We start from the raw sequence: 57,671 nt of genomic DNA on the forward strand, positions 1-57,671 counted from the left end.
TCTCCACAGCAGCAGGAGAATACTGCTTCAGGTGGTGATGCCACAGGAGGCCAGGAGGATAAAGGATATCTTACTATAAAGTCGCCAATCATTGGTACTTTCTATAGAAAACCATCTCCAGATAAAGATGCTTTTGTAGAAGTGGGAGATTCTGTAAAAGTAGGTGATGTACTGTGTGTTATTGAGGCCATGAAACTTTTCAATGAAATTGAAAGTGAAGTTTCAGGAAAGATCGTAAAAGTACTGGTAGATGATTCTTCTCCAGTAGAGTTCGACCAGCCTCTTTTCTTAGTAGATCCTTCTTAACAACTGCTGGAATAATTACCCTACAGCCAAAATTATACAGGTATGTTTAAAAAAATATTGATTGCCAACAGGGGAGAGATCGCCTTGCGCGTTATTCGCACCTGTAGGGAGATGGGCATAAAGACCGTGGCGGTATATTCGACTGCCGATGCCGAGAGTCTGCATGTGCGCTTTGCCGATGAAGCCGTATGTATAGGGCCTCCTCCCAGCAACCTTTCCTATTTAAAAATTTCAAATATCATAGCAGCTGCAGAGATCACCAATGCAGATGCAATTCACCCCGGTTACGGTTTCCTTGCCGAAAATGCCAAATTTTCCAAGATCTGTGCCGAACATGACATCAAGTTTATTGGTGCCAGCCCAGAGATGATCGATAAAATGGGAGATAAGGCTACTGCAAAAGCTACTATGAGAGCTGCAGGTGTGCCATGTGTTCCCGGATCTGAGGGAATTCTTGAATCTTTCGAGCAAGCCGAAAAAATTGCCGAAGACATGGGGTATCCTGTGATGCTTAAAGCTACTGCCGGTGGTGGTGGTAAGGGAATGAGAGCCGTGTGGAAGAAAGAAGACCTTAAAAAGGCCTGGGATTCTGCCCGTCAGGAAGCAGGAGCTGCTTTCGGAAATGACGGCATGTACATGGAAAAGCTTATCGAAGAGCCACGTCACATTGAGATCCAGGTAGTGGGAGACAGTTCCGGAAAAGCCTGTCACCTTTCTGAAAGAGATTGCTCTGTACAAAGACGCCACCAGAAGCTTACTGAAGAAACCCCATCGCCATTTATGACCGATAAACTTCGGAAGCAAATGGGAGACGCTGCCGTAAAAGCTGCTGAGTATATTCAGTATGAAGGTGCGGGAACAGTGGAATTCCTTGTTGATAAACACCGGAGTTTCTACTTCATGGAAATGAACACCCGAATTCAGGTGGAGCATCCTATTACCGAACAGGTGATCGACTATGATCTTATTAGAGAGCAGATCCTTGTTGCGGCGGGAGTTCCTATTTCAGGAAAGAACTATACCCCTCAACTTCATTCCATCGAATGTCGAATCAATGCCGAAGATCCTTATAACGATTTTAGGCCTTCGCCAGGTAAGATCACCAACCTGCATGCGCCGGGAGGTCATGGGGTGCGAATCGATACCCACGTTTACAGCGGGTATGTCATTCCGCCAAACTATGATTCCATGATCGCAAAGCTTATAACCACTGCCCAAACCAGGGAAGAAGCTATCAGCAAAATGAAGCGGGCATTAGATGAATTCGTTATAGAAGGCGTGAAGACCACAATTCCTTTCCACAGGCAGCTGATGGATGAACCAGATTATGTAGCGGGGAATTACACCACCAAATTTATGGAGACCTTCAAAATGAAACCCATAGAATAGTACCTGCAGAGTATCTCTATTGAGATCCCCTGTTTCCATAATTTCAGACCTCACGGGTTTTCAAGACCTGTGAGGTCTTTTTTGTTTTTAACAGCTGCCAATGTTTTTATACCTTTAGATGCTTCGGAAGCATGATGTTTCCTAAGGTCTTAAAAATGGCATTTCATGAGCTTTTCCTGGTGGGAACATGATTCCTGGTTCTCAAATATTGATTTTACTATCATAGGCAGTGGGATAACTGGTCTTAACTGTGCACTTCAACTAAAAACAAAATATCCCAATGCTAAGGTGTTAGTCCTTGAAAGAGGGCTGCTGCCCAATGGCGCCAGCACAAAAAATGCAGGTTTCGCTTGCTTTGGAAGCCTAAGCGAGATCATCGCCGACCTAGAGCAGCATTCTGAAGAAGAAGTGGTCGAGCTCATAAAAAAGCGTGTAAGAGGTCTTGAAATTCTGCGAGAGCAGTTAGGGGTTGAAAACCTGGATCTGCAAATAAACGGCGGGTACGAACTTTTCACTGCCAATGACCGGGAACTTTATGAAACCTGCCTCTCAAAAATGGCAAAAATAAACCATCTTCTAAAACCCCTTTTTGGAACCGATGTTTACAGCGTTACCGGAAATAAATTTGGTTTTGGACGTGTGCAGGAGGACCTCATCTTTAATGCTTTTGAAGGCCAGTTGGATACAGGTAGAATGATGACTGCCCTACTACAAAAAGTGCAGGCTGCAGGAGTGAAGATCCTGAATTCTGTAACGGTAAATGGCTTTACTGAAGTAAATTCAAGTGTGGAAGTGGAAACCGAGCATTTCAGTTTTTATACCAGTAAACTGCTCATTGCAACTAATGGATTTGCTTCGCAACTTGGTATTCCAGAGGTAAAACCTGCCAGGGCTCAGGTGCTTATCACTGCACCTATTCCAGATCTCCATATAAAAGGCACCTTTCATATGGAAGAAGGTTTTTACTACTTCAGAAATATCAACAATCGTATCTTGTTTGGAGGCGGTAGGAATCTAAACCTAAAAGGCGAGGAGACGACCGAACTGGCCCTCACATCGCTTATTCAGCAAAAACTCGAAGTGCTGCTCAAAAAGGTGATCCTGCCAAACAAAGATTTCAGGATTGAAAGGCGTTGGAGCGGAATTATGGGAATTGGGGAACAAAAGAAACCCGTGATAAAACAAGTTTCGGATAATGTGTTTTGCGGGGTACGTCTCGGGGGAATGGGAGTGGCCATTGGTAGCCTAGTAGGTAAGGAACTTGCCGATCTAATAAACTAAAACATGAAGAAATTTTTCAGGTTCATTTTTAAATTACTGTTGGGTTTGTTCCTCTTCAGTATTTTTATGGTTATCATTTATAAATGGGTGCCGGTTCCTTTTACCCCTTTAATGGCGATTCGGTATTTTGAAGAACCTTCAGAAGACATACATCACGACTGGGTCCCAATGGAGGAAATATCCAATAACCTCAAAATTGCTGTCATAGCAAGTGAAGATCAAAATTTTCCCAATCATAATGGCTTCGATTATAAGGCCATTCAAAAGGCAATGGAGGAAAACAAAAAAGGGAAACGTGTGAGGGGAGCGAGTACCATTTCGCAGCAAACAGCAAAGAACGTTTTTCTTTGGCCGCAGCGCAGCTGGTTTCGAAAGGGGCTTGAGGTCTATTTTACTTTCTTGATCGAACTTTTCTGGAGCAAGGAGCGCATTCTGGAGGTTTATCTTAATAGTATTGAAATGGGGAAAGGAGTATATGGCGCAGAAGCAGCGGCCAGAGTATGGTTCGGGAAATCTGCACTAAACCTCACTGCCTATGAGGCTGCAGCTCTTGCGGCTATACTACCCAACCCCAGGCAGTACAGAGCAAAACCAGCGAGTAATTACATTCAGAATCGGCAGGCCTGGATCGTTCGGCAGATGAGGAATTTAGGGCCCATACAATTAAATTAAAAAGTCTTGTGAAGAAGGAACAACTTATCCAGGCCTGTGAAGCATTTGTTGAAGATAAGCTGGCGACGGTGCAAAGGGCGATAGATGATCTCGAGGCGGCATTAAAACTGGAGACAAAATGTTCTATGGGTGATAAATATGAGACAGGCAGAGCTATGCTCCATCTCGAATTTGAAAAACTTGCAGGCCAGTATGAGGAATTCAAGAAACTTCGGAAAACAGTTCGGATGATTCCTTCCGGGAAAACCAGTAAAGTAGGTTTTGGCAGTATCGTGAAAACCTCCCAAGCAAATTACTTTATCTCTGTACCGGCCGGAATCATTGAAGCAGATGGAGAGAAATTTTTTGCTGTGGGAGCAGGAGCGCCTGTTGCCAGGGCATTATTGGAAAAAGAAGCAGGCAGCAGTATAGTTTTTAACGGCCGTGAAATACACATAGAGGCAGTCACGTGATTAACTCCATTATTGAAAATTATAGCATTGATTATGGGTTGGCTATAACATTCCCGGGATCAAGGCGTGGAGGAAAAATTCACAGCATAGAGTAGGAGAGACATTCTAACCGGTCTATTTCAGGCGGGCATTAAGCAACTCCGGATTAAAGGAGAGGTAGACGATCTTATTTTTGGTTAGCTCTTTTGAAGATTCCAGCAAGATCTCCTCGCCATCCATTTCTACCTGGGTGAGAAAATGATTTCCCTTGAAAAAGCAGCTTTTTACCTTTGCCTTAAAAGTGCCGCCATCTGTGAGATGCACTTCATGCGGATAAATAATGATCTTCTTCCTTGCTGCCTGGTTTTTTAGAATTAGAGAGGCGGGTAATTCGTTGACTTCTCCAAACAATGAAGCTACATAGGCATTTTTAGGGTGGTTATAAAGTTCCTCGGGTCTTCCCATTTGGATGATCCTGCCATCTTTCATGGCAATGGTTTGATCGGCGAAGGCGAGGGCATCAGTGCTATCATGAGTAGCGACAATGACGGTAACGCCAGCTTTCCTGAGGTGCGAAAAAAGGTTCCTGCGAAGCTTATTTTTTCTGAAATGGTCGATATGACTAAACGGTTCATCGAGCAACAGGACTTCGGGCGGTTTGGCAAGGACTCTAGCAAGGGCCACTCTTTGCTGTTGTCCGCCACTCAGCATTCTTGCCTTTACTCTTGCCAGCTCCCGCATTTCAACAAGTTCAAGTAGCTCGTTTACGCGCTGTTGTTTTTTTCGCGGGTACATGTTTGACAAATATTTCCCTACATTCTCTGCAACACTTAAAGGAGGCATGAGATCGAAATCCTGCGCCAGGTACTTCATAAAATCCTCCCCCGGCACTATATTAAAGTTGGGTCCCAAAAGTTGTTCTTCCTTCCAGAAGATCTTCCCGTCTACATGATGTAGTCCATAGATCGACTGAAGAAGGGTACTTTTTCCGCAGCCACTCGCGCCAATGATCGACACATTGTCTCCTTTAGAGATATTAAAGCTAAGATTCTTTAATACCGGCTTTACTTCATATCCAAACGAAAGGTTCTTTACCCTCAACATTTCTGCAGCAATTAAAACCGTAAAAATACGGCATTAAAGACAAAAAGCCTTCGTGAGAAGGCTTTTTAAGAGGTCTTAATAGAAGGTAATTTAATCTTTAAATTCCTTCTTTGGAGTATCATTAGGCAATTGGGTATACCCCATGTTATAAAGGGTAAATCCAAAGATATCTGCATACTGCTCGATCGTTTTGCTTACCGGTGTACCGGCGCCATGACCTGCATTGGTTTCAATTCTTATGAGTACAGGATCTTCTCCTGCATGCTTCTCCTGCAGCTCGGCAGCAAACTTAAAGGAATGTGCAGGAACTACCCGGTCATCATGATCTCCTGTTGTGACTAGCGTTGAAGGATAATCTACACCTTTCTTTACATTGTGAACAGGAGAATAGCCTTTAATGTAGTTGAACATTTCCTCACTTTCTTCAGATGTACCATAGTCATATGCCCAGCCAGCTCCGGCAGTAAAGGTGTGGTAGCGCAGCATGTCCAGTACTCCCACCGCAGGTAAAGCTACTTTCATAAGGTCTGGGCGCTGGGTCATGGTCGCTCCCACTAAAAGTCCGCCGTTTGAACCTCCTCGAATCGCGAGGTAATCTGATGAGGTGTATTTGTTTTCAATTAGATACTCGGCTGCGGCGATGAAATCATCAAACACGTTTTGTTTCTGCAGTTTTGTACCTGCATCATGCCATTCTTTTCCATATTCTCCGCCTCCGCGAAGATTGGGTACTGCATAGATCCCTCCCTGTTCCATCCACACAGCATTTGCTATGCTGAAACCAGGAGTAAGGCTAATATTGAAGCCGCCATATCCATAGAGGATCGTTGGATTCTTGCCATCTTTCTTTAATCCTTTCTTATAGGTGATGATCATAGGCACCTTAGTTCCATCCTTGGAGGTGTAAAATACCTGTTCACTGGTGTAATCATCTGGATTAAAATCTACCTGCGGACGGTTATACAGTTCAGAAACTCCGGTCTCAACATCGTATTTGTAGATGCTGCCTGGGGTCACATAATTTGTAAAGCTGTAATACAACTCCTTTTCCTCCTTTTCGCCTCCAAAACCGCCTACAGTTCCTATTCCGGGCAATTCTATCTCTCTAACAAGCTTACCTTGATAATCGTACTGTTTCACATCAGAAACCGCATCTTTCATATATTTTGCGAAAATATAACCTCCACCGGTTGAAGGACTCAGTACGTTTTCGGTTTCGGGAATGAGGTCTTTCCAGTTCTCTGGTGTTGGATTGGCAGCATCAACAGTTACTATTCTCCTGTTGGGAGCATCAAGGTTTGTGACAATGAACAACTTGCTTCCCTGATTGTCGATAACATAGCTCTCATTATTTTCATGACCAACTATGGTGTCAATGGTTGGGTTTGCTTTGCTCAAGTCCATCATGAACAGTTTTCCTCCCGAAGTGGAAGTATTAGCCGAAATGAACAGAAATCGGTTATCTTCAGATACGTTTCCGCCTACATAACGATGCTTTTGTTCGGGAGTTGCCCCAAAAATTATTTTGTCCTGCTGCTGCGGAGTACCGAGTTTATGGTAGTAAAGTTTATGCTGATCTGTCTTTGCTGAAAGTTCGCTGCCTTGCGGCTTGTCATAACTGGAATAATAAAAACCTTCATTTCCTTTCCAGGACACTCCGCTAAACTTTACATCTATAAGGGTATCTTCTTTGATCTCCCTGGTTTCGGCATCTATAATGATGATCTTTCTCCAGTCACTTCCGCCTTCAGAAATACTATAGGCCAGCGTTTTTCCATCTTCAGAAAAGCTCATGCCGGCGAGAGAAGTGGTGCCATCTTCACTGAATTTATTGGGATCAAGAAAAACTTCGGGAGTGGCAGTTTCAGATTTTTTACGATAGATCACACTTTGATTCTGAAGTCCGTCGTTCTTGCTGAAATAGATCCAGTCTCCCTCTTTATTTGGGGCGCTGATCTTCTCATAATTCCAAAGCTCTGTTAGTCGCTCCTTAAGAGCCTCCCGAAATGGAATTTTTTCCAGGTAACCGAAGGTTACGTTGTTCTGGGCTTTAACCCATGATTCGGTCTCTTTACTACGATCATCTTCCAGCCAGCGATAAGGATCTTTAACTTCAGTTCCAAAATAAGTGTCTACAGTCTGTCCTTTTTTAGTTTCAGGATAATCCAAAGTGCTGCTGGGTTTTTTGGCATTGTTGCTGTCCTGGCCAAAGCTATTTGCGCAAAGGAGGGAAGCGATAATGGCGTTCATAACTATTTTCTTCATAATCTTGTTTTAAGGGAAAGCCCTAAATGTAGCTAATTTCAGATATATAAAACAATAAGGCTGTACCTATAGTACAGCCTTTATAAGAGGTTCCAAAAATGACATTTTTGAGACCTATTCTAAACAAGGTTTTTTTCAACCAAATACTCTGCGATCTGGATAGCGTTGGTGGCGGCACCTTTCCGAAGATTGTCTGCCACGATCCACATATTGAGAGAATTGGGCTGAGAAAGATCTCTTCTTATGCGACCCACAAACACATCGTCCCTGCCTTCGGCATAAATTGGCATAGGATAGGTATTTACATCTGTGTTATCCTGCACGGTAACTCCCGGAAATTTACTGAGCACGTTGCGTACCTCTGAAATCTCGAAATCATTTTCGAAAGTCACATTTACAGATTCACTGTGACCTCCTACAACTGGGATTCTAATAGCCGTTGCAGTGACATGAACAGTATCGTCTTTTAAGATCTTCTTGGTCTCGTTGGTGAGCTTCATCTCTTCCTTAGTGTAGCCATTGGCCTCAAAGACGTCACATTGCGGAATTGCATTTCGATGAATGGGATATGGATAAGCCATTTCCCCTTTTTCTCCCTTGTATTCATTTTCCAGTTGTTGCACCGCCTTCACCCCGGTACCGGTGATGGATTGATAGGTTGAAACCACCACTCGCTGAATTTTATATTTTTCATGAAGAGGAGCAAGGGCCATGACCATTTGAATTGTGGAGCAGTTAGGATTAGCAATGATCTTGTCCTGAGCTGTTATTTCTGAAGCATTGATCTCAGGTACCACAAGTTTCTTATCTGGATGCATTCTCCAGGCCGAGGAGTTGTCGATCACCGTTGTACCTGCTGCGGCAAACTTGGGTGCCCATTCCAAAGAGGTTTCTCCCCCCGCTGAAAATAACGCTATCTCGGGTTTTAAATTTACCGCCTCTTCCAATCCTATTACCTCGTATTCCTTATCATTGAAAGTGATCTTGGACCCTACAGATCTTTCTGAAGCTACTGGTAACAACTCTGTTACCGGAAAATTCCTTTCTGCTAGTACTTTTAACATCACCTGTCCCACCATTCCGGTAGCACCAACTACTGCTATTTTCATTTTTTAAAATTTTTAGGCGTTACAGGCTCTAGCGGTTAAAAAAACTACTTCTCCTGCACTGACAATTTTTACAGTGCAAAGGTATTGTACTACACCTAATTAAAAGAATGAGAAAAAAGAATTTCTATGTCTTTTCACTTTTTATAACCACTTTTCACAGATTGTTAAAAATGTAGAGAGTTTAAAAAAAGACCTCCGCTTTTGGCGGAGGTTTTGGGTTTGGGTATGTAGCGTAGCGGTTACTACGTGTTGTTCATTTTTACTTCTGCAAATATAGAGCTTTAAAAAATCTTATTCTGTCGCCATTATAGAAGAGCTTAAAAATGTCATTTTTGGATATCAAGCCAAGAGAGTACAAGCGATAGCCATCAATCCAGGTTCTGTAAACAAAGACATAGCTAAAGAGAAGGATCAATGCGAGGTTGGGGTCCAGGCTCTTCCAGAAGTACAGAAGCAAAATAAGTGGTGCAAGAAAACAGAAATAATAAAAGTATATATTTCTCATGCTTAGACTTTCCCTTTGTTCTGTCTTTTCAACTCATCACGAATTTCAGTAAGTAGTTCCTCCTGGGTCGGCCCTTTTGGTGTAGTAACTGCCGGGGCGGCTTTTTTGGTTTTGGTTCTTTCATAGGCACGCAGCACGAGGAAAATGAAGAAAGCCACGATAATGAAATATATAATGGCCTGGATGAGGTTACCATAGGTAAGTACGGCGGCTTCAGCTTCTTTTGCGGCTTCAAGGGTTTCATATTCGTTACCGTCAAGAGAAATGAACTTCTGAGAGAAATCTACTCCGCCGGTGACCACTCCAATGAGCGGCATAATAATATCGGCGACGACAGATGATACGATCTTGTTAAAAGCGGCTCCTACAACTACTGCAGTTGCCAGAGCAATGATGTCTCCTTTCATTAGAAAGGCTTTGAAATCTTTAAAAAAGGTCATGGTTTGGTTGATTTTTATAGGTTATGTAGTAAAAATAGCATTAATTATTAACTAATATCCTTTTTACTCGTTGTGAGATGCCTGTTATAAGTTCGTAAGAAATGGTATTTCCCTTTGCTGCAAATTCTACTGCATGTTGCGGGCCGCCAAAAACGATCACTTCATCTCCTTCTGCGCAATCAATTCCGGTAATATCAACCATGATCATATCCATACATACATTCCCAATTATAGGAGCGTATTGGCCATTGATGAAAACACCTGCACGGCCGTTTCCATATTGCCTGTTGATCCCATCGGCATGGCCTAAAGGGAGCGTAGCAGTTTTAGTGGGTTTGCTCGCCTTGAAAGCCCTGTTATATCCCAGGGTTTCTCCTTTTTCCATTTGGTGAATTTGGGAGACGATGGTCTTTAAAGTTGCGATAGGCTTCAATTTTTCATCTTCTGGCTTATCATTTCCGAAGCCATAAAGGCCTATCCCACTGCGTACCATATCGAAATGGGCTTTAGGATAATTAATAATGCCCGAGGTATTGCAAATATGCAGAAATGGCCTGTAACCCAGTTCATCATAGAGTTTGATGGCAATTCTTCTAAAGGTATGGATCTGCATCAAAGTGAACTCTCGCTCTCGCCAGTCTTCGCTCGCCGCGAGATGCGAAAAGAACGAAGTGGCTTTAACTGCTTCGCTGCCTTTAAGCAGATCCCGAACGATGCCGGTCTCTTTTTCTGCAAAACCCAGCCTGTTTAGGCCAGTGTTGAATTTAATGTGAACGGGATAATTTTTTTGACCTTGTTTTTCGGCTGTTTGGATGAATTCTCTAAGAACAAATTCACTATAAAGGCTGGGTTCGAGGCAGTGGTCAATTATAGCTTTAAAATTAGAAGATTGCGGGTGTAATACCAGGATTGGAGTTTCTATACCTGCCTCCCGTAGTGCAACTCCTTCATTGGTGTAAGCAACCGCAAAATAATCGGCCCCCAGCTCGGTGAGTTTGTGGGCGATTCCCGCGACGTCACTACCATAGCCAAAGGCTTTTACTACAGCCATTAGCTTCACATCCTTATCTAATTTTGAACGCAGGTAATTGTAGTTATGGGTAAGGGCATTAAGATCAATTTCAAGTACGGTCTCCCTGGCTTTCGGCATGTTCACTTCTTTTGTTATCTTTTATTTCTTCGGGTTCCTTGACCTCAAATCCTTTTAGTTTTTCTCTTAAGCGAGCCTTGTAGAAAGCGCCCCTGCTCAAAGGCTCATATTCTTCTGTCTCGCCCAGCATCACAAGGTCTTCATTAGAGGTTTTACGATAGCTGTATTGTGCAAGATTTCCTGTGCGAGTGCAAACCGCATGAACCTTAGTTACATATTCGGCAGTGGCCATGAGATTTGGCATTGGCCCAAAGGGGTTGCCTTTAAAATCCATATCAAGACCCGCGACAATTACACGCACACCCCGGTTTGCAAGATCATTGCAAACGGAAACAATTTCGTCATCAAAAAACTGGGCTTCATCAATGCCCACCACATCGCAATCATCTGCCAGTAATCTTATATTGGCAGCTGCGGGAACCGGGGTGGATCTAATTTCATTGGAATCATGAGAAATGACCATTTCTTCATCATACCTGGTGTCTATAGCTGGTTTGAAGATCTCAACCTTTTGTTTGGCAAATTTGGCACGTTTGAGCCTGCGAATAAGCTCTTCGGTCTTTCCCGAGAACATCGACCCGCATATAACTTCAATCCACCCAAATTGCTCCTTATGATTTACAGTATTTTCGAGAAACATTTTGTATTTTTCAAGACCAAAAAGCGAACTTCGCTTTTTTATAAAGGTGACACAAATTTATCAAAAATACAACCGCATTTAATTTGCAGGCATGAAAGTTATGAAAAAGCAATTGAAAGAGGAACTAGTAGAATTAGCTGAAAAAATCACCCTTTTGAAGGACCAGGAGCAGGTCTCGACAGGCGAATTAAAGGAGCTGGCCAAAAGGTTGTACGAGAAGCTCACAGTCTATAATTTTACTGAATCTCACCTCTTTACTGCTGCGGAACAAAGACAACAGGAACTTGTGAAAACGGCGCAAAAAGTGGAGGCGCCTTCGGTTAAAAAGCAGGAGCCAAAAATAGCTGAAAAAAAGCCGGTTCCCGTTCAACAGGAAGTTCAGGAAAATGAGGAGGAGGAATACAATCCAACCGGTCTGGAATACAACTCAGAAGATATTACCGAACCCAATACAGAAAAGATCAAGGACATTGTAGCTCAAATGCCTCCCGAAACTCAGCAGATCGACGATCTCTTTGCACAGGCCGAATCCCGAAACTACAAGAAAAACGATATGAGGGATCTGGGCGGGATTCACTATGACAACCTCCCCCAGTTCGAGCCGGTAAGTAAATCGGGCAGCTCCCAAGACAGGCCAAAATCTGTCAATGACAGGTTAAAAAAAGGTATAAATATAGGTTTAAATGACAGGCTTGCTTTTGTTAAGCATCTCTTTGATGGCAGTACATCCGATTATAACAGAGTGCTCTCTCAGTTAAACACCATCAAGAACAAGGAAGAGGCATTCAACTTTGTGGCCAATATGGTGAAACCAGATTACAATAACTGGGAAGGAAAAGAAGATTACGAAAGCAGATTCCTGGCGATTATAGAAAATAAATTCGAGTAGCAACCAGTATGGCTAAACTTTATCTGGTTCCCACTCCCATTGGAAATCTTGAAGACATTACCCTAAGGGCTATAAAGGTTTTAAAGGAAGCTGATCTTATTCTGGCTGAAGATACACGTAACAGTGGCAAGCTTCTGAAGCATTTCGAGATCAATACTCCCATGCAGAGCCATCATATGCACAACGAGCATCGCACGGTTGAAAATATAGTACGGCAAATCCAGAACGGAAAAACCATAGCATTGATAAGTGATGCGGGAACTCCCGCCATCAGTGATCCAGGATTCTTATTGACCCGAGCCTGTGTCGAGGCGGGAGTTGAGGTAGACTGCCTGCCAGGAGCGACGGCCTTTGTACCGGCGCTGGTAAACAGTGGTCTGCCCAATGACAAATTTGTGTTTGAAGGCTTTTTGCCCGTAAGAAAAGGTAGGCAAACGCGATTGGAATTGCTCACGCAGGAAACGCGAACGATCATTCTTTATGAATCTCCACACAAGCTTCTAAAAACGCTGGCCCAGATAGCCGAATTTCTGGGTGAAGATCGGCAGGTGTCGGTATCAAGAGAGATAACAAAGTTGCATGAAGAAACCATTCGTGGCACCGCAACCGAGGTACAGTCCTACTACGAAAAGAAACCACCTAAAGGTGAGATCGTGCTGGTAGTCGCAGGAAAGAAATAAGCTATTCTGAAACTTTTATGGTGACATTGGTAATGGTTTCTGAAAAGACTTCAGCCCCATTAGAATCTTCTCTTTTTATCTTTACCTGCTCGGTCCCTGTAAAACCTGGTTCCGGAACATAAATGTAAAAGATGCCACCCTCGCGGTGCTGGATCTCGCTTACCGAATAATTTTTTGCCTGTTGGGCTACGCTGTATCCTCCTTCAATGGGAATGGTCCTGGACAAGAGAAAGGATAAAGTATCGGCTGTAGTAATTGAGAATTCTTCTGAAGATCGTTCAGTTTCAACAGAACTGTCGTTACAGGCTACGGAGCCAAGGATCAAAAGGAGCAGCAGTAATTTCTTCATGGTGATGATTTTTATTAAAGGTAAAGAATTCAGAAAATATAGCTCCAAAAAAGCCATTTTTGAAGCCTCTTGTGAGCGAGAATTTTCCTCAATTTCTCTTTTCGTTAAATATTGTAGGAATGTTTTAAAAGAAAACTATCTGTACTTTTGAAAAAAAATTGACATGCGCTGGACTTTAAAACCCAAACCCGATCCTGAAATTGTCGAGCATCTTCAAGATGTTTTAGGTGTTGAGAAAGCAATAGCTTCTTTACTTGCCCAGCGTAATATCACCAGCTTTGAAGAAGCAAAGAAATTCTTTCGTCCAGATCTGGCCGATCTTCACGATCCTTATTTGATGAAGGACATGGATTTGGCCGTTGCCCGAATAGAACTCGCCCTTCAAAAAGGGGAAAATATTATGGTTTATGGAGATTATGATGTTGATGGAACAACCAGTGTTGCCCTTGTCTCCTCTTATCTTAAAAAGATTTACCCTAACGTTGCGACATATATTCCCGATCGATATGATGAAGGCTACGGAGTTTCTTATAAAGGAATAGACTTCGCGGCAGATAATGATATTAGTCTCATCATTGCCCTCGACTGCGGAATAAAAGCTATTGAAAAAGTAGCTTATGCATCCAAAAAGGGAGTGGATTTTATTATTTGTGACCACCACCGTCCCGGGGCGGGAATTCCGGATGCAGTTGCTGTTCTGGATCCTAAAAGAGCAGATTGTAATTATCCATACAAGGAACTCTGCGGCTGTGGGGTGGGCTTCAAATTGTTACAGGCCTTAAATCAAAAAAGAGGAGAAAGCTTTGATCTGCTTATTCCATACCTTGACCTTGTTGCTACTGCAATTGGGGCAGATATAGTTCCTGTGACCGGAGAAAACAGAATTCTGGCATTTCACGGGCTACAAATGATCAATGCTGCCCCACGTGCCGGATTTAGTGCAATTCTAAAACAGGTAAAAAAGGACTATCTCACCTTAACCGATGTAGTGTTTATTATAGCCCCAAGGATCAATGCTGCCGGCAGAATGAAGCATGGTCTGCACGCGGTTAACCTATTAACCGAAGAGCATGCGGAACAGGCCGAAATTTACGCCGCCGAGATCGAGGAATATAATAAGGATCGCAGAGATAAAGACAAGACTATAACCGAAGAGGCGCTGGCGCAAATCGAGGAACTAAATGAGCAGGAAAGATTAACGACGGTGGTGTACAGGGAAACCTGGCATAAGGGTGTTATTGGCATTGTTGCTTCCCGACTTACGGAGACCTATTACAGGCCCACATTGGTTTTCACGCGTAGCGGAGAAAAACTGGCGGCCTCGGCCAGATCGGTTCAGGGATTTGATGTTTATGACGCCCTGGAGGGCTGTAGTGAATTTATTGAGCAGTTTGGCGGACATAAATATGCAGCTGGACTCACCCTCTTATCTGAGCAGTACGAGAATTTCAAAAGCAAATTCGAAGAAGTGGTTTCAGCGACTATAGATAGAAAGCTGCTAATGCCTGAGATCTCGATTGATGCGCAAATAAACCTAGAGGAGATCACACCCAGGTTTTTCAGAGTCTTAAAACAGTTTGCTCCTTTCGGGCCCGGCAATATGTCTCCAGTGTTTATGACCACGAACCTGAAAGATAGCGGTTACGCCAAATGTGTAGGTGGCGATGGAAAACATTTAAAGGCGCGATTGTATCAAAAAAAGAATGGAAGGAGTATCGATGCTATTGGTTTTGACCTTGGCCCAAAATGCGACCTTTTGGCCGAGGGAAAAAGAGTGAAGGCAGCCTTCTGCATAGAAGAAAATGAATACAGGGGAAATGTGAGTCTGCAGCTGAAACTTAAAGACATAGAAATTAATTAGATCTCACGTAAAATCGGCCGCCTTGTTGGCGCTTTCTTACAGCCTCATCATTGGTATTGCTGTTCATCAATTTTACCCGTACTTCGTCTAAAAATGTTTCTGATTATGAGATGTTTAACTACATTAGCTAAGCCATAACATAAGTAGGTTAAGTTCATGGTAGATTTGGGGCAAAAAAAGGTGGAGCTATCCACCTTTTTTTATTTCCCATAGTTAAGGTTCAATTTGTTCGACTCCAGGAATTTTATTAGAGCCCTGTCACATCTCGTTACAATTTCGGCATAAAAAAAGCTGCCAGGAAACCGGCAGCTCTTCATAATCAAAAACCTATGCGGAGGTTTTTACTTATTTGTGTTGTGCATATCTTTTAGAAATCTCTTCCCAGTTGATCACATTAAAGAAAGCTTCAATGTAAGCTGGACGTTGGTTCTGGTATTTCAAATAGTAAGCATGTTCCCATACATCCATTCCAAGGATCGGGTAACCTCCACACCCAATGCCTGGCATTAGGGGATTGTCCTGGTTAGCAGAGGAACAAACTTCAAGCTTCCCGCCTTCCTGTACACACAACCAGGCCCATCCTGAACCAAATTGTGTAGCTCCAGCTTTTGCAAATTCTTCCTTGAAGGCTTCAAAGGAGCCGAAATCTCTGTCAATGGCCGAAGAAAGATCTCCTTCGGGTTTACCACCACCGTTAGGGCCCATAATTTCCCAGAAGAGGTTATGGTTAAAATATCCTCCTCCATTATTTCGAACAGCTTTGTTTTCCATATCGAGGTTATTGAGAATGTTCTCGATATTTTTTCCCTCCAGGTCTGTTCCTTTGATGGCATCATTTAATTTGCTTGTATAGCCGGCATGATGTTTATCGTGATGAATCTCCATTGTTTTTGCGTCAATATGAGGCTCCAATGCATCAAATGCGTATTTCAGTTTCGGTAATTCGAAAGCCATAGTTTTATCGTTTTTAATTTTAAAATCTGTCAACCTCAAAAATATACATAAAGAGATGTAATTGAAATTATAAAATGTTATAAAATCCTTAAAGCTTTAGCTTTATTCTAAATTTAAATATTAGTTATGTCTGAAAATTCCTCAAGTCGTTGAATTATAATTAAATAATCTATAGACATCGGAAGAGCTCTCAGGAGATTAAACAGCATTTCTTACATTAGTGAAAAAAATAATTGAAGCAGTCCAACACTTTTACCATTTACAATGCTTCCGCAGGCTCGGGTAAAACCTATACCCTCGTTAAAGAATACCTATTACTCCTGCTAAAGTCACCAAAAAATGACAGCTACAAAAATATTCTGGCCATTACTTTCACCAACAAGGCCGTAGCCGAAATGAAGTCGCGCATTGTGGCAGGATTACATGCTCTGGCTCAAAAAGATCCTTCCGAAGCAGATAAGAAATTTAAAAAAGATATAGCTCTTTCGGCAGGAATGTCTGTAGATGTGGTTCAGGAAAAGAGCAGCAATATCTTGAAGAACATCATTCACAATTATGCGGCTTTTGAAGTTTCAACTATTGATGGATTTACGCATCGCGTGCTGCGCACTTTTGCCAAAGATCTTGGACTGCCTCTTAATTTTGAAGTGGAATTGCGCACAGATGATGTGCTTAATGAAGCTGTAGACCGCCTCATTAGTAAAGCGGGCAGAGATAAGGAAATTACTCGCGTGCTTGTCAACTTTGTACTTTCTAAAACAGATGAAGACAAAAGCTGGGATATTGCCCGAGATCTTTTCGCAATAGCAAAGCTGCTTACCCAGGAAGTAAGCCGGGATTTTCTGGACATGCTAAAGAAGAACGAGCTTTCAGATTTTGAAAACCTGCGGAAGGAAGTAAGATTACAGCAGGAAAAGTTGCAAAATGAATTGCAAGCATTAGCTGCAGATTTCTTTTCTCTTATCGAAAATAACGGAATTGAAAGTGGGGACTTCAAAGGAGGTTACTGTCCTAAGTTTTTCCTGAAGCTTCAAAAAGGGGATTTTAACCCACCCTTGTCTGCAGTTTGGCAACAGGATCTTTCAGAAAAAGCCCTTTATGCCAATAAGCTTGCTTCAGATAAAAAGCAGATCCTGGACACATTACAACCCAGGGTTGTGGAATATTTTTCGGTTGCAAAAAGAGGAATTACCAGCCTGCAATTCCTGGAGGCAGTCGAAAAGAACCTTGTTCCTTTATCTTTATTAAGTGCAATTCAGGATCAGATCGAGGAGATCAAAAAAGAAAATTCGATCGTATTGATCTCAGAATTCAATGCTACAATTGGCAAAGCGGTAAAGGACCAGCCGGCGCCATTTATTTATGAACGGCTTGGAGATCGTTATCGCCATTATTTTATAGATGAATTTCAGGACACTTCTCAACTTCAATGGGAGAATCTGGTGCCTTTGGTCAACAATACCCTCTCTGAGGAACATCCAGGCGGAGAACATGGAAGTCTAACTCTAGTGGGAGATGCGAAGCAGTCGATTTACCGCTGGCGCGGTGGTAAAGCAGAACAGTTTATGGAGCTGTGTCAAAAAAGGCATCCCTTTAGTATCGAAAAATCTGAGGTGATCGTGCTGCCTAATAATTATCGCAGTGCCAGGAATATCGTAAACTTCAATAATGAGTTTTTCAAATTTGCATCAGATCGTTTTCTTGATGAATCGCACCGAGATCTTTTTCTAAAAAGCGGGCAGGGTGTTATTAGTGAGAAAGGAGGCTATGTCAATATTTCCTTTATTGAGGCAGAAAATGCTTCCGAAGAGATGGAGGTCTACCCCTCGAGAGTGCTCGAGATCATCAACAGTCTTAAAGAAAAGGAACGGCCACTGGCAGATGTTTGCATTCTCACTCGCACAAGAAGGGAAAGCATTGCCGTTGCAAATTTCCTTAGTGAAAATGAGGTTCCGGTGATCTCGGCAGAGAGCCTGCTGGTTAACAGGTCGCCAAAAGTGGCATTTATTAATGCTGTTTTACAGTACTGTCTGGATACTGCCGATAAGACCCTGAAATATGAGATCCTCGATTATCTCCTGGCTGAGCGTGTGCAAATAGAAAATGAGTTTAATTTTCTTGAGCAGCAACTTGATCTAGAGGGGCAGGAGTTTTTTGAACCTCTAAAGGAGCATGGTATGGAATTCTCTTTAGAGACGGCAATTTCTCTATCTGTTTATGAAGCTGCGGAATATATTATAAGGTCATTTAATCTGCAGTCTGCCTCAGACGCTTACCTGCAATTTTATCTGGATTTTGTTTATGAAATTGCAAATTCGGAAGGTGCCGGGATCTTTGAATTTCTCGAAGTATGGGAGAGAAAGAAGGAAGAACTAAGTATTGTTGTGCCCCAGGGAGAGGATGCAGTACAGATCATGACCATTCACAAGGCAAAAGGCCTGGAGTTTCCTGTGGTCATCTATCCCTTTGCTAATGGAAAACTTACCGATACCGCGAGAGAAAGTTTTTGGCTTCATTTGCCCGAAGAGTGGAATTCTAACGTGAGTGTAGCCTACTTAGGAGCAGCCGAAAAAATGAAAGAATGGGATGGCCAGGCTCCCGAAATCTACCACGAACTCTGTTGTAATAGTCAGCTGGACGCGCTAAATGTGCTGTACGTGGCTATGACCAGGCCAGAGCAACAGCTTTATGTCATCTCGAAACTGGAGCTGGACAAGAAAGGCAATGAAAACAGCAATCGTTTCTCCGGATTACTTATCTCTTATCTGCGAAGTATTGGCAGGTGGGATGGGAGCACGAGTTATGAATTCGGCGACATCGATGAATGGAAACCTGCAGATGTTGAAAATCGCATTTCCCTGCAGCAGGAGCATTTTTTCTCTTCCCCTACGCAGCGTAACGGCATTTCTATTATCACACGTTCAGGGTTGATGTGGAATTCCAGGCAGCAGGAGGCCATTGAGAAAGGTCAACTCATTCACGATCTTTTTGCTGAAATTAATACCGGAGCAGATGTGGAACGGGTACTTGAAAATGGCAAAAATGAAGGTCGTTTTTCCCGCGAAGCCGAAAGCAGCATTAAGAATGCAGTTAATGAAGTGATTACACACCCAGAACTAAGGGAGTACTTCGTAGCAGGAGCAGTGAACATTAACGAACGGGATATCATTACTGAAAACGGACTACTGCTGCGTCCCGACAGGCTGAACTTCAATGGGAATAAGGCCACCATCATTGACTATAAAACAGGGGCAGTGAATCCCGCACATAAAAACCAGATCATCGAGTATGGGGAGGTCTTGGAAGGGATGGATTATGAGGTGGATAAAAGAATTCTCGTTTATATAAATGAGGAGATCTCAATATGTGTTGTATAAAAGAAATGTAATTTTGTAAAAAACCAGATTATGTACGGATCAATAAAGGAGTATTTAAAAGAAGAAATAGCACAAATAAAAGAAGAGGGACTTTATAAAAGGGAAAGAGTGATCACTTCTCCCCAAGGAGCAGATATTACCATTGAAGGTGGGAAACAGGTGATCAATTTTTGCGCGAACAATTACCTGGGCCTGTCCTCTCATCCCGACGTGATACAGGCAGCAAAAGATACCATGGATACCCACGGTTTTGGAATGTCTAGTGTACGTTTTATTTGTGGAACTCAGGATATTCACAAGGAACTGGAACAAAAGATTGCCGATTTTTATCAAACTGAGGACACTATTCTTTATGCTGCAGCTTTTGATGCAAACGGGGGAGTTTTTGAGCCCTTGCTGTCAAAAGAAGATGCTATAATTTCAGATTCTCTGAACCACGCGTCCATTATAGACGGGGTGCGGCTTTGTAAGGCTGCAAGATACAGGTATGAGAATAGCAATATGGACGAGCTTGAGGCTCAGCTAAAGCAGGCGAATGCGGATGGAGCTAGATTTAAACTCATTGTGACAGACGGTGTATTTTCCATGGATGGACTGGTGGCGCCTTTAGATAAAATATGTGACCTGGCCGATAAATATGATGCCATGGTTATGATCGATGAAGCTCATGCTGCAGGGTTTATTGGGGAAAACGGAATTGGAACCCTGGAAGAAAAAAATGTCCTGGGTCGTATTGATATCATTACCGGCACCCTGGGAAAGGCCCTGGGTGGTGCAATGGGTGGATATACAACCGGAAAAAAAGAGATTATTGAAATGTTGCGCCAGCGTTCAAGACCTTATCTGTTTTCTAACTCCCTGGCTCCTGCCATAGTTGGAGCATCTATTAAAGTCTTTGACATACTGTCTAATGATGATAGCCTGCGCAACCGTTTGAAGGAGAACACCAGCTACTTCAAAAAAGGAATTAAAGAAGCAGGATTTGATATCATTGATGGTGATGCTGCAATCGTTCCGGTGATGTTGTACGATGCAAAGCTTTCTCAGGATATGGCCGACAGGTTACTGGAAGAGGGAATCTATGTGATAGGTTTCTTTTATCCGGTAGTGCCAAAAGGTAAGGCCAGAATAAGGGTTCAACTCTCTGCTGCCCATACCCGCGAGCACCTGGATAAGGCCATTGCTGCATTCATAAAGGTTGGGAAAGAACTCAAAGTGATCTAAAAGATCGAATTATACATACAGGAAAGCCTTTCTCCCAGAAAGGCTTTCTTTTTTTAATTAAAAAAGGAATCTGGACCTTAAAATCCGGTAAAGACTTCAATTACAGGTAAATCTGCACATATTTTACCGATCTTATTTATTAAAATTTTATAATTTTCTCAAAAAATAATGCTTTAAAATCCCTTGAAGCGCGCAATATGCCCGGCTTAATTAAGAAAACTTTATTAATTTAAGCTTTGCTAATACTGAATATCAATCTACTTTTGTTTCTGCTAACTAATTAAAATTAAACTCTTCAATATGAAACATCTAAGCAGATTTTTATTGGCTTCATTGTGTTTTCTAAGCTTGAGCACTATGCAGGCGCAGGATAACAATAATCCTTGGGCCCTAGGTTTAGGAATTAACGCGGTAGATTTTTATCCTACCGGAGAAGATGCACCTTTGGGTGGTTATTTCGATGAATTCTTTAACACTGGTGATCACTGGAACGTGCTACCTGGGTTATCAAGAATTTCACTTGCCCGTAATGTAGGTGCAGGCTTTTACTTTGAGGCAGCAGGTTCTGTTAACCAGCTGAGCAAGTTTGGAGACATGGGAACAGATAACCTGATGTATTATGCACTGGATGGTACCTTTAACTACAGCTTCAGAAATGATGCTAATGCAGGATGGTTTGATCCTATCCTTGGTGCCGGGGGTGGATATACCTGGATCGATGATCAGGGATTTGGAACTTTAGACGGTACAGCGGGAATCAATTTCTGGTTGTCAGATAACCTGGCCTTGACCGTACAGACTGTTTACAAGCACGCTTTTGATGATAATTTCGATTCTCATTTTCAGCATGTAGCAGGTATAAAATTTGCCATGGGTGGTAAAGATACAGACGGCGACGGCATCTATGATAAAGATGACGAGTGTCCTGAAGTTGCCGGTTTGGCACAATTCAATGGATGTCCTGACTCTGATGGTGACGGGATCGAAGACAGAATGGACGAATGTCCTAACGATGCTGGTTTAGCTCAGTTCAACGGCTGTCCCGACACAGATGGAGATGGCGTTTCTGATAACAATGATGAATGTCCTACTGTAGCTGGTCTTCCTGAAATGAACGGATGTCCTGATGCTGATGGTGACGGAATTAGAGATGGTGACGATGAGTGTCCAAATGAAGCCGGTCCAAAAGAAAACAACGGTTGTCCTTGGGAAGATCAGGATAATGACGGAGTTCTTGATAAAGATGACGAATGTCCTGAAGTTGCAGGTACTGCAGCCAACAATGGATGTCCAGAACCTACAGTTGAGGTGATCGAGGAACTAAATGAATATTCCAGAACAATCCTTTTCGATCTTGATAAAGCAACTATTCGCTCTGAATCTGAGGAGACGCTACAGGCTATAGCCGATATCATGAAGGAGTACTCTAACACAACCTTCCACATTGAAGGACATACAGATAGTACAGGTAGTGATGCTTATAACCTTAAACTTTCAAAAGAAAGAGCTGCTTCAGTAAGAGATTTCCTTATCAATGCGGGAATCCCATCTGCAAGGCTTACTTCTGAAGGATATGGTGAAAGTCAGCCAATTGCTTCTAACAACACCTCAAAAGGTAGACAGCAAAACAGACGTGTAGAAATTTCTTTGGAAAAAGAAGGAGATACAAGTTCTGAACAAGGAGAAGATCAAACAGAACAGGATACTACAGGAATGTAGTAGTTGTAAATAATCTTTTACGAAAAACGCTCCGATTCCTCGGGGCGTTTTTTATTTTTAAGGCATGACACCATTTATTGATGAGGTTCTAAAGGATCTACTTTCCAGGAAAGCCTCGATTTCAGATTTCACTTTTATTCTCCCCAGCAAAAGAGCAGGATCTTTTCTTATTAACCGGCTGGCAAAGCTTTCCGGAGCGCCCATGTTTGCACCAAAGGTGATGAGCATTGAAGATTTTGCACAGGAGATCACCGGTTTAAAAAGCATAGACAACTTAACTACTCTTTTCGAATTCTATACGGCTTATTGCGCCTGCACCGCAAAGGAACAGACAGAAGATTTTGACACCTTTTCGACCTGGGCACAAACCTTATTACATGATTTTAATGAGATTGATAGGTACCTAATAAATCATCGATCCTTTTTTGGTTACCTGGGGGATATTCAGGAAATGAATCACTGGTATCTTCAGGAAGAAAGGACTGCGCTAATGGAAAACTACCTGCTGTTCTGGAATAAGCTGCCGGAATATTACGAGAAGCTCCAGGAGCAATTAGAAACGAAAGAGAATGCCTATCAGGGGATGGTATATCGTCGCGCTGCTCATCAAATTTCCGCTTACGCAGAAAATGCAAAAGGACCTTTTATATTTATTGGCTTCAATGCCTTGAATCAGGCAGAACAGCATATCTTTCAGACCCTGCTCGCAGCGGGGAAGGCCGAAATTTTCTGGGATATTGATGAGGTGTTCCTGCAGGATGAGAATCACGACGTTTCTCTGTTTTTAAGACAATACCTGAAGTCCTGGCCACATTACGAACAAAACAGCCTTCAAAGAATTTCCACTACTTATAGCGCTCCCAAAAACATTCAGATGAGAGGGATCCCAAAGAATATAGGTCAGGCGAAATATGTTGGAGAATTGCTGTCAAAATTACCGGCAGAAGAGCTGCGTGAAACGGCGGTCGTGTTGGGAGACGAGAACCTCCTTCTGCCAGTTTTGAACTCCCTTCCTCCCAATGTGGACGAAGTAAATATCACCATGGGTTTTGCTTTAAAGAACGCACCCATTTCTTCACTTTTTGAGCAGTTACTGCAAATACAATCTTTACCTGCTACGGGCACCATATATCATAAGGACCTGATGGTCATCTTGAGTCATCCTCTGGTACAAAAAGTAACGGGTGGATATTCAAGAAGGATCTCAGAAAGAATCAGGAAAAATAATCTTGTTTATGTAACTGAAGAAGAACTCATACGAGATTTGCCAGAAAGCAAAAGATCCTTATTCAGGATCTGCTTTGGAAGCTGGAACAATGATCCGCAAACTGCACTTCAAAAGCTTCAGGAACTCGTTTTACTGTTTAAGGAAGAGATGGACAGGGAGGAAGATAAACTTACCCTCGAATTCCTCTATCAGTTGCATTTGCTGCTCAATCAACTCGACACTCTGCTGTCGCAGTATTCCTATGTGAGATCGGTAAAGGTGCTGTACTCACTTTTCAAGGATTTGCTTTCTACAAAGACTGTCGATTTTCGCGGAAAGCCATTTTCGGGATTGCAGGTAATGGGAATGCTGGAGTCACGAGTGCTCGATTTTAAAAATGTCATTTTGACCTCGGTCAATGAAGGTGTTCTTCCGGCAGGTAAGAGTAACAATTCCTTTATTCCTTTTGATCTTAAATGCGCCTATAAACTGCCTACTTATAAAGAGAAAGATGCAGTTTATACCTATCATTTCTACCATCTCCTGCAGCGGGCAGAAAACGTTTATCTGCTCTACAACACAGAGAGTGACGGTCTCAATGCGGGGGAGAAGAGCCGATTTTTACTGCAGCTCGAAATGGAAGCACAACAGCAGCATCGTATTGAGAACCTCACCGTTACTCCTGTGGTACCATCAGTGCCTTCAGCTTTAAAAACAATTGAAAAGACCCCAGAGATCCTTGAAAGAATAAAGGCACGTGCAGCACAAGGTTTTTCTCCTTCCGCATTAACAACTTATATAAGGAATCCGCTGGATTTTTATAAGCAATATGTGCTGGGACTTCAGGAAAGGGAAGAAGTTGAAGAAACTGTAGCCTATAACACACTAGGTAGCGTAGTTCATGACACCCTTGAAACTTTTTACAAAACCTGGCTGCAGCAGGAAGTGAGTCAGGAAGATCTTGATCTGGCATTAAAAGCTACCGATAAAGAGATCGAGAGACAGTTTAAAAAGCATTATACACAGGCACCCCTTGACAGCGGAAAGAATTTATTGATCTATGAAGTTGCCCGACGTTATGTGATCAACTTTTTAAAGCTCGAAAAAGAAAATCTGAAGCTTGGAAACTCCATAAAGATCCTGAAGGTTGAGGAAAAGCTGAAGATCTCCTTAGAAATTGAAGAATTAGCCTTCCCTGTCCATCTCAAAGGAACGGTAGACCGGGTAGATCTGTTCAACGATAAGCTTCGTATCATCGATTACAAAACCGGCAAGGTCGATCAATCTAAGGTAGAGGTTGTTGCATGGGAGGAGATCACCTCAGATTACGATAAGTATAGCAAACCTTTTCAGATCCTCACCTATGCTTTAATGATGAATGAGCAGGAATCACTTCCAGAAACTGCTGAAGCCGGGATCATCTCATTTAAGAATTTACAGGGAGGATTTCTGAAGTTCTGTAAAAAAGACAAAAAAGGGAATGCTGCTAAAAAAGATACAGAGATAACTCCCGCCACAATTGAGGCCTTCAAAGAACAGCTTAAAAAGCTTATTTTAGAGATCTGTGATCCTGAAATTCCTTTTGCGGAAAAAGAACTAAAGCAAAATACATGGTAGTTAAACAAGAGAAAAACATAAGTCTTCAGGGGATGCATGGACGTCCCATCCCAACAGATGTATTTTATACTTCGGAAGGAGCAAATAAGCCAGTTTTGCTTTTTTGCCATGGCTATAAAGGATTTAAAGACTGGGGGGCATGGAATCTCATGGCCGAAGCCTTTGCAAAACAGAACTTTTTATTCGTAAAGTTCAATTTTGCCTTCAATGGCGGAACCCTCGAAGATCCCATAGATTTTCCAGATCTCGATGCTTTTGGAGAGAACACCTACACCAAGGAACTTGACGATCTTAAGGTTTTGATTGACTGGATAAGCAGCGAAGAATTTCCTTATGGTGAACTTGTCGATCTCTCACGCTTCACTCTCATGGGGCACTCGCGAGGTGGCGGAATTGTTGTCATAAAAGCTGCTGAAGACGAGAGAATTCAGAAGTTGATCACTTTGGCTGCTGTTAGTGATTTTGGGGATCGTTTTCCGAAAGGAGAGGAGCTGGAAGCCTGGAAGCAAAAAGGGATTGCCTACATCGAAAATGCACGTACCAAGCAGCAAATGCCGCATCTGTTTGATTTCTATCAAGATTTCGTTCAAAATGAAGAACGGCTCACGATTTCGAGGTCTGCAAAGAAACTTAAAATTCCCGCTCTTATCGTTCACGGCACCCAGGATCCAACAGTAGGTATAGACAATGCTGAAAATCTTAAAGAATGGATAGAAAATTCTGAACTTTTCCTTCTAAAAGGTAGCGATCACGTTTTTGAAGTCTCGCATCCCTGGGAAAAGGATGAACTAACTCCCGCAATGGAGCAGATCGTTGAAAGAGCATCAGGATTCATCAAACAATAAGGTCTCAAAAATGCCATTTTTGGACAGCTTATATTTTAGATCTTACCGGTCTTGGAGACCAGTGAGGTCTTTTTAGTAGTTTTTCAGAAACAAAAAAACCACCGCTATCGCAGTGGTTTTTTGTGGAGAATATCGGAGTCGAACCGATGACCTTTTGGCTGCCAGCCAAACGCTCTAGCCAGCTGAGCTAATCCCCCATTGTGCTGAATGGAATTCAACGAGGCAAATGTATTAAATTTATTTAAATAGGTAAAGGCTTTAAATTCTTTCTATTAAAATTATTTTTGCCTTTGAATCACTTCTTCTATGATCCGAAAAGCCGAACAAAAGGACTTAGCCTCAGTAAAAAATCTCACCGAAGCCTGTGCTGTAAGCATGCAGGAAAAAGGCATTTTTCAGTGGAATGAACACTATCCCTCTCTTGAAAAACTTCAGGAGGACATTGAGAAGGAAGAACTGTTTCTTTTGGAAGAAAATGACGAGTTACAGGGGATAATTGTGCTTACTCCCCACATGGATAAAGAATACATTCCAATTGAATGGCTCACTCCAAAAGACAGCAATAACCTTTATGTGCACCGTCTGGCTACCAATCCGCAGCTATGGGGCAACGGGAATGGCAGAAAACTAATGGATTTTGCCGAAGCCTTTGCGAAAGAAAATGCATATGATTCTGTGCGGCTGGATACCTTCAGTCAGAATCAACGGAACCAGAGATTTTACGAGGCAAGAGGCTACAAGAGGCTCGGGAATATCTATTTTCCGAAGCAAAGCGAGCAGCCTTTCTACTGTTATGAGCTCGTTTTATAAAAAAAAAGGCTGTCTTAAAAACCTGGTTTCCGTCAACCTGAACTTGTTTCAGGTTCTATAGAGTTTGCAAAATCATCTGGACAAGATTCTGAAATAAATTCAGAATGACGCATTTGCTTTTTAAACAGCCTCAAAAATGTCATTTTTGAGGGGTATTACTTACGCCACTCTACTGTTCCGCCTTTAGCCGAATCGACATTGATACGGTAATTCCCATTTCCGGAAACTATCCAGCGCACCTTTACCGATTCCATTCCGGGAATGTTCCTGACCTTAATCTTCTCCGGATTGTGCTTTTGCTCTTCCACCTTATTGAAATCTTCGTCATTCACTACCATCCCAGTAATGACATTGGCCCCCGAAATACTAACATAATCCGGTCTTTCAATATTGTGCTTTAGATCCTGACTCGAATGGGTAGGCATAAGCCTTTCATTATAGATGGTGGCAGTGATCTGCTTTAATCCGCCGCCCAGGTTCTTTTCCTTTACTTCAGTGATACTCAGCTTTGGAGTATGATAGGCGTGGTAGATGGTAAAAGCCATATTCCTGTGGGCATCCTGCTCCAGTAAAAAGCCGGGGTGGGCCCTTCCGAAGTTCTTTTTGAATCCCCCGATCTGGATCTTTCCATATTGTGGATGATCGTATTCTTCCCATGGCACAAATGCATCTCCAAAAGTGAGAAATCTGTCGACTTTTAATTCTTCTTCCTGGTTCCCTCGGCCCTCATTCTTATGGAAATACTGGTAGGAATTCATAAGCTCGTTGGTGTAGGTATAAATACCTCTTCCGCCATAGAACCAGTCGAGTTCGCCCCCAAACACCGAATAAAGATCCTTATAAACCACCAGGTAGCGGTAACCTGGAATCATTTCCTCGCCTTTTTTGCCTATGGCGTCATAGATTTTCACATCTTCGGCATTGTAGGTGTCCTTGTCCTCTTCTGCACCGGGGCCACGCAAGATCATTCCGCCATAGTTATGATAACTTTGAGCTCCGGCAATATTGGGGTGCTCCATCACAAAATTCATAACGCTTCTCGATTCCGGCAGACTGAATGGATATTTATAAGCTCCCCGCTGGATGTAATCTGGCTGCCAGTTCCAGCCCCAGTCACGGTTTGGATCGTAATATCCAATGCCGTCTTCATTGACTTCTCCATCGCCGTCTGTGTCCTTGCCCTCATAACCAAGTATTTCGTATTCGCCTTTTTCTTCAGCTTCAACTCTTATCAATCTTCTTGGATCCTGCGGATCCTTTATATATCGCCCAGTAGGAGATTTTCTTATCATCATGGTGATATCGTTGTCTCCATTGAGATCATCAAACCCGTCTTCTCCTGCCTGCCCATCCTGATCATTATCCAGTACGATCATCCCCGATCTTGGCGAGTGCGGAGTGTTGGGTTTATTCATGTAATTATTGCGTGCATCGGGATTGATCGTGGGATTGATGTAAAAAGTTTTATCCTGAAGCAGCTCTTTAATAAAATCCAACTCATCAAACATTTCTGTAAGGTACCAGGCGGTGTAAAGAGAAAATTCGGCTCCCTGTATTTCATTAGAATGAATATTTCCGTCAATGTACATCGCCGGTTTTTCATCGGGCTCTCCTGTTTTGAAGTCAGATATTGTCAATAAGTAGATGTCTTTGCCTTCAAAGGATTTTCCAATGCTCTCCATTTTTGCGAGATCGGGATGTGCTTTTGCGATATTTTCCATGATCTCCACAATTCCCTCATAGGTATAATACCTGTTCCAGCTCACCTCCACTTTTGGCTTATGAGGCGTACCTATAGCTCGAAAGAATTTTTCCTGTCCCTGAAGGGCGGGGATGCTCAAGAAAAAACTCAGAATTCCCAGAATCGTAATTGTTCTTATATTATTTAAGTTCATCTTTTCTGAAAATTAAAGTTTTACATTAATTGTGGCATATCCTGTATGGGGCGCACCTGCCTTCACGGTAGCTGTACCCTTGCCTTTTACTATCCAGGAGATGGTTTCTTTCTCGTAAGCTCCAAGTTTTCCTGAAAGTTTGATGCTGTTACCAGCAAGAATATCTTCTTTGTCCTTGTCAACCGTTATCTGTAATTTCTGAAGCCATCTCGATCTTTCCCCCATTTCAGAATGAGTAGGCAATGGAGAGTTATTGAAAAGATCTACAGTGATCCTGGTGAGTCCACCGCTTAGCTTTTCTGTTTCCAGGTTGTGGAACTCGAGTTTCGGTTTCATTTCGGCCAGCTTAACTATGAAGTCTGTATGCTGTTGAGCGATGCTATCGATCATTCTGTACGGTGGATTTAGCATTACGAAAGGTTTAATTCCCCCGACTTCAACTTTGCGGTTAGGGAAATCGGGATGCTCTACTTCTGTCCAGTTCACGAAGACATCGTCAATTCCTTCTTTTTCTGCCCAGGCGAGGAAATTGGATTCGGGTGTGATATTGCCCTTTTTGGGACTTAAGGAATCCTGCTCTTCCTGTTTTACTTCCGGCACCCACCATCCCGGAGTACTAAAGCTGAGTCTGCCAAAATGGAAGTAAGCCCACTGGAAGAAATCTCCCCCTTTCCCCTGGTTTTCCTGATTATAAGCTTTTAAATGCACAGTTTCATTGTAGATGTCTGATATCATTTTGTTCAACTCTGCATCCTTTTCTAAAATTGAAGTGACTACACGCTTATCGGCTCCTTGCTTATTGTACTTCAGGGGAGCAGATAAATTATTTTCAGGGGCAAAGGTCACAAAAGCAAAGATGTTCCACCTCTCAAAAAGGAAATCCAGCAAGACACGTGTTTCTTTTTGTGAGACAGGATAATCCCCGGCTAAAGCTTCGAAGACCGGGAATTGATAGGTGAGACTCTTGTTGAAGGCAATTCCTTCAGTAAGATCTTCATTGAACTTTTCATCCTTGTCGTTATCAACACCTTCAGATAGTTTGATATACCTTATTTTTCCTGCAGCATTTGCTCTTTCGGCTTCCACAAGGATCTGCGGATAATCTTCATGAGCGATGTATTTCCCAAGAGGACTTTCAACCCGTATTTGCGTGATCATTCCGTCCCGATTAAGATCTTCATAACCATCTTCTGAAACTTCCCCGTCCCGGTCATGGTCAACCTTTGCGGCGTTACCCCGGCGCTCGAATTTTAACTTGTTGTGGTATTGTGCGTATGCATCCGGGGACATATTCGGAAATACATAAAAGGTCGTAGTCTCCAGAAGATCAGAATGATCTTTCACAAGTTTGCCGGCCACTTGTAAGGCAAGTTCGACACTGAGTACATGGTGACCTTCCACGCCACCGGTTATTGCAATGGCAGGTTTATTTTCAAGATCTCCTTTTCCTATTTGCAAGGTCCAGATATCCTGTCCACCTTCCGTCTTTACCAGCGATATTAGCTTTGCATGGCGGGAGGAGGCTATTTGCTGAAGCTTTTGAGCAACTTCTTTATTCGTAGGGTAATCATCCTGTGCCGTGGCCGGGAGAAATCCGAAGCATACAGCTGCAAGAAGTAATAGCAGGTTGTTTTTCATCTGTTTAAGCAGGTTTTTAAAGCACTTTTAGTAACACCTAAAATGTGCAATTTCTCAAAAATAGAATTTTAATCCCGATGTAAGGGATTTCCTAAGCATTTTTGGGGGCAACTCTCCTGCTTACCTTAACTTTGCCTTTTTGCATTTCCGGTGAAAACAGCAGTCAACTTCAAAAATATCAACCGTCTGGCCATTCCCGCAATCATTGCAGGTATTGCCGAACCCTTGATCTCGCTTACTGATATTGCCATTATTGGAAATGTCGAGCAGGATCCCGTGGAAGCGCTTGCAGCAGCTGGTATTGTTGGCTCTTTTCTTTCGGCTATTATTTGGATCGTGGCGCAGACCAAGACTGCGATTTCTGCTTTGGTCTCCCAGCATTTAGGAGCGAAAAGAATTCATGCAGTAAAAACCCTGGTGCCACAGGCGATCTTTTTCAATTTTTTGCTCAGTATCCTAATTTATGCCGTGACAGCATATTTTGCAGCAGCTATTTTTAGCGCCTATAATGCTGAAGGTAAAGTGCTCAATTATGCTGCCGATTACTACCAGATCCGCGCTTTGGGCTTTCCATTAACGCTGGTCACTTTTGCCATTTTTGGAGTTTTTCGCGGCTTGCAGAACACCCTGTGGGCAATGAAATGCAGCTTAACGGGAGCAGTTCTAAATGTGGGACTGGATTTTTTGCTGGTGTACGGGGTGGAAGGATGGATACCTGCCATGCATCTGGAAGGAGCCGCTTTTGCAAGTGTGATCGCACAGCTGGTAATGCTCATCATGGCATTCTACTTCTTCTTTAAAAAGACTCCGTTTCATCTTTGGCTCAGCCGTAGCATAAATCCCCAGATGAAGATCCTGCTGTTAATGAGCGGAAATCTCTTTGTTCGTACAGCCGCGCTCAATTTTGCCATTTATCTCGCAAACGCATACGCTACAGATTATGGTAAGAATTACATAGCCGCTCAAAGTATACTCATGAACATCTGGCTGTTCTTCAGCTTCTTTATCGACGGCTATGCCAATGCCGGAAACGCAATGGGCGGGCGACTTTTGGGAGCCAGGGATTACAGTGGCTTGTGGACCTTAAGCAAAAAGATCAGCAAATATTCTGTGACCATTGCAATTGTTCTTATTGGGATCTGTGCTTTGTTCTACGAACAAATTGGCTTGATCTTTAGCAAAGAAGTTTCGGTGCTGGTTTTATTCACTTCAGTATTTTGGATGGTGCTGTTCATGCAGCCGGTCAACGCCATTGCATTTATGTTCGACGGGATTTTCAAAGGCCTGGGGGAAGCAAAATTTCTTCGGAATGTATTACTTGCAGCGACCTTCCTAGGATTCACCCCGGCGCTCTTGATCGGAGATTACTTCGGGCTTGAACTTTACGCCATCTGGATCGCCTTTTTCGTGTGGATGCTTATTCGCAGTAGTGCGCTGGTGATAAAATTCCGCAGAAAATATCTTCACAAAGAGGTGTAATTTTCTGAAGGCTGAAAATAAAATGTAACTTTACGGAAAAGAGATCTAAGAATGACCACAAACAGGGAAAATGGAAGCCTATATACTAAAGTTGTCAACGGAATCGCCACTCTTGAGTTTGGCCATCCTGCCAGTAATTCCTTTCCGGGAGTGCTGTTGGAACGGCTGACAAAAGAGCTGAACAAGCTTTCTGAAGATGCAGCGGTAAAGGTTATCATCCTGAGATCTGAAGGTGAAAAAGCCTTTTGTGCGGGAGCTTCTTTTGATGAGCTGCTGGCGGTCGAAAATATGCAACAGGGGAAGATCTTCTTTTCGGGCTTTGCAAATGTGATCAACGCCATGCGCAGCTGTAAGAAACTGATCGTTGGCCGCATCCACGGAAAAACCGTTGGCGGCGGAGTAGGACTGGCGGCAGCTTGCGATTACTGCTTTGCTTCGGAACAGGCAGCGATAAAACTTTCTGAATTGAGTATAGGCATCGGGCCTTTTGTAATTGCCCCCGCCATTGAGAGAAAAATGGGAGTTGCAGCGTTGGCGGAAATGACTCTGGCAGCACAGGACTGGAAGAATGCATACTGGGCGCAGGAAAAAGGGCTTTATGCAAGGGTTTTTGACTCCACTAGTGAAATGGACAAAGAGCTGGAATTCTTTGCAGAAAAACTGGCTTCTTACAATCCGGCGGCACTTTATGAGATGAAGAAGGTGTTGTGGGAGGGAACCGAAAACTGGAATTCCCTGCTCGAAGAAAGGGCGGCAATATCAGGAGAATTGGTACTTTCAGATTTTACAAAGAACGCTTTATCAAAATTCAGAAAATAAGATGAATGCAGCTATAATATTTGCTTTTCAGGAAATGGAGAACTCAAAAGCCTTTCAACTGGGATACGAAGTGGGATATTTTGTAGGCTCCAACTTCTGGGAAGTGGTAACTGCAGCCGTTGTTATTTTGGCTGCCATTCTTTATCTACTTTTTTTCAGAAAGAGAAAAAAGAATGTCGCCTAAAATTGCCATTTTTGGCACCTAATGTACAGCAATATGAGTCTACAACAGGAACACTTACCAAAAGACAAGCCGGCGACGGAGAGGGAAGGATATGGATTTTCATTTGAAGATTTCCTGGAAGATCAATGGATCTATCTGGTGGCTATCATCATACTCCTGGCAGTATTTTTCTATGCCCGCTATGCCTGGCGTAAAAGAAATGAGCGCTAATGCAGGAGGATCTCCCCGTTAACGAAGAAACCTTCGATCTACTCACGTTCCTGAGTGGCTATGGCTGGTGGTTACTTATTGCCATACTTCTTGTGGTAGTGGTGCTTTATAAGAAATTCAGAAAGTAATTAGCGTGTTTTTAACCATCCGGTGATACTCAACCTTTCGGTCTTCACAGGTTTTACCTCGTGCTCCAGCAGCTGGCTTTCAAAGATCACCATTCTTCCGGGAAACGGATAAATAGTCTTAGGTACCTCCACCCCATTTTCATTTTTGTAGATAACCAGCTCTCCGCCATATTCCGGCTGCCAGTCCTGGTCATTTAGGTAACACACCATAGAAAGTTTCCGCCGGTCGTCATTTTGAAAGGTGTCCAGGTGTCGCTTATAAAAAGTGCCTTCAGGATAAAGAGCATAATGAAATTCCTTATGGAGAATACCCATGAAGCAGGTGCGGTTGAGGTAATGCACAAAATCGTTTATGGTCTTAAAAAAGGCTTTTTCAGATGCTGCTGCTTCCGCTTCGTTCAGCCATAAAATGAAGTCTCCCCTAACAGATTTTGCAACCACCTCATTGGTTCTGTTCCCAATGGCAGCTTTTTTAAAGTTATCTTCCTCATATTTCGAAAGAAGGGAATTGCGAAGTTCTTCTACCTCTGTAAGGCTGAAAAAATCTTCAACAATCGAATACTGCTGCTCTACAAGATCTGAAATGATCTTCTCATAAACCTGATTTTCTACGATCTCCAACCCCGTCAATTTAAGGCTGTAAATGTATTCTGAAAATTTTACATTGCAGGAAAAAATATTTTATCCAGACATCTTTTTCGGAAAAGGAAGTGGGAATTTCAAGGCCAAAAAATCCCTTATCTTTGCACAAATATTTAACTATGGCTTTGATACGCATTACCAAGCAATTTTCTTTTGAAACCGGACACGCACTTTTCGGCTATGATGGCAAATGTAAGAACGTTCACGGGCATAGTTACAAACTGGCGGTTACTGTAATTGGAGAACCTATTAGGGATACAGCACATGTTAAGCTGGGGATGGTCATCGACTTTGGGGACCTAAAGAAAATTGTGAAGCAGGAAATCGTAGATAAATTCGACCATGCCACTGTGTTTAATAAAAACACGCCTCATGTGGAACTTGCTGAAGAACTGCAAACCCGTGGCCATAGTGTGATCCTTGTGGATTATCAACCTACCAGTGAAAATATGATCCAGGATTTTGCTACGAGGATCATCGGGCGATTGCCAGATCACATTAGACTGTTTTCTCTAAAGCTGCAGGAAACTGAGACTTCTTATGCCGAATGGCACGCCTCAGACAATACCTAAGGCTTTAGGGCTCCCGAATTTCCAAATACAAAGTTGTTCGCCCTTCCTAATTCTTCGGGAAGAATAGCGTGGCCTCCATCTTTATGGATCTGGAATTCAACCCTCGCATTCTTGTTCTTTAAAATTTCGGCCGTCTGGTGTACACGCTCTACCGGCACATGTGCATCTGGATCGCTGGTACCCAGGTAGATCCTGGTTTCTGAAAAATCGGTAATGTAATTTCCGGTGTTAATGTGTTTGCCGATTAACCCGCCAATAATGGCGATCACACCCCCGTATTTTTTTGCATTTCTTGTCACGTATTCCAGGGTGAGGCAGGCTCCTTGTGAAAATCCGAAAAAGTAGATATTTTCGGAGCTTATGCCGCTTTGATTAAGGTCCCTTTCCAGAAGTTGAAGCAATTCTATTGCCGAATCCAGCCAGGGTTGGTTTTGTTCCTCGGGAGCCATAAAAGAAAGAGGATACCAGCTGTTATTGTACGCCTGTGGCGCAATGAGGGCGAAATCTTCCACTTTTAGATGGTCGGCCACGGCGAGTATATCTTCGGCAAAGCCCCCGCGGCCATGAACCATGATCAGCGCTTTTTTAGCTTGTTCTACAGGAGTACCATTGTATTTGAAATCTTTCTTATGTAGCATTACTTAAATTTTGTGAGATTTAATTCTATGGGAGTGACCGCTTTTTCTATCAGGTCCCGTCTGGATTCATATTGCGGTGGAAGTTTTAATTCTTCACCCAGTTTATCCTTTGGCTCATCAATGGCAAATCCGGGTTCGGCAGTTGCTACCTCAAATAAAACTCCGCCAGGTTCCCTGAAGTAGATGGATTCAAAATACTGCCGGTCCAGCACAGGAGTAGGATTATGTCCTAAGCTGGTCAATTTCTGCCTTACCTCCAGCTGACTCTCCTTGTTTGCCGTGGAAAAGGCCAGGTGGTGCACGGTGCCGCCCCCTCCAAGTCCGCGGAGGGCGTCGGGTCTGCAAAGTATATCGATATAATTTCCGGGGGCATCGGTTGCTGCGAAGCGGAAGCGGTTTCCTTTTTCGGCTATTAGTTGGTGGTCCAAGCCTTCTGTGAGCAAACCTGCCGTTCGTTCGTAGCCCTCCTGCCATATCTCAACGCTGTAGAATCCCTTGATGGAATGCTCCAGCGGAATATTGCCATATGTCCAGCCCGGCCTGCTGTCTCTGTCATTGAATACAAGTTCAAGGCCCAAACCATCAGGATCCTCAAAGTAGATCACCCCCTCATTGTCGAACCTGTCCTGGGCAGGACGGTAATCAATATCAAATCTCTGGAGTCTTTCCTCCCAATAAAGCAGGGAATTAGAGGGAACAGAAAAGGTGGTGATGTTAAGCATGCCTTTCCCGTGACGACCTTTCTGTATCCCGTCGTATGGAAAAAAGGTCATGATCGAACCGGGTGTGCCTGCTTCATCTCCATAATAGAAATGATAAACATCGGGCGCATCGAAATTCACAGTTTTCTTTACCATCCGGAGGCCAAGGACGCCGGTGTAAAAATCCAGATTCTTTTGCGGATTGCCGGCAAGAGCAGTGACGTGATGAATTCCCGTGATCAATTTCTCCATACTGTGCAGTTTCTTTTAAAGATAGCCTTATTTGAGAAAATCCCCAAAGAGGCCTAGGTAGGAAGCCATTTTTTCTGAAGATTTTAACTTCGGAAATTTTAAAACTATCTTTACCCGCAAATCCCGGCAATGCAGATACCTGAAGGTAAAAAGATCTACTTTTCCAGCGATAACCATCTTGGAGCTCCCACAGCCGAAGAAAGTCGGCCGCGGGAAGAAAAGTTTGTGGCCTGGCTCGATCATGTTAGTGAGGACGCCGCAGCAATTTTTTTGCTGGGAGATCTTTTTGACTTTTGGTTTGAATATAAGCATGTAGTACCCAAAGGATTTGTAAGGGTGTTAGGCAAACTTGCACAGCTACGGGACCGGGGGATTCCCATCTACTTCTTTGTAGGGAATCACGATCTCTGGATGAATGATTACTTCCAAAAAGAGCTTGAGATCCCTGTTTACCACAAGCCAAAAGAATTCCTTTTCAATGAAAGGAAATTCCTTATAGGCCACGGGGATGGTCTGGGGCCCGGGGATAAGGGTTTTAAACGCATGAAAAAGGTCTTCACAAACCCTTTTGCGAAATGGCTGTACCGCTGGCTTCATCCTGATATTGGAATGCCTTTAGCTCAGTATTTTTCTGTAAAGAATAAGGCGATATCGGGAGAGGAAGACGTGAAGTTTCTGGGAGAGGAGAAGGAGTGGCTAATCCAGTACTGCCGCCGAAAACTGGAGACAAAACACTATGACTTCTTCATCTTTGGTCACCGGCACCTTCCGCTAGACATTCAGCTTCGGGAGGATTCAAAATATATAAACCTGGGAGACTGGATTAATTTCTACACTTACGGAGTCTTTGACGGAGAAAAACTTCAGCTTAAGCAATGGTAGTTTTTTAAGAAGTAAGAGTCAAGAGTCTAGCGACAAGATTTTTTTCAAAGTATGCAGTTGGCAGTTTTCAGTTTCACTTTACCTGAATAGGGTTGCCTTCTTTCAGCAAACCGTCCACAATAGACTCAAAGAGATTTATTGTTTATCTACTATTCCTGACAAAATCTGGCGAACAGAATAAATAAATTAGGCAAAGCAGCCTTCAATATGAGGTTTCAAAAAATGGCCTTTTTGGAAAGTATTTACAGAGAGAAAAAGTACCTGGAAAAAACGGAAAGTATGGAAAATAAAAAAGGTGGAAAGCTCCACCTTTTTTGCCCCAAATCTACCATGAACTTAACCTACTTATGTTATGGCATTGTAAAAGTAGATATTATTCTTTGTCTTTCAGACCTTTTTAGACGAACAGCATAATTATTAGGTAAAATGCACAACTGCTCTAAAACCTGAAAGAAATCTCTTTTAATTAATAGGCGCGGTCTTTATTTCCTTCATAAAAGTTAATGAAGGCTCTGTTCACTACTCTGTTGCCTCCAAAAGTTGGATAATCCCCCGTAAAGTACCAGTCACCCAGGTTTTTTGGACAAGCCTTATGCAGGTTTTCAACCGTCTGAAAAATGATCTTAACCTCGGCCTTTATACTGTCATTGCTCAAAAGTTCTGCGATCTTGTCTGAGATTTGTTCGTCTGTGAATGGCGCATAAATTTCCTTAACGAAGTTGTTCACATCCTTATCTTCAAGCTCAACCTGTTTCTGGCATTTTTTGTACACTTCTTCTACGATGTGATAAAGATCATTGTCCTTCAGGAGTTCGAGAGCTGCTTCAAACGCAATAAGATTCTCTAACCTGGCCATATCTATTCCGTAGCAATCGGGATAGCGAATTTGTGGTGCTGATGAAACTACAATGATCTTTTTTGGATTCGTGCGGTCCATCATCTTAAGGATACTTTTCTTTAAAGTAGTACCCCGCACGATACTGTCATCGATGATCACCAGGTTGTCCTCTGGTTTTACAACACCATACGTTACATCATAAACGTGAGCCACAAGATCATCACGGCTGCTGTCTTCGGTGATAAAGGTGCGGAGTTTTGCATCTTTGATGGCAATTTTTTCTGTTCTAAGCCTGTGAGCGAGGATCTCCTGCAGACGTTCATCTGTAAGGCTCTCCTTTTCGGCAAGAATAGTATCATTTTTTTGCTTGTTAAGCTCATCCTGGGCTGCTTCTACCATTCCGTAGAAAGAGGTTTCCGCAGTATTGGGAATAAAGGAGAAAACCGTGTTGATCGTATCATGCTTGATTGCCTTGAGTACTTCGGGCATGAGCAATTTTCCCAGCATTTTGCGTTCCCGGTAAATCTCAGCGTCACTTCCGCGGGAAAAATAAATACGCTCAAAAGAGCATGCTTTTCTTTCAAGTGGCTCCAGGATCTGTTTAATTCTTACTTCTCCACTCTTTTTAGTAATGATCGCATTTCCAGGTGGTAACTCTTCAACTTGTTCAAAGGGAACATTGAATACTGTCTGGATCACAGGCCTTTCAGAAGCTATAACTACTACTTCTTCATCTTTATAATAATAGCAGGGGCGAATTCCGGCGGGATCCCTTAGTACAAAAGCATCGCCATGTCCCAGCAGGCCAGCCATGGCATAACCTCCATCCCAGTTTTTAGCCGATTTTTTAAGGATCTTGCCTATCTTGAGCTGTTCGGCAATGAGCGGTGAGGCTTCTACCTTGGAGTAACCTTCTGTTTTTAATTTCTTGTAAAGCTTTCGCACTTCGTCATCAAGAAAATGACCTATTTTTTCCATTACCGTAACGGTATCGGCCTTTTCTTTAGGGTGCTGCCCAAGTTCCACGAGGTTGTTAAACAGCTGGTGAACATTGGTCATGTTGAAGTTCCCTGCAACTATGAGATTTCTGTGCATCCAGTTATTTTGCCGCAAAAACGGATGTACGCTTTCTACGCTGTTCTTCCCAAAGGTGCCATACCTAACATGTCCAAGAAACAGCTCTCCCAGATAGGGAATATGCTTTTTCTGAAGCGCAACGTCATCGGCATATTCAGGGTGCTGCTTGATCTCTTCATTGATCCGATCATTGATCTGCGCAAAAATATCCTGAATTGGTTGTGCGGCAATACTTCTAATGCGGCTAATGTACCTGTCCCCGGGCTGGGTGTTTAGCTTAATACTGGCAAAACCTGCACCATCCTGCCCCCGGTTGTGTTGCTTTTCCATCATGAGGTACATTTTGTTGACCCCGTAGAAAGCCGTTCCGTATTTTTCCTTGTAGTATTCCAGGGGCTTTAGCAGCCGTAACTGGGCAATTCCACATTCATGTTTTAAAGCGTCGCTCATATGCTCGTAGTGTTGAACTTTCGTTTAGTCACAAAAAAAGCCCTGAAATTACAGGGCGGGAAAATTAAGTGAGGTTGATTTGAAATTGGGTTAAAGACCTGAACTCTTCCAGGCGCTCATGGACATCTTCTTTAGTCAATTCCTGCATTCGCTCGGCACCAAATTTTTCTACACAAAAGGATGCGAGATTGGAACCGTAAATAACAGCATTCTTCATATTTTTAAAGGAAATATCTCCCGTATGGGCGAGATATCCCGTAAAGCCACCGGCAAAAGTATCACCTGCCCCGGTTGGATCAAAAACTTCTTCCAAAGGTAAAGCAGGAGCGAAAAAGATCTGTTCATCATGGAATAGTAAAGCTCCATGTTCTCCTTTTTTGATCACCACATATTTAGGTCCCATGTCTGCAATTTTTCGTGCAGCTTTTACAAGGGAATATTCATCTGTAAGTTGTCTTGCCTCTTCATCATTAATGGTAAGAGCATCTACTTTTCCAATGACCTGCATGAGGTCTTCCCAGGTATTGTCCATCCAGAAATTCATAGTATCAAGAACCACTAGTTTTGGTCTTTCTATCTGTTCCAAAACACTTAGTTGTACCAAAGGGTGGAGATTACCCAGCATCACCACATCTGGCGACTTAAATTTTTCGGGCACTACAGGTTGAAAATCGGCAAGTACGTTTAATTGGGTGTCAAGGGTGTCTCTCGAATTGAGGTCATTGTGATATTTTCCACTCCAAAAGAAGGTTTTCCCTCCTTTCACGATCTCAATTCCCGAAATATCGATCTTCCTGTCTTGTAATAAATCAAGGTATTCCTGCGGAAAATCTTCTCCTACTACAGAGACTACGGCGCTCTCAATATCAAATTGTGCTGCTGAAAGACCTATGTAGGTTGCCGCACCACCAAGTATTTTATCTGTTTTACCAAAAGGGGTCTCAATGGCATCAAAAGCAACTGTACCCACTATTAATAACTTATTCATAGTGTTCTTTAAAAATGAAGTGCAAATATACGGTTTTGTTTTTCAAGCAGTAAAACCAAAGAGGTGCTAAAAAAGGCTTTTTGAGCCTCCCTCAAATCCAGAGTCAATGAGCAAGCGGTTTCCTTTTGAAGCTGTTACTGCAAGTTGATCGCAACGCTCGTTCTGTGGATGTTCATTATGGCCTTTTATCCATTTGAATTTCACTTTATGCTTGCGATATTCCTTAAGAAAGTCCATCCAGAGATCTACGTTCTTTCGATCCTTCCATCCTTTTTTCTCCCAGTTAAAGACCCATTCTTTTTCAACAGCATCGGCCACATATTTCGAATCGGTAAAAACGATTACTGTGGTTTCAGGATTCTTCAGCTTTCGAAGAGCTTCAATGACCGCAAGTAACTCCATTCGGTTATTAGTGGTGTGTTTGAAACCTTTTGAGAATTCCTTTTTATAAGGTTTTCCAACCCATTCCATCACAATTCCATAACCACCTGGCCCCGGGTTCCCTCTTGCAGCGCCATCCGTATAAATATGTACCTGTGCATTATGCATCTTCTTTTGGGAATAAAAGTTTTTCGATGACCTTCGGAAAATTTTCATGTTCCAGGTCATGGATCTTTTCAGCAATGCTTTCTACCGTATCATCTGGATGAATGCCTGTAGTGGCCTGAAAAATGATCTTTCCCTCATCATATTTGTCGTTGACGTAGTGAATGCTAATCCCGGTCTCGATTTCTTTCTGCTCTAAAATGGCTTTATGAACATTCATTCCATACATGCCTTTTCCGCCATATTTTGGAAGAAGTGCAGGATGAATATTGATCACTTTATTCGGGAAACGCTTGAGAATTTTCTTCGGAAAGATCCAAAGAAAACCGGCAAGAACTATAAGATCGGGTTGCATGTCTTTTAGTAGATTCAGCACATCATCTGAATCGTAGAGTGCCTCCCGGTCGAAATGTAAAGCCTTGACCTCTAGATCGTGCGCCCGCCGAAGTACCTTTGCAGTACGGTTGTTGGAGAATACAGCAACTACCTTTGCATTGTCACGTGCCTGAAAGTATTTGATGATGTTCTCAGCGTTTGATCCATTGCCTGAAGCGAAGATCACAATTTTCTTTTTTGAAGTAACAGGGGTATTAGGCAATGCGGAAGTCTTAACAATTATTAGCAGGTAAAAATAATTGCTTTAGGTGGAAATTATGTAATTTACATTCACATTTTTAAAGTAAAAACAGGTTTTAAAATAAAGTTTTTTATTTTTGCCACTTAATTCAAAATTAAAAACACAAGTTATGTCAGACATTGCATCAAGAGTAAAAGCGATTATCGTTGACAAATTAGGAGTTGACGAGAACGAAGTAGTAAACGAAGCTAGCTTCACCAACGACTTGGGCGCTGATTCATTAGACACTGTAGAGTTGATCATGGAATTCGAAAAAGAATTTGATATCCAGATCCCAGACGATCAGGCAGAGAACATTGCTACGGTTGGTCAGGCAATCTCTTATATTGAAGACGCAAAAAAATAAAAAAGTAACATATCCTTATGGAGTTAAAGCGAGTTGTAGTAACTGGATTAGGTGCCCTTACCCCAATTGGAAACAATATTGAAGAATATTGGGAAGGGTTGGTAAATGGAAAAAGCGGGTCTGCACCCATCACATATTTTGATACCGACAAATTCAAGACTAAATTCGCTTGTGAGATCAAGAACTTCAAAGTTGAAGACTATTTTGATCGAAAGGAAGCCAGGAAGCTTGATAAATTTGCTCAGTATGCTTTAGTAGCCTCAGATGAGGCTATACAGGATTCAGGTCTTGATCTTGACACTATAGATAAACTTCGAGTAGGAGTGATCTGGGGTGCCGGGATTGGAGGTCTTGAGACTTTCCAGGATGAAGTTCTGGCTTTTGGAAAAGGTGATGGAACCCCAAGGTTCAATCCTTTTTTCATCCCGAAGATGATCGCCGATATTGCTCCTGGAAATATTTCCATTAAGCATGGTTTCATGGGCCCTAACTATACAACGGTTTCGGCTTGTGCCTCTGCGGCGAATGCGCTAATTGATGCTTTGAACTACATAAGACTGGGGCACAGTGATGTCATTGTGACCGGTGGTAGTGAGGCAGCAGTTGCGCCGGCAGGTATGGGTGGTTTTAATGCCATGCATGCCCTTTCTACAAGAAATGAAAGTCCCGAAACCGCATCAAGACCTTTTGATGCTACCCGCGATGGCTTTGTTCTGGGAGAAGGAGCAGGTGCGCTTATCCTTGAAGAATACGAGCACGCAAAAGCAAGAGGAGCAAAGATCTACGCAGAAGTAGTAGGTGGAGGATTATCATCTGATGCTCACCACATGACGGCCCCACATCCCGAAGGAATCGGAGTTGTGGCTGTAATGGAAAATTGCCTTAGAAATGCAGAACTAAAACCAGAAGATGTTGATCATATCAACACCCATGGAACTTCGACACCTCTTGGTGATGTGGCAGAACTAAAAGCGATTAAGAAAGTATTTGGAGACCACGCGAAAAGCATTAACATCAATTCCACAAAATCCATGACCGGTCACTTATTGGGTGCTGCCGGTGCTGTTGAAGCAATTGCTTCAATTCTTGCGATGAAGCATGGAATTGTTCCGCCTACCATTAACCACGAGGTTGCCGATGAAAACATTGACCCCGAACTGAACCTTACATTAAACAAGGCTCAGAAAAGGGACGTGAAAGTAGCTATGAGCAACACCTTTGGGTTTGGAGGTCATAATGCCTGTGTAATTTTCAGAAAACTGGAGTAAAATGGCATTCCATGAGTGTTATTAGAAACATATTAAATTCCCGCTCTTCCAGAGGCGGGAATTTTTTTGTCGAATTGACAAAGATCATGGGGTTCAAACCCCGCAATATCTCCTATTACAAAAAAGCCTTCACCCACAGATCTCTTAACCAAAAGGACGCCGATGGTAATGCCATTAATTTTGAGAGAATGGAATTTCTGGGTGACGCTATGTTAAGTGCTGTGATCGCCTCTCATCTCTTTAGTGAGGTACCAGGTGGTAACGAGGGCTATCTCACCAAAATGAGGTCCAAGATCGTAAGCAGAAAGCATCTCAACGAGCTCGGCAAGGATCTGGAACTCATTAAACACATCCAAACCAATATTTCTACAGAACAGTTTGGAACTAACATTCACGGGAATTTATTTGAAGCCTTAATAGGTGCTATTTATCTCGATCGCGGATACCGATATGTAAAGAAATTCATTTACGACCGGGTCATAGTGCCGTATGTTGATATAGAACAGCTCGAGGGAACGGTAATTAGTTACAAAGGTCTGTTGATTGAATGGTGCCAAAAGGAAAAGAAGGAATTCAATTTTGAAGTCTACGAGGATACAGGAAAAGATGAGCTCAAGCACTTCGCTGTCAAACTAAGGATCGAGAACAGAGTGGTAGCTAAGGCAAGAGCCACTTCCAAGAAAAAGGCCGAAGAAAAGGCATCAAAAAGGGCATATTATGCGCTACAGTCAAAAATAGCACCTTCGTAGTTTTAGGGTGTAAACTATAACGATTTCGTAACATATTCGGAAATTCTGTGCGTAAAATTTTAATTTTCTGCAGTACAATCTTTATCTTTAACCTCCGATTTAAAATTATATGCCGGCGCATAAACTGGTTTTAGATGAAGTTTTTGAACAGCCCTACAAGCTTTTAGCTATACACTCCGCAGTTGAGGAGTTTAAGCTGGCTTACCTGTTGAACAAACATTTAAACCTTAGGCTGGCCAGATCACCCCAGGATATAGACCTGCTTGCAGGGGCAGAAAATGTACTTTTTGCCCATTTTGTTTATGAAGATCAACAAAAGTACTGCAGGTATCATCTTGTTAGTAATATAGCCAGAAAGGAAGTTTCTGGTTCGGGTGAGGTTTCTCTCTTTAGTGGGGAGGACCTGGCTGTCAAAAAATCATACTTATTACCGGAGTTTAAGCAGGTGGATTTTTTTATGAAAATTGAAGACGAAATGGACTGGGTCAACGAAAGATTGCTCATTTCAAAAAGTCTTGAAATTCCGCAGGTTTCTACCGCATATGCTATTGATTTCGATCGAATAAAAACTAAGGAAAATTTAATTTTTGACTAAATGCCGAATACGAAAAAAACTAAAATAGTGGCTACACTTGGGCCGGCCACAAGCACAAAAGATGTATTGAAAGAAATGATGCAGGCAGGTGTGAACGTGTTCAGGATCAATTTCTCTCATGCCAATTATGACGATGTAGAGCAACGTATCAAGATGATACGGGAGCTTAATGAAGAGTTAGGATATACCACAGCCATTCTTGGGGACCTGCAGGGGCCTAAACTTAGGGTTGGAAAGATGAAGGAAGAAGTGGTGGTCTCTAAAGGAGATCAAATTACTTTTGCCACTGGAAAAGAGTTTGAAGGCACTGCTTCCAGGGTCTACATGAATTATGACCAGTTTCCGGCCGATGTGCAGGCGGGAGAACGCATCCTGCTTGATGATGGGAAACTCATCTTTGAAGTGGTGAGCACCAACAAAAAGGATGAAGTGCTGGCCAAAGTAGTACAAGGCGGTCCTTTAAGATCCAAAAAGGGTGTAAACCTTCCAAATACAAAGATCTCTCTTCCCGCACTTACCGAAAAAGATATTGCAGATGCCATCTTCGCAGTAAAGCAAAATGTGGACTGGATTGCGCTTTCCTTCGTTAGGAACAGTGAAGATCTTATGGAGCTGCAGAATTTGATCAGGGAACATTCAGAGCACAAGATCCCGATCATCGCTAAAATAGAAAAGCCTGAAGGTGTAGATAATATTGACAAGATCGTTGCCTATTGCGACGGACTTATGGTAGCTCGGGGAGATCTTGGAGTAGAAATTCCTGCACAGGAAGTACCTCTTATCCAAAAACAACTGGTGCTAAAGGCAAAGAAAGCCAGGATCCCTGTGATCATTGCTACTCAAATGATGGAAACGATGATTACCAGCCTTACGCCTACAAGGGCCGAAGTCAATGATGTTGCTAACTCTGTAATGGATGGGGCAGATGCAGTGATGCTGAGTGGTGAGACTTCTGTGGGGAATTATCCGGTACAGGTGATAGAGAAAATGAGCCAGATCATTATGAGTGTTGAAAATTCTCCACTCATTAAAGTACCTCACGAACCGCCTCACGTGCGCACCAAAAGATACATCACCAAAGCCATATGTTTCCATGCTGCAAACATGGCAAACGAGATCAAGGCACAGGCTATTTGCACTTTGACCAATAGTGGTTATACAGCTTTCCAGATCTCTGCCTGGAGACCAGAATCCAATATTCTTGTATTTACTTCTAACAAGCGAATCTTGAATCAACTGAGTTTACTATGGGGAGTGAGAGCTTTTTACTATGATAAGATGGTGAGTACAGACGAAACTATTGACGATATCAACAGAATAGCTACGGAATATAAATTTGTAGAAAAAGGTGATTTTACGATCAACCTTGCAGCAATGCCTATCACCAATAAAGGAATGGTGAACACATTGCGAATTTCTGAAATTGAATAGATACTTTAGATCTGAGATATAAGATCTGAAATTTGAGATAAAAGGAAAGCCACAAAGAAATCGTCTTTGCGGCTTTTTTTTTATTTCTGAAACTTACAACCTGCAACTGTTTAGACCGCAACCCGCAACTTTAAGCCTGGTTTCTTTGTTCTTGGCTCTCAAGCGCGGCGATTATATCTAGAAGTCAAACTTCAGCTGCACCGCGATCTCCTTTTTCTCTTCCTGCTTTTCTTCCTTATCGGTATTTAAATTGGACAACGATATTCCCAGTAGCCTCACAGATTCCTTCATCTTTTCCTGATAGAGCAGTTCCTTTGCCGTTTCCAGGATCAGATCTTTTGAAGAAATGTAATAAGAAAGCGTTTTACTCCTTGTTTGGAGCGTAAAATCTCTGTACTTTATTTTCAGGGTGATAGTTTTCCCGGCTACTTTGCTCCTGGACAACCTGCGTTCAATTTCTTCGGAAATATTCTGCAGCCTTTCCAGCATAAAGACTTCCGAAGATATATTCTCTTCAAAAGTGCGTTCTGCACCCAGAGATTTTCTAATGCGAGAGGCCTTCACTTCGCTGTGGTGGATCCCTCTTACGACCTGGTAATAATACAGCCCACTCCTTCCGAAGTTTTCATTGAGAAAATCCAGAGACTTGTTCTTGAGATCCAGTCCTGTGAAAATGCCAAAGCGATACATTTTATCGGCCGTCACCTTTCCGACTCCATAGAATTTCCTGATCTCTAAAGTCTCTAGAAAAGCTTCCACCTCCTCTGGTCTTACGGTTTTTTGCCCGTTAGGTTTATTAATATCACTGGCAACTTTCGCAATAAATTTATTGACCGATATTCCTGCGGAAGCATTAAGCCCTGTCTTCTCTTTTATCTTCTGCCTAATTTCCTTAGCAATAACGGAAGCGCTTGGATTCCCTTTTTTATTTTCGGTAACATCGAGGTAAGCCTCATCGAGAGAAAGAGGTTCAACAAGATCTGTATATTCGAAAAAGATATTTCTTATTCTGGTCGAAAGCTCACGGTAGCGTTCAAAGCGGGGTTTTACAAAAATAAGGTCGGGGCAGTTCCTTTTTGCCAGAACACTGCTCATGGCGCTTCTTACGCCAAACTTCCGGGCCTCATAGCTGGCTGCTGCAACTACACCTCTCTGCGAACTGCCTCCTACTGCCACAGGCTTGCCCCTTAATTCCGGGTTGTCCAGCTGTTCCACCGAGGCGTAGAAAGCGTCCATGTCCACATGTATGATCTTCCGCTGTTTTGGCTCTTCCATTCTCGCAAAATTAGTGAAACTTCAGGTTCATACCTTCAGGAGGAAGAAGCTGCAGGGCGAGCTTCAGAAGTTAGGAAAAGGATAGGCTCAAGACTTTTGAATTGGCTTAAAATTGAATTACCTTCAGAAAAAATACAGCTATGAAAACAGCCATCATTCTTGGAGCAACAGGATTAACCGGAGGAATTCTGCTTGATAAACTTCTCAAAGATGAAAGATACACAAGGATCAAACTTTTTTCACGCTCTTCTACAGGTGTCAAAAATGACAAAATTGAGGAGCATTTGATTGACCTGTTTCAGCTGGAGAATCACGAAACCGATTTTAAGGCAGATGAGGTTTACTGCTGTATTGGTACTACACAGGCAAAAACGCCTAATCAGGAAACTTACCGGAAAATTGATCATGGCATTCCCGTGACCGCCGCTAAGCTTTCAAAAAAGAACAGTATTTCGAAATTTCTAGTGGTTTCAGCACTTGGAGCCGATCCCGGGAGCAAATTTTTCTACAATCGCACAAAAGGAGAAATGGAAAGAGACGTGCTGGCAGAAAAAATTTCCGAAACTTACATTTTCCAGCCTTCTCTTATAGGTGGGGAAAGAGAAGAAAAAAGACCTTTTGAGGCGGCGTGGAAAAAAATAATGAAGGTGGGCGATCATTTCCTCGTGGGGCCTTTTAAAAAATACCGAAGTATTGATGCTGAAAAGATCGCAGATGCCATGATCTATGTAGCCAATCATAAATATTCGGCTACATGTATAGAATCAAAAGAAATTAGAGAAATTGCCGACAGTTTTCGATAATCATATTACATGCAGGAAATAGAACGAAAATTTCTCATTTTAGATACCTCAGATTTTAGGAAGGAGGCGTTTCGCGAAACGAGAATTGTTCAGGGTTACCTCAATTCGGCAGCCGAACGTACGGTAAGGGTGCGTATAAGAGGAGAACAGGGATTCCTTACCATTAAAGGCAAAAGCAGCAGTGATGGCTTGAGCAGATTTGAATGGGAGCGGGAAATAAGAATTTCAGAAGCAGAAGCCCTTCTAAAACTATGTGAACCCGGAGTCATAGAAAAGCTGCGCTACGAAATAAGGTATGAAAATCACATTTTTGAAGCCGATGAGTTTTGCGGTGATAATGAAGGTCTTCTCCTGGCAGAAGTGGAACTGCAGCACAAGGATGAGGAATTTGCAAAGCCGGACTGGCTGGGAGAAGAGGTTACTGGTAATTTGAAATATTATAATTCATACCTTTCTAAATTCCCATTTAAGGAATGGCAAAATCATAATCCATGAAAAAAATAGTTTTTTTAGCAGCAATTCTTGCCTTCGGGATGAGTTGTAACCAGAGTCGTGACACAAGGGGAATTCCCGGACCAGATGAGGTGGAAGTACGCCAGCCAGATACGGTTCCCGCAAGTCTCGAAGAGCAGGCAGACGAACTAAAGCAGCAGGGTTATCAAACCTTTCTCTATAAGGAGGCTGGAGAAGAATACCTGATGCAGCAGTATTTTATAGTCTTTTTGAAAAGCGGAAAGAACAGAGCTCAGGATTCTGCGACTGCTGCCACACTACAGGAGCAGCACCTGGCGCATTTGAATCGAATGGCGACAGAAGGTTACCTAAGTCTTGCAGGACCCTTTGGCGATGACAGTAGTATTCGAGGCATCGCTGTGTACAATACCCCAACCCTGGAAATGGCCGACAGCCTGGCAAGGCTTGATCCCATGGTCAAAGCAGGAAGGCTGGAAGTGGAGATCCACCCCTGGTGGGCTGCAAAAGGAGGCGAATTAAAGTAAACCCCAGTCTACTTTTTCTTAGCAAATTTTTATGCCAGGCTTGAGACATTAAAAATTTTTGCGATGGAAAAAAATCTTTTACCAGAGCTGCCGTACAAAGGCAGCGAAACACAGAAGCTCACTTTGCACCTGTTTTTCCAGATCATGGGAAAAATAAGGATGAGCTTTAGTTCGCGTAAGAACCACTGGTGGTACATAACGCTTTACGTAGACACGAAAGGTTTTACAACCGGGCCAATTCCTTATGGAGATCAATTTAAAACCTTTTCTCTTCTGTTGAATTTGCAGCAGCACAAACTGGAGGTAGCTACTTCAGGGGGAGAAGAAGCGTTTTTTAGTATTTCCGAAGAAACATCTGTAGCCGATTTCTACCTGCAGCTCCAGGGTATTTTAAAAAGATTCAGAATTGAACCAAAAATTTTGGATAAACCCTTCGATCTCAATATTGACAGGCGGTTTAAGGATCTGCACGACATTAAAGCCTACGACATTGACTACGTACAGCGTTACTACAAGGTGATGCTTTGGACTTCTAATGTTTTTAGAACCTTTGGTGGTAGGTTTTATGGTAAGACCTGTCCCGTGCATCTTTATTGGCATTCTATAGACCTGGCGGTTACAAGATTCTCCGGGAAAAGGGCGCCAAAAATGCCTTCTGAAGCAAGGATTTCAGACAAAGATGCCTACAGCCACGAATGCATTAGCTTCGGCTTTTGGCCGGGAGATCCTAATATTCCTCAACCCGCGTTCTACTCTTACACGAGTCCTGCTCCCAAAGCCATTCAAAAAACAGATCTCGCACTTGCAGAAGCGCAGTGGGTAGAGAATAACGGCAGTTGGTTGGCGATTCTCCCTTACGCTGAACTTTTAAAGAAAGAGCGGCCCGCCGACGTTTTGCTTGACTTTATGGAAAGTGCATATTTGGCCGGGGCCAGGCTAGCGGGCTGGGATATTGAAGATCTAAAAGTGCCGCCATTATCGGCACTTTAAAAACAAAAAAGCCCCACCAGAAGGCAGGGCATTTCCAACAATTAAAAACACATCATGAAATTATTTCCAGCCGCCACCAAGCGCCTGGTATAGATCAACTACGGCATTGAGTTCATCAAGCCGAATGTTCACCAGCTCGAGTTGTGCGTTAAGCGCATTTTCTCTGGCGGTTAACACTTCCAGATAATTGGCGAAGCCACTGTTAAGCAGTTCCTCAGAGTAGGAAGTGGCAAGTTCATAGGCTTCGAATTCATTCTGTTTTATTTCCAGTTTTGCATCGGCTGCGGCATAATTATACAACGCATCTGAAACTTCCCGGGAGGCATCAAGAACAGATCTTCTGAACTCGAGAAAAGCGATCTCCTGTTGTGCCTGCGCTACCTCAAGTTGGGTTCTGATCTGCCTTCTGTTAAAAATGGGCTGAGTTAAAGATCCCACAACGTTCGCAAAGAGAGAATTCGTATCGATAAGATCGGCAAGGTCGAGACTCTGGAATCCGCCGTTAGCAGTTAGCCTTAGCGTAGGATAAAAATTGCCTCTGGCAACATTGGTCAGCTGAAAGGCATTGACAAGGTTGTATTCGGCAGCAATAACATCGGGGCGGTTTCTCAGCAGTTGAACCGGAACCCCAATCCTTAATTCTGTATTCAGCTCCTGAAGGTCGAGGTCACTCCTTTCTATGGGGTGAGGAGCTTCTCCCAGCAGGATAGAGAAGGTGTTTTCCAGCAATCTTACCTGATTTTCGAGGTCCACTATTACCGCTTGTGCTCTGTAAAGCTGTGCCTCTGTTTGCTTAACTCCTACTTCTGTTACATTTCCAGCTTCTTTAAGCGCCTTAATGGTTTCCAGGCTATTCATTCTGTTAGCTACGGTTTCGCGGGTTACCTCGAGTTGTTCATCTAAGGCCAGAAGTTGGAAATACAGACTGGCTATATTTGCCACAAGCCTTGTTTTCACCGCCTGGTGTGCTGCGACCGATTGTAAATAGGCAGCACTTTGAGCCCGCTGGTTGCTCTTGATCCTGCCCCAGATATCTGCTTCCCATGAAAGATTTGCAGTGGCTTCGTACTGGTTAAGGGAGCCATTAAAAAGACTTCCAAACTGGCTGTTGTGAGCCAGTTGCTGGTGAGTCATCTGTGTGGTCAATCCCAGAGTGGGTAAATAGCCAGCCTTTGCCTGCTTAAAATAAGCCTTTGCCGCTTCTATTTGCTCCAGGGCGATCCTAATATCGATATTATTCTCCAATGCCCTGTCAATATGATCTGCAAGAACAGGGTCTGTAAATAGCGTTCTCCATGAGACTTCAGCCATCGAAATAGTATCTGCGGGCAACTGGTCGGTTCGAAAGGTCTCAGCTTCTACTACTGTGGCAGGCCTGTTGTAATCTTTTGCGACAAAACATGATTGCAGCGAAAGCAGAAGGGCCGGCATCAGTAAGAATTTGTATAGTTTCAAGGTTCTCATTTTTAAATTATAGTTCGGCGTTTCTTTCTGCAGTCGGGTAAGGTTTTTTGCTCACCTTTTCCTGAAGCCACTGAAACAGGATAAAAAGGATAGGGATAATAAAAACTCCTAAAAGTGTTCCTACCAGCAAACCTCCCACGGCACCGGTACCTATGGATCGGTTACCTGCAGCTCCAGTGCCCGTAGCGAATACCAAAGGCAACAGCCCCACAATAAAGGCGAAAGAGGTCATTAAGATTGGTCGCAAACGTGCCCGTGCAGCTCCTATTGCTGAATCGACAATGGAATTTCCGGCATTCCTTCTCTGTATGGCGAATTCCACGATCAAAATGGCATTTTTGGCGAGTAAGCCCAGCAGCATAATGAGGGCGATCTGGAAGTAAATATTATTTTCCAGGCCAGTGAGCGCCGTAGTCACATAAGCTCCCATAACTCCAACAGGCAGCGAGAAAAGCACCGCCAGCGGCAGTAAATAGCTCTCATATTGAGCGGCAAGAATAAAGAATACGAAGAGGATACTCAACAGGAAGATAAAAGTTGTTTGGTTTCCTGCGGAAATCTCCTCTCTTGTCAATCCCGAAAAACCAATATCAAATCCTTCAGGCAGTGATCCTGTTCCAACTTCCTGTACAGCTGCAATCGCGTCTCCCGATGAGAATCCGGGTGCTGCTGCCCCGTTTACACTGGCTGAATTAAAGAGGTTGAACCTGGTTACCGACTGTGGACCATATACACGGCTTAACGAAACGAATTCGGTAATAGGTGCCATTTCCCCTCGGGAGTTGCGAACAAATAGTGAATTGAGATCATCTACTGTGGCCCGATCTTCGGGCAGGGCCTGGACAAATACCCGATATTGTTTTCCGAAGCGTGCAAAATCGGCAGCATAGACAGATCCTATATAAGATTGCAGCGTAGAGAAGATACTGCCAATGTCAACCCCGGCTTCTTTTGCCTTCGGAATATTCAGATCGATCTCGTATTGCGGATAATTTGTATTAAAGGAACTCTGTGCATACAGGATCTCAGGTCTTGCTGAAAGATCGGCCAGGTAGTTCCGGGTTGCGGCATCCAGGTCTTCGAAGCTACCTCCGGTACGATCGAGTACCTTCATTTCAAATCCTGACGAAGCTCCAAAACCGGGTACACTTGGAGGCTGAAAAAAGAGAATATTCGCGTCGCTTATTCCGGCGGCGGCTCCGAAGAATTTACCAATGATGTCTTCGGCAGACATGCCTTCTTCTGTTCTTTCAGACCAATCGTCCAGTTTGATGAATCCTATTCCGTAGTTGCTTCCGGCGCCACCAAGAAAACTGAATCCGTTTACCAGTGATACCACATCTACTCCGGGAATATCTCTTACTCTGCGATTAAGTTCTGCAGTGACTTCAGCAGTCCTGTCTAATGACGCACCAGCCGGAAGTTCGATGTTTGCGAAGATCATTCCGCGATCTTCATCGGGAACAAAACCTGTAGGAGTGGTTGAAGACGCCCAGAAAATGGAAGCAATGGCAGCAACAATAATAGCTCCCGTGATCCATTTATGACGGTAAAGAAAGGAGACAGACCTAATGTACCTGGCAGTAGTAGCTTCAAAAGCTATATTGAAAGTGGAGAAGAACCGCTTTAAAAATCCTTTTCGTTTTCCCTCTTTTTCGTGATGAGGTTTGAGGAAAAGTGCACATAATGCCGGACTCAGGGTCAAAGCGTTTACCGCCGAAATGGCAATCGCTACCATTAAGGTCACCCCAAATTGTTCGTAAAAAACACCTGTGGGACCTGTAATAAAAGTCACAGGAATAAATACCGCTCCCATAACAAGAGTGATGGATATGATGGCTCCTGCAATTTCTTCCATTGCAGAAACGGTCGCTTTTTTGGCATTTTCGGCACCCTGTTCCAGCTTGGCATGAACTGCCTCTACTACCACAATGGCATCATCTACCACAATTCCAATAGCAAGTACGAGGGCAAACAGAGTAAGCAGGTTTATGGAATATCCAAAGAGGTTAAGAAAGAAGAATGTTCCAATGATGGAAACCGGCACTGCTATAGCGGGAATCAAAGTGGATTTGAAATCCTGCAGGAAAATGAAAACCACCAGGAACACTAAAAGAAAGGCTTCAAAAATGGTAAGTACCACCTTATTTATTGAGGCATTCAGGAATTCATTGGAGTCAAAATTGACCTTTACCTCAAGACCGGTTGGAAAATTCTGCTCCAGTTCTTCCAGTTTTTCATGGATATTTTCAATGATCTCCTGTGCATTAGAGCCCGGAGTCTGATACACGCCCATGCTAATTCCGGGATTCCCATCGGTAAACGAGATCACATTATAACCCTGTGCATCAAGTTCAACCTGCGCCACATCCTCTAGCCGAAGAAACCTTCCGTTGTCAAGAGCTTTGATGACAATGTTCTTGTATTGCTCCTCATTGTTATAGCGACCGCTGTAGCGAATTACATATTCAAAAGCTTCAGCATTGTTCTGTCCCAAAGATCCCGCGGCAGCTTCCTGACTTTGTTCATTGATAGCGCCAATAACATCTGCAGGAATAAGGTTGTATGCAGCCATCTTTTCGGGCTGAAGCCATATTCGCATAGCGTAGGTCTTGGCACCAAAAACGTTTACATCGCCTACCCCGTTGATCCTTTTAAGTTCAGGGATAACGTTAATATTGAGATAGTTCTGAATGAAGGTCGCGTCATAGGCCTCATTTTCAGAAACTACGGTAAAGAACATCAGCGCGCTGGTTTGCTGCTTCTGTGTTGTGACCCCGCTCTGTGTAACTTCGCGAGGCAGCAAAGGGGTGGCTCGTGCGACGCGATTCTGCACGTTCACTGCAGCAATATCTGGATCAATTCCCTGCTCAAAGAAAACCTGAATGCTGGCACTTCCGTTATTACTGGCTGTGGAAGTGATATAATCCATGCCCTCAACCCCATTGATCTGTTCCTCAATGGGAATGATCACACTCTCAAGTACTGTTGCAGCATTTGCTCCTGGATAATTGGCAGAAACCTGAACTGTTGGAGGTGCAATATCCGGATACTGCGTTACCGGAAGGGTGGTGATAGCAAGTAGCCCCAGAATTACAATAACAATAGAGACGACTGTCGATAATACAGGTCTTTCTATAAAAGTCTTTAACATTGGTCTTAGTTATTTAAAGATTGGCTTTACCGGATTGGCAATGCTGTCAAATGAAATAGGCTGAGGGGTTATTGGCGTATTATTTCTCAATTTTCCCACTCCCTGTGCCACGATCTTGTCTCCCTGTGAAACTCCGCTTCCCACAACGATGAGGTTTCCAACCCGGTCGATAACCTGTATAGGTACAGAAACTGCAAGAGAATCTCCCTGCACGCCATAGACGTAAACGATTCCCTGTTGTTCGAAAGATGCCGATTCTGGCACCACGGGAACATTCTCATAGACACGTGGGATTCTTATGCGGCCACTGTTGCCACTGGCCAGGATACCATTGGGATTTGGAAAGGCGGCTCGAAAACCAACCGTTCCTGTTGTGGGGTCTACCTGTCCTGTGACCGTCTGGATCTCTCCTTTTTCGGCATAAATATTTCCATTTACAAGCTGAAGTTCTACCGGGGGAAAGTTCTTTATCTTTTCTGAAATGTTCTCACCTTCAGCATTCTGTACGAAATTAAGGTAGTCCCTTTCATTGAGGGAAAAGAATGCATAAACCTCCTCAATGTCTGAAACTATCGTTAAAGGAGTAGGATCTCCGGGACTTACCAATGCACCTTCCCTGAAATTGATAGCCCCCACATAACCATCTACAGGACTCTTAATAGTGGCATAACCAATACTGGCCGCGATACTGTTATAATTTGCTTTTGCCTGTTCAAGACGAGCTTTTGCGGTCTCCAGTTGAACAGAGCTAATAATTCCTTTTTCCACCAGCGGTTTAAGCTTATCAACCTCTACCTGTGCAGCATTAACGTTGGCACGGGCGGCACCGGCATCCTGTGAAAGCGATGCAGTTTCTAGTTTGAACAAGGTCTGGCCCTTTTGCACCTGTTGCCCTTCATCTACCAGGACCTGGGTAACATATCCCGGCACTTTGGCTCTTACCGCACTATTGACTTTGCCCTCAATACTCACGGGATAGGAAGTATATCCTGTCACTGTTCTTTGCTGAACTTCAATTACCGGAAAAGCTGCTGCACCACCAGCCTGCTGCTGGCCCTGATTCTCATCCTGACAGGAAGCCGTCAAAAATGCGCTTAGTATGAAAATGATATAATGAAAATTTCTCATGTTCTTCTCAATGTCTGTGTTAGTTATTTCTTGATAAAAGTTTGGTCTTGAATTTCTTTACTGCGGAAGAGGTCTCTTCCAGAAAAGTGAGGAAATTTTCCTGAAACTCCAGGTCAAACTGAAAGGATCCTGTCTTTTCAGCTTCCCGGTTACATTCCTTTTTATATTCCCTTATCTTTAGATGCAGCTGTTTTTCGGTTTCCCATTTGGTGATCATTCCGTCCATAACATTGAGAATGAGATTGGGATCTATAATAAAATATCGCTTTCGATCTCCGGGTTTCGTGAAATACTTAACGCGATTTGTATGTTGCAGATAGTCAAGATGACTGGATATTGTACTTTTCCCAGCCTGCAGCTCCTTTACCAGCTCCTCGAAGGTCACCCCGCGTTTGCCCGAAAGTATCAGGGTGGAAAGAATGCGGGCAGCCAAAGGCGCAAGATTGTCGCCTTCCAGATGTACTCCTAGCTCTTCAATAAGATGCTTCCGCTGAATTTCTAGCTCCATATTTCGTTCTTCAAAAAAAATTGAAGCGCAAAACTACGACTTAGTTCGGAAAAATCCGAACTGTATGAACCTTAAATAAATGTTAAGATAAAAAAGAAAAACCGCCAGAAAGGCGGTTTTTGAGAGGTATGTAATGCTGTTTATTCTCCGTAGATCCCTATTTTCAAGGTACCGTCCCGGTCCATTTTTGCTCTGTACATCCCGGCAGTATTGAATTCCATGGCTACATTTCCCTGGTGATCTATAGCGATGATCCCTCCATCTCCACCAAGAGCAGGAATCTTCTTCTGGATTACTTCTTTTGCTGCTTCTTCAAGACTAAGGCCTTTGTATTCCATAAGTGCAGAAATATCATAGGCTACCATTCCGCGGATAAAAAATTCTCCCCAGCCCGTGCTTGAAACCGCTACGGTTTTGTTGTTCGCATAAGTACCGGCTCCAATGATTGGTGCATCTCCAATGCGGTTGTATCTTTTGTTGGTCATGCCTCCGGTAGATGTTCCCGCGGCAAGGTTACCATGTTTATCGAGTGCTGCACAGCCCACGGTTCCGAATTTGGAATCTTTAATAAATGGATCTGTAAAAGCCGTTTTTTGAGCATCATGATCAAGCTGGGATTTCTCCTGTTCTCTAATGCGCTGCAGGCTGTTATACCTGTTTTCTGTAAAGAAATATTGTGGGTCTACGATCTCTACGCCCTGTTCCTGGGCAAATCTTTCGGCGCCCTTTCCTGCGAGCATCACGTGTTCTGAATTCACCATGACCTCATAAGCGAGATTAATGGGGTTTTTGATGGTTGTGACCCCTGCAATTGCACCGGCATTGAGGTTGGAACCGTCCATGATCGATGCATCAAGTTCATTGGTACCTTCATTAGTGAAAACAGCGCCTTTCCCGGCATTGAATAACGGAGAATCTTCCATAACATTGATGGTGCGCTGTACGGCTTCAAGTGCAGTACCTCCGTTTGCCAGTATTTCATGTCCGGTACGAATAGCTTCTTCCAGTTTTGCCCGGTACACCTGCTCCAGGCTGTCGCTCATATTTTCTTTTAAAATGGTTCCGGCACCTCCATGAATAACAATCCCAAAATTGGGAATACTATCCTTTTCTTCTGATGTGGCTTCGGAAGTTTGAGGATCTTCAGATTTTTCTTCAGCAGAATTATTGCAGGCCAGGGTGCCAAAAATGGCAAAAACAAGAAGTAATTTTTTCATGAGGTTAGAATTATTTCAGCAGGAAAGTTAAGAAAAAAAAGAAGCTTCAGGAGAATGCCTGCTTTTAAGGTGGAGGTCTTCAGGAAAGAATGCGTAATTTTAAGCTTCAAAATTTTTAATATGTCAGTTGCAAAACCTTTTAATCTCAATCAATGGATTGCTCAAAACAGAAGTCTTCTCAAGCCTCCTGTGGGCAACAAAAGTATTTATCCAGAGGCCAGTGATTACATTGTAATGGTTGTAGGCGGTCCCAATGCGCGAAAGGATTACCACTACAATGAGACCGAAGAACTTTTTTACCAGTTGGAAGGAAATATTAAGGTTCATATTCAGGAAAACGGGGAG

55 protein-coding genes and 1 tRNA gene (2 of these 56 cut by a window edge) are annotated in these 57,671 nt (G+C 43.0%); 31 read left to right on the forward strand and 25 right to left on the reverse strand.

Annotated elements, in window-relative coordinates; all coding sequences use genetic code 11:
• The 5 genes from accB to HC175_RS13035 form a co-directional block, all read left to right on the forward strand.
• Positions 1–306, forward strand: the 3' portion of a protein-coding gene (gene accB / locus HC175_RS13015; RefSeq protein ID WP_168138942.1) for an acetyl-CoA carboxylase biotin carboxyl carrier protein. 195 nt of this gene lie to the left of the window's left edge; the window shows 306 of its 501 coding nt (coding positions 196–501); the start codon falls outside the window, past its left edge; its stop codon occupies positions 304–306.
• A gap of 42 nt (positions 307–348) precedes the next feature.
• On the forward strand, positions 349–1,695 hold the full coding sequence (gene accC / locus HC175_RS13020; RefSeq protein ID WP_168138943.1) for an acetyl-CoA carboxylase biotin carboxylase subunit: 1,347 nt from the start codon (positions 349–351) through the stop codon (positions 1,693–1,695).
• A gap of 165 nt (positions 1,696–1,860) precedes the next feature.
• Positions 1,861–2,976 carry an NAD(P)/FAD-dependent oxidoreductase gene (locus HC175_RS13025; protein ID WP_168138944.1) on the forward strand — a complete coding sequence of 372 codons (1,116 nt, stop codon included), beginning with the start codon at positions 1,861–1,863 and terminating at the stop codon, positions 2,974–2,976.
• A 3-nt stretch (positions 2,977–2,979) separates the two neighbouring features.
• A complete protein-coding gene (mtgA, locus tag HC175_RS13030) occupies positions 2,980–3,648 on the forward strand; it encodes a monofunctional biosynthetic peptidoglycan transglycosylase (RefSeq protein ID WP_168138945.1) in 669 nt (222 codons plus the stop codon).
• An 8-nt stretch (positions 3,649–3,656) separates the two neighbouring features.
• Positions 3,657–4,100 (forward strand): transcription elongation factor, encoded by a 444-nt coding sequence (locus tag HC175_RS13035; RefSeq protein WP_168138946.1) that lies wholly within the window; start codon positions 3,657–3,659, stop codon positions 4,098–4,100.
• Positions 4,101–4,214: 114 nt separating this feature from the next.
• Here HC175_RS13035 and HC175_RS13040 read toward each other — a convergent pair whose 3' ends face one another.
• The 7 genes from HC175_RS13040 to HC175_RS13070 form a co-directional block, all read right to left on the reverse strand.
• Positions 4,215–5,183 (reverse strand): ABC transporter ATP-binding protein, encoded by a 969-nt coding sequence (locus HC175_RS13040; RefSeq protein ID WP_168138947.1) that lies wholly within the window; start codon positions 5,181–5,183, stop codon positions 4,215–4,217.
• 90 nt (positions 5,184–5,273) lie between these two features.
• Positions 5,274–7,448 carry a prolyl oligopeptidase family serine peptidase gene (locus HC175_RS13045; RefSeq protein WP_168138948.1) on the reverse strand — a complete coding sequence of 725 codons (2,175 nt, stop codon included), beginning with the start codon at positions 7,446–7,448 and terminating at the stop codon, positions 5,274–5,276.
• A gap of 119 nt (positions 7,449–7,567) precedes the next feature.
• Positions 7,568–8,557, reverse strand: a complete 990-nt coding sequence (locus HC175_RS13050; RefSeq protein WP_168138949.1) for an aspartate-semialdehyde dehydrogenase — start codon at positions 8,555–8,557, stop codon at positions 7,568–7,570.
• Between the two features lie 259 nt (positions 8,558–8,816).
• The gene (locus HC175_RS13055) at positions 8,817–9,062 is read right to left on the reverse strand and encodes a hypothetical protein (RefSeq protein WP_168138950.1); all 246 of its coding nucleotides are present in this window, start codon (positions 9,060–9,062) and stop codon (positions 8,817–8,819) included.
• Positions 9,063–9,064: 2 nt separating this feature from the next.
• Complete coding sequence (gene mscL, locus HC175_RS13060) at positions 9,065–9,502, reverse strand: large-conductance mechanosensitive channel protein MscL (RefSeq protein ID WP_168138951.1); 438 nt, start codon at positions 9,500–9,502, stop codon at positions 9,065–9,067.
• 40 nt (positions 9,503–9,542) lie between these two features.
• The gene (gene alr / locus HC175_RS13065) at positions 9,543–10,652 is read right to left on the reverse strand and encodes an alanine racemase (RefSeq protein WP_168138952.1); all 1,110 of its coding nucleotides are present in this window, start codon (positions 10,650–10,652) and stop codon (positions 9,543–9,545) included.
• Entirely contained in the window at positions 10,624–11,292 is a 669-nt protein-coding gene (locus HC175_RS13070) for a thymidine kinase (RefSeq protein WP_168138953.1), read from the reverse strand. The genes alr and HC175_RS13070 overlap by 29 nt, the downstream gene beginning before the upstream one ends.
• 100 nt (positions 11,293–11,392) lie before the next feature.
• Between HC175_RS13070 and HC175_RS13075 the strand changes: the two genes are divergently transcribed.
• Together HC175_RS13075 and rsmI are read left to right on the forward strand one after the other, a co-directional pair.
• Entirely contained in the window at positions 11,393–12,181 is a 789-nt protein-coding gene (locus HC175_RS13075; protein ID WP_168138994.1) for a hypothetical protein, read from the forward strand.
• Positions 12,182–12,189: 8 nt separating this feature from the next.
• Positions 12,190–12,861 (forward strand): 16S rRNA (cytidine(1402)-2'-O)-methyltransferase, encoded by a 672-nt coding sequence (rsmI, locus tag HC175_RS13080; RefSeq protein WP_168138954.1) that lies wholly within the window; start codon positions 12,190–12,192, stop codon positions 12,859–12,861.
• A gap of 1 nt (position 12,862) precedes the next feature.
• On the opposite strand, the gene HC175_RS13085 is transcribed toward rsmI, so the two are convergent.
• Positions 12,863–13,210: a hypothetical protein gene (locus HC175_RS13085; protein ID WP_168138955.1), complete on the reverse strand. Its 348-nt coding sequence runs from the start codon at positions 13,208–13,210 to the stop codon at positions 12,863–12,865.
• 163 nt (positions 13,211–13,373) lie between these two features.
• Here HC175_RS13085 and recJ point away from each other — a divergent pair, with 163 nt between their 5' ends.
• The gene (gene recJ / locus HC175_RS13090) at positions 13,374–15,071 is read left to right on the forward strand and encodes a single-stranded-DNA-specific exonuclease RecJ (RefSeq protein ID WP_168138956.1); all 1,698 of its coding nucleotides are present in this window, start codon (positions 13,374–13,376) and stop codon (positions 15,069–15,071) included.
• A gap of 345 nt (positions 15,072–15,416) precedes the next feature.
• Here recJ and HC175_RS13095 read toward each other — a convergent pair whose 3' ends face one another.
• Positions 15,417–16,025, reverse strand: coding sequence for a superoxide dismutase (locus HC175_RS13095; protein WP_168138957.1), 609 nt, complete (start codon positions 16,023–16,025; stop codon positions 15,417–15,419).
• A 233-nt stretch (positions 16,026–16,258) separates the two neighbouring features.
• Here HC175_RS13095 and HC175_RS13100 point away from each other — a divergent pair, with 233 nt between their 5' ends.
• The 5 genes from HC175_RS13100 (at position 16,259) to HC175_RS13120 (ending at position 26,014) form a co-directional block, all read left to right on the forward strand.
• Positions 16,259–19,402, forward strand: coding sequence for a UvrD-helicase domain-containing protein (locus HC175_RS13100; RefSeq protein ID WP_168138958.1), 3,144 nt, complete (start codon positions 16,259–16,261; stop codon positions 19,400–19,402).
• Between the two features lie 30 nt (positions 19,403–19,432).
• Positions 19,433–20,626 carry a glycine C-acetyltransferase gene (gene kbl, locus HC175_RS13105; RefSeq protein WP_168138959.1) on the forward strand — a complete coding sequence of 398 codons (1,194 nt, stop codon included), beginning with the start codon at positions 19,433–19,435 and terminating at the stop codon, positions 20,624–20,626.
• Between the two features lie 300 nt (positions 20,627–20,926).
• Complete coding sequence (locus HC175_RS13110) at positions 20,927–22,345, forward strand: OmpA family protein (RefSeq protein WP_168138960.1); 1,419 nt, start codon at positions 20,927–20,929, stop codon at positions 22,343–22,345.
• A gap of 64 nt (positions 22,346–22,409) precedes the next feature.
• Complete coding sequence (locus tag HC175_RS13115) at positions 22,410–25,169, forward strand: PD-(D/E)XK nuclease family protein (protein ID WP_168138961.1); 2,760 nt, start codon at positions 22,410–22,412, stop codon at positions 25,167–25,169.
• Complete coding sequence (locus HC175_RS13120) at positions 25,163–26,014, forward strand: alpha/beta hydrolase family protein (RefSeq protein ID WP_168138962.1); 852 nt, start codon at positions 25,163–25,165, stop codon at positions 26,012–26,014. The genes HC175_RS13115 and HC175_RS13120 overlap by 7 nt, the downstream gene beginning before the upstream one ends.
• A 123-nt stretch (positions 26,015–26,137) precedes the next feature.
• Here HC175_RS13120 and HC175_RS13125 read toward each other — a convergent pair.
• Positions 26,138–26,211, reverse strand: a tRNA-Ala gene (locus HC175_RS13125).
• Between the two features lie 109 nt (positions 26,212–26,320).
• Here HC175_RS13125 and HC175_RS13130 point away from each other — a divergent pair.
• Positions 26,321–26,824 carry a GNAT family N-acetyltransferase gene (locus tag HC175_RS13130; protein ID WP_168138963.1) on the forward strand — a complete coding sequence of 168 codons (504 nt, stop codon included), beginning with the start codon at positions 26,321–26,323 and terminating at the stop codon, positions 26,822–26,824.
• Positions 26,825–26,979: 155 nt separating this feature from the next.
• On the opposite strand, the gene HC175_RS13135 is transcribed toward HC175_RS13130, so the two are convergent.
• The gene (locus HC175_RS13135) at positions 26,980–28,719 is read right to left on the reverse strand and encodes a M14 family metallopeptidase (RefSeq protein WP_168138964.1); all 1,740 of its coding nucleotides are present in this window, start codon (positions 28,717–28,719) and stop codon (positions 26,980–26,982) included.
• A 12-nt stretch (positions 28,720–28,731) separates the two neighbouring features.
• Positions 28,732–30,357: a M14 family metallopeptidase gene (locus HC175_RS13140; RefSeq protein WP_168138965.1), complete on the reverse strand. Its 1,626-nt coding sequence runs from the start codon at positions 30,355–30,357 to the stop codon at positions 28,732–28,734.
• Positions 30,358–30,507: 150 nt separating this feature from the next.
• Between HC175_RS13140 and HC175_RS13145 the strand changes: the two genes are divergently transcribed.
• Genes HC175_RS13145 through HC175_RS24645 form a run of 5 tightly spaced genes read left to right on the forward strand, consistent with a single transcriptional unit; the run spans position 30,508 to position 33,177 of the window.
• Entirely contained in the window at positions 30,508–31,836 is a 1,329-nt protein-coding gene (locus HC175_RS13145) for an MATE family efflux transporter (protein WP_168138966.1), read from the forward strand.
• A gap of 51 nt (positions 31,837–31,887) precedes the next feature.
• Complete coding sequence (locus HC175_RS13150; protein ID WP_168138967.1) at positions 31,888–32,655, forward strand: enoyl-CoA hydratase/isomerase family protein; 768 nt, start codon at positions 31,888–31,890, stop codon at positions 32,653–32,655.
• Positions 32,656–32,689: 34 nt separating this feature from the next.
• Positions 32,690–32,839 (forward strand): LPXTG cell wall anchor domain-containing protein, encoded by a 150-nt coding sequence (locus tag HC175_RS13155; protein WP_209309987.1) that lies wholly within the window; start codon positions 32,690–32,692, stop codon positions 32,837–32,839.
• Between the two features lie 33 nt (positions 32,840–32,872).
• Positions 32,873–33,049 carry a hypothetical protein gene (locus tag HC175_RS13160; RefSeq protein WP_168138969.1) on the forward strand — a complete coding sequence of 59 codons (177 nt, stop codon included), beginning with the start codon at positions 32,873–32,875 and terminating at the stop codon, positions 33,047–33,049.
• Positions 33,049–33,177: a hypothetical protein gene (locus tag HC175_RS24645; RefSeq protein ID WP_262887235.1), complete on the forward strand. Its 129-nt coding sequence runs from the start codon at positions 33,049–33,051 to the stop codon at positions 33,175–33,177. The genes HC175_RS13160 and HC175_RS24645 overlap by 1 nt, the downstream gene beginning before the upstream one ends.
• Here HC175_RS24645 and HC175_RS13165 read toward each other — a convergent pair whose 3' ends face one another.
• Positions 33,178–33,798 (reverse strand): 2OG-Fe(II) oxygenase, encoded by a 621-nt coding sequence (locus HC175_RS13165; RefSeq protein ID WP_235942620.1) that lies wholly within the window; start codon positions 33,796–33,798, stop codon positions 33,178–33,180. It abuts the gene before it with no gap.
• Positions 33,799–33,938: 140 nt separating this feature from the next.
• Here HC175_RS13165 and HC175_RS13170 point away from each other — a divergent pair, with 140 nt between their 5' ends.
• Positions 33,939–34,391: a 6-pyruvoyl trahydropterin synthase family protein gene (locus HC175_RS13170; RefSeq protein ID WP_168138996.1), complete on the forward strand. Its 453-nt coding sequence runs from the start codon at positions 33,939–33,941 to the stop codon at positions 34,389–34,391.
• Here HC175_RS13170 and HC175_RS13175 read toward each other — a convergent pair.
• Positions 34,388–35,029 carry an alpha/beta hydrolase gene (locus HC175_RS13175; RefSeq protein ID WP_168138970.1) on the reverse strand — a complete coding sequence of 214 codons (642 nt, stop codon included), beginning with the start codon at positions 35,027–35,029 and terminating at the stop codon, positions 34,388–34,390. The two genes, HC175_RS13170 and HC175_RS13175, sit on opposite strands and share 4 nt — an antisense overlap.
• Complete coding sequence (locus tag HC175_RS13180; RefSeq protein ID WP_168138971.1) at positions 35,029–35,982, reverse strand: ring-cleaving dioxygenase; 954 nt, start codon at positions 35,980–35,982, stop codon at positions 35,029–35,031. The genes HC175_RS13175 and HC175_RS13180 overlap by 1 nt, the downstream gene beginning before the upstream one ends.
• Before the next feature lie 129 nt (positions 35,983–36,111).
• Between HC175_RS13180 and HC175_RS13185 the strand changes: the two genes are divergently transcribed.
• The gene (locus HC175_RS13185) at positions 36,112–36,864 is read left to right on the forward strand and encodes a UDP-2,3-diacylglucosamine diphosphatase (RefSeq protein WP_168138972.1); all 753 of its coding nucleotides are present in this window, start codon (positions 36,112–36,114) and stop codon (positions 36,862–36,864) included.
• 466 nt (positions 36,865–37,330) lie between these two features.
• Here the strand turns inward: HC175_RS13185 and HC175_RS13190 are convergent, their stop codons facing one another.
• The 4 genes from HC175_RS13190 to purN all read right to left on the reverse strand — a co-directional run bounded on the left by HC175_RS13190 (position 37,331) and on the right by purN (position 41,325).
• Positions 37,331–39,229 (reverse strand): amidophosphoribosyltransferase, encoded by a 1,899-nt coding sequence (locus tag HC175_RS13190; protein ID WP_168138973.1) that lies wholly within the window; start codon positions 39,227–39,229, stop codon positions 37,331–37,333.
• A 64-nt stretch (positions 39,230–39,293) separates the two neighbouring features.
• Positions 39,294–40,217, reverse strand: a complete 924-nt coding sequence (locus HC175_RS13195) for a PfkB family carbohydrate kinase (RefSeq protein ID WP_168138974.1) — start codon at positions 40,215–40,217, stop codon at positions 39,294–39,296.
• A 66-nt stretch (positions 40,218–40,283) separates the two neighbouring features.
• Positions 40,284–40,766: a ribonuclease HI gene (rnhA, locus tag HC175_RS13200; protein WP_168138975.1), complete on the reverse strand. Its 483-nt coding sequence runs from the start codon at positions 40,764–40,766 to the stop codon at positions 40,284–40,286.
• The gene (purN, locus tag HC175_RS13205) at positions 40,759–41,325 is read right to left on the reverse strand and encodes a phosphoribosylglycinamide formyltransferase (RefSeq protein ID WP_317172112.1); all 567 of its coding nucleotides are present in this window, start codon (positions 41,323–41,325) and stop codon (positions 40,759–40,761) included. The genes rnhA and purN overlap by 8 nt, the downstream gene beginning before the upstream one ends.
• A gap of 184 nt (positions 41,326–41,509) precedes the next feature.
• Here purN and HC175_RS13210 point away from each other — a divergent pair, with 184 nt between their 5' ends.
• The 5 genes from HC175_RS13210 to pyk all read left to right on the forward strand — a co-directional run bounded on the left by HC175_RS13210 (position 41,510) and on the right by pyk (position 45,789).
• Complete coding sequence (locus HC175_RS13210; protein ID WP_013069791.1) at positions 41,510–41,746, forward strand: acyl carrier protein; 237 nt, start codon at positions 41,510–41,512, stop codon at positions 41,744–41,746.
• A 17-nt stretch (positions 41,747–41,763) separates the two neighbouring features.
• Entirely contained in the window at positions 41,764–43,014 is a 1,251-nt protein-coding gene (gene fabF, locus HC175_RS13215) for a beta-ketoacyl-ACP synthase II (protein WP_168138977.1), read from the forward strand.
• Between the two features lie 11 nt (positions 43,015–43,025).
• Positions 43,026–43,763, forward strand: coding sequence for a ribonuclease III (gene rnc, locus HC175_RS13220; protein WP_168138978.1), 738 nt, complete (start codon positions 43,026–43,028; stop codon positions 43,761–43,763).
• A gap of 109 nt (positions 43,764–43,872) precedes the next feature.
• Entirely contained in the window at positions 43,873–44,358 is a 486-nt protein-coding gene (locus tag HC175_RS13225) for an IPExxxVDY family protein (protein ID WP_168138979.1), read from the forward strand.
• A complete protein-coding gene (gene pyk, locus HC175_RS13230) occupies positions 44,359–45,789 on the forward strand; it encodes a pyruvate kinase (protein ID WP_168138980.1) in 1,431 nt (476 codons plus the stop codon).
• 177 nt (positions 45,790–45,966) lie between these two features.
• On the opposite strand, the gene dinB is transcribed toward pyk, so the two are convergent.
• Complete coding sequence (gene dinB, locus HC175_RS13235) at positions 45,967–47,064, reverse strand: DNA polymerase IV (protein WP_168138981.1); 1,098 nt, start codon at positions 47,062–47,064, stop codon at positions 45,967–45,969.
• A gap of 140 nt (positions 47,065–47,204) precedes the next feature.
• Here dinB and HC175_RS13240 point away from each other — a divergent pair, with 140 nt between their 5' ends.
• From HC175_RS13240 to HC175_RS13255, 4 genes are all read left to right on the forward strand, one after another.
• Positions 47,205–47,867 (forward strand): NAD-dependent epimerase/dehydratase family protein, encoded by a 663-nt coding sequence (locus HC175_RS13240; RefSeq protein ID WP_168138982.1) that lies wholly within the window; start codon positions 47,205–47,207, stop codon positions 47,865–47,867.
• 9 nt (positions 47,868–47,876) lie between these two features.
• Positions 47,877–48,362 carry a CYTH domain-containing protein gene (locus HC175_RS13245; protein WP_168138983.1) on the forward strand — a complete coding sequence of 162 codons (486 nt, stop codon included), beginning with the start codon at positions 47,877–47,879 and terminating at the stop codon, positions 48,360–48,362.
• Positions 48,359–48,865, forward strand: coding sequence for a YciI family protein (locus HC175_RS13250; protein ID WP_168138984.1), 507 nt, complete (start codon positions 48,359–48,361; stop codon positions 48,863–48,865). Before HC175_RS13245 ends, HC175_RS13250 begins: the two co-directional genes overlap by 4 nt.
• Before the next feature lie 63 nt (positions 48,866–48,928).
• On the forward strand, positions 48,929–49,855 hold the full coding sequence (locus HC175_RS13255) for a DUF5996 family protein (protein ID WP_168138985.1): 927 nt from the start codon (positions 48,929–48,931) through the stop codon (positions 49,853–49,855).
• A gap of 60 nt (positions 49,856–49,915) precedes the next feature.
• On the opposite strand, the gene HC175_RS13260 is transcribed toward HC175_RS13255, so the two are convergent.
• The 5 genes from HC175_RS13260 to HC175_RS13280 form a co-directional block, all read right to left on the reverse strand.
• Positions 49,916–51,319, reverse strand: coding sequence for an efflux transporter outer membrane subunit (locus HC175_RS13260; protein WP_168138986.1), 1,404 nt, complete (start codon positions 51,317–51,319; stop codon positions 49,916–49,918).
• Between the two features lie 7 nt (positions 51,320–51,326).
• On the reverse strand, positions 51,327–54,473 hold the full coding sequence (locus tag HC175_RS13265) for an efflux RND transporter permease subunit (RefSeq protein WP_168138987.1): 3,147 nt from the start codon (positions 54,471–54,473) through the stop codon (positions 51,327–51,329).
• A 9-nt stretch (positions 54,474–54,482) separates the two neighbouring features.
• Entirely contained in the window at positions 54,483–55,601 is a 1,119-nt protein-coding gene (locus HC175_RS13270; RefSeq protein ID WP_168138988.1) for an efflux RND transporter periplasmic adaptor subunit, read from the reverse strand.
• Between the two features lie 19 nt (positions 55,602–55,620).
• Positions 55,621–56,109, reverse strand: coding sequence for a GbsR/MarR family transcriptional regulator (locus HC175_RS13275; protein ID WP_168138989.1), 489 nt, complete (start codon positions 56,107–56,109; stop codon positions 55,621–55,623).
• Positions 56,110–56,249: 140 nt separating this feature from the next.
• Positions 56,250–57,326 carry an isoaspartyl peptidase/L-asparaginase family protein gene (locus tag HC175_RS13280; protein ID WP_168138990.1) on the reverse strand — a complete coding sequence of 359 codons (1,077 nt, stop codon included), beginning with the start codon at positions 57,324–57,326 and terminating at the stop codon, positions 56,250–56,252.
• A gap of 120 nt (positions 57,327–57,446) precedes the next feature.
• On the opposite strand from HC175_RS13280, the gene HC175_RS13285 reads away from it, so the two are divergent.
• Positions 57,447–57,671, forward strand: the beginning of a protein-coding gene (locus tag HC175_RS13285; RefSeq protein ID WP_168138991.1) for a 3-hydroxyanthranilate 3,4-dioxygenase. Its footprint extends 297 nt past the window's final position; only the first 225 of its 522 coding nucleotides appear in the window; its start codon is at positions 57,447–57,449; its stop codon lies off the right edge, out of view.

This window comes from Salinimicrobium oceani (assembly GCF_012037645.1).

Coding starts and splice junctions, on each gene's coding strand:
- accC (WP_168138943.1), top strand. CDS start 349: ATGTTTAAAAAAATATTGATTGCCAACAGGGGAGAGATCGCCTTGCGC.
- HC175_RS13025 (WP_168138944.1), top strand. CDS start 1,861: ATGAGCTTTTCCTGGTGGGAACATGATTCCTGGTTCTCAAATATTGAT.
- mtgA (WP_168138945.1), top strand. CDS start 2,980: ATGAAGAAATTTTTCAGGTTCATTTTTAAATTACTGTTGGGTTTGTTC.
- HC175_RS13040 (WP_168138947.1), bottom strand. CDS start 5,183: ATGTTGAGGGTAAAGAACCTTTCGTTTGGATATGAAGTAAAGCCGGTA.
- HC175_RS13045 (WP_168138948.1), bottom strand. CDS start 7,448: ATGAAGAAAATAGTTATGAACGCCATTATCGCTTCCCTCCTTTGCGCA.
- HC175_RS13050 (WP_168138949.1), bottom strand. CDS start 8,557: ATGAAAATAGCAGTAGTTGGTGCTACCGGAATGGTGGGACAGGTGATG.
- HC175_RS13055 (WP_168138950.1), bottom strand. CDS start 9,062: ATGAGAAATATATACTTTTATTATTTCTGTTTTCTTGCACCACTTATT.
- mscL (WP_168138951.1), bottom strand. CDS start 9,502: ATGACCTTTTTTAAAGATTTCAAAGCCTTTCTAATGAAAGGAGACATC.
- alr (WP_168138952.1), bottom strand. CDS start 10,652: ATGCCGAAAGCCAGGGAGACCGTACTTGAAATTGATCTTAATGCCCTT.
- HC175_RS13070 (WP_168138953.1), bottom strand. CDS start 11,292: ATGTTTCTCGAAAATACTGTAAATCATAAGGAGCAATTTGGGTGGATT.
- HC175_RS13075 (WP_168138994.1), top strand. CDS start 11,393: ATGAAAAAGCAATTGAAAGAGGAACTAGTAGAATTAGCTGAAAAAATC.
- rsmI (WP_168138954.1), top strand. CDS start 12,190: ATGGCTAAACTTTATCTGGTTCCCACTCCCATTGGAAATCTTGAAGAC.
- HC175_RS13085 (WP_168138955.1), bottom strand. CDS start 13,210: ATGAAGAAATTACTGCTGCTCCTTTTGATCCTTGGCTCCGTAGCCTGT.
- recJ (WP_168138956.1), top strand. CDS start 13,374: ATGCGCTGGACTTTAAAACCCAAACCCGATCCTGAAATTGTCGAGCAT.
- HC175_RS13095 (WP_168138957.1), bottom strand. CDS start 16,025: ATGGCTTTCGAATTACCGAAACTGAAATACGCATTTGATGCATTGGAG.
- kbl (WP_168138959.1), top strand. CDS start 19,433: ATGTACGGATCAATAAAGGAGTATTTAAAAGAAGAAATAGCACAAATA.
- HC175_RS13110 (WP_168138960.1), top strand. CDS start 20,927: ATGAAACATCTAAGCAGATTTTTATTGGCTTCATTGTGTTTTCTAAGC.
- HC175_RS13115 (WP_168138961.1), top strand. CDS start 22,410: ATGACACCATTTATTGATGAGGTTCTAAAGGATCTACTTTCCAGGAAA.
- HC175_RS13120 (WP_168138962.1), top strand. CDS start 25,163: ATGGTAGTTAAACAAGAGAAAAACATAAGTCTTCAGGGGATGCATGGA.
- HC175_RS13130 (WP_168138963.1), top strand. CDS start 26,321: ATGATCCGAAAAGCCGAACAAAAGGACTTAGCCTCAGTAAAAAATCTC.
- HC175_RS13135 (WP_168138964.1), bottom strand. CDS start 28,719: ATGAACTTAAATAATATAAGAACAATTACGATTCTGGGAATTCTGAGT.
- HC175_RS13140 (WP_168138965.1), bottom strand. CDS start 30,357: ATGAAAAACAACCTGCTATTACTTCTTGCAGCTGTATGCTTCGGATTT.
- HC175_RS13150 (WP_168138967.1), top strand. CDS start 31,888: ATGACCACAAACAGGGAAAATGGAAGCCTATATACTAAAGTTGTCAAC.
- HC175_RS13155 (WP_209309987.1), top strand. CDS start 32,690: ATGGAGAACTCAAAAGCCTTTCAACTGGGATACGAAGTGGGATATTTT.
- HC175_RS13160 (WP_168138969.1), top strand. CDS start 32,873: ATGAGTCTACAACAGGAACACTTACCAAAAGACAAGCCGGCGACGGAG.
- HC175_RS24645 (WP_262887235.1), top strand. CDS start 33,049: ATGCAGGAGGATCTCCCCGTTAACGAAGAAACCTTCGATCTACTCACG.
- HC175_RS13170 (WP_168138996.1), top strand. CDS start 33,939: ATGGCTTTGATACGCATTACCAAGCAATTTTCTTTTGAAACCGGACAC.
- HC175_RS13175 (WP_168138970.1), bottom strand. CDS start 35,029: ATGCTACATAAGAAAGATTTCAAATACAATGGTACTCCTGTAGAACAA.
- HC175_RS13180 (WP_168138971.1), bottom strand. CDS start 35,982: ATGGAGAAATTGATCACGGGAATTCATCACGTCACTGCTCTTGCCGGC.
- HC175_RS13185 (WP_168138972.1), top strand. CDS start 36,112: ATGCAGATACCTGAAGGTAAAAAGATCTACTTTTCCAGCGATAACCAT.
- HC175_RS13190 (WP_168138973.1), bottom strand. CDS start 39,229: ATGAGCGACGCTTTAAAACATGAATGTGGAATTGCCCAGTTACGGCTG.
- HC175_RS13195 (WP_168138974.1), bottom strand. CDS start 40,217: ATGAATAAGTTATTAATAGTGGGTACAGTTGCTTTTGATGCCATTGAG.
- rnhA (WP_168138975.1), bottom strand. CDS start 40,766: ATGCATAATGCACAGGTACATATTTATACGGATGGCGCTGCAAGAGGG.
- HC175_RS13210 (WP_013069791.1), top strand. CDS start 41,510: ATGTCAGACATTGCATCAAGAGTAAAAGCGATTATCGTTGACAAATTA.
- fabF (WP_168138977.1), top strand. CDS start 41,764: ATGGAGTTAAAGCGAGTTGTAGTAACTGGATTAGGTGCCCTTACCCCA.
- rnc (WP_168138978.1), top strand. CDS start 43,026: ATGAGTGTTATTAGAAACATATTAAATTCCCGCTCTTCCAGAGGCGGG.
- HC175_RS13225 (WP_168138979.1), top strand. CDS start 43,873: ATGCCGGCGCATAAACTGGTTTTAGATGAAGTTTTTGAACAGCCCTAC.
- pyk (WP_168138980.1), top strand. CDS start 44,359: ATGCCGAATACGAAAAAAACTAAAATAGTGGCTACACTTGGGCCGGCC.
- dinB (WP_168138981.1), bottom strand. CDS start 47,064: ATGGAAGAGCCAAAACAGCGGAAGATCATACATGTGGACATGGACGCT.
- HC175_RS13240 (WP_168138982.1), top strand. CDS start 47,205: ATGAAAACAGCCATCATTCTTGGAGCAACAGGATTAACCGGAGGAATT.
- HC175_RS13245 (WP_168138983.1), top strand. CDS start 47,877: ATGCAGGAAATAGAACGAAAATTTCTCATTTTAGATACCTCAGATTTT.
- HC175_RS13250 (WP_168138984.1), top strand. CDS start 48,359: ATGAAAAAAATAGTTTTTTTAGCAGCAATTCTTGCCTTCGGGATGAGT.
- HC175_RS13255 (WP_168138985.1), top strand. CDS start 48,929: ATGGAAAAAAATCTTTTACCAGAGCTGCCGTACAAAGGCAGCGAAACA.
- HC175_RS13260 (WP_168138986.1), bottom strand. CDS start 51,319: ATGAGAACCTTGAAACTATACAAATTCTTACTGATGCCGGCCCTTCTG.
- HC175_RS13265 (WP_168138987.1), bottom strand. CDS start 54,473: ATGTTAAAGACTTTTATAGAAAGACCTGTATTATCGACAGTCGTCTCT.
- HC175_RS13270 (WP_168138988.1), bottom strand. CDS start 55,601: ATGAGAAATTTTCATTATATCATTTTCATACTAAGCGCATTTTTGACG.
- HC175_RS13275 (WP_168138989.1), bottom strand. CDS start 56,109: ATGGAGCTAGAAATTCAGCGGAAGCATCTTATTGAAGAGCTAGGAGTA.
- HC175_RS13280 (WP_168138990.1), bottom strand. CDS start 57,326: ATGAAAAAATTACTTCTTGTTTTTGCCATTTTTGGCACCCTGGCCTGC.